Below are 53,349 nucleotides of genomic sequence, written 5' to 3'. Positions count from 1 at the left end.
TATGCATAAACTTGTTAACTATATTTTTGCTGTTCTACGTGATCAAAAAGAATACGAGCAGCGTTTACCAAAAATTCATCATAAAATGTATCTTGAAAACTCCAATAATCCGGCAGCCTAATCGGCCGCAAAAACTGTTACCAATTTTTGTATTGTTCGTTCTTTGAGCAATGCCTTTTTGTCATACATTTTTTTAAAAATAAACTTTTAAAAATTTTTTATTGACTTTTACTAGCTGGTCTAAATAAACTGCATTTGCCCCTGATTGTACTGCTGCATATAAACTTTCCATATTTCCTGCTGGAGCTAATAATTCTATATATTTCATTTTCATCTCTCCTAAACAATTATACCGCATGTTATACAATATCATATTATACAATATATTATATAATTTTACTATTAATTATATCTTAGTTTTAATACGTAAGTAATTCATATCTTTTTTATAAATTTAGTTTTGCCTATTTATTGCAATAAAAATCAGGAGTGTTTTTTACTCCTGAACTGCTTTAAAATGAAATTAATTCATAAGAATTTCTATATCCATTTTTTATTATTTTGTATATTTCTTTTATTTTTATATCATTTTTTTCTGATTCTTTTTTAACCATATTTATATATTCTTCTCTTAACTTAATACATTGAGTACATGGCGATGAAATTACACAAGGTTTTGAAACTAATTGAATACTAAATCCTTTTCTAATAATATTGTTATATATAAAATTTGCTTCATTATCAGATTCAAATACTAAAATACATTCATTTAAAAAATCAAAGGACACAATAATCCCCCCTAATGAAAATCATAGTTTCTATACTATTAACAATATATTATTATATATATTAAAAGAGACCTATTTCCGTTCAAAAGAAATAGGTCTCTTTTAATACTTTAACGCTCTACATTTAAAAGAGGATGATTTTGTTTTTTTTCTTTTACTAAATCTATCTGATTTTCTATAAGTCTCTGCTGTAAATTAATTATTTTGTACTTATAAGATTTCATTTCAAATTTCATTTGTTTATTTTCTAAATTCAATTTTTGATTTTCATTTTTATAATCTTCTATAGATTTTTCCAACTCTAATAATTTATTTTCTAATTTATTTAATGTATCTTTATTATTAATTTCTTTTATATTTTCTTTTAAATTATTCTTTAATTCATCATTTTCACTTTTAGCATATTGTAGCTTTTGTTGTAATGTTTTTAAATTTTCCTTTAATTTACTTTCTCTTTCCTTTATTTCACTAATATTTTTTTTAAGTTCTATATATATTTCTTCCTTTTTAAACATATCATCAGCTACATTTAGAGCTGCTAAAACTGCAGCAGCAGAGGTACTTAACTTTATGTTATTATCCATTATATCTTTTATTTTACCATCTACATAAGATGCTACCTTATGTAGATAATCTTCACTCTCATCGCCCTTTAAGTTGTATTCTATGCCATTTATATTGATAGTTACCATTTTCATAAAAACACCCTCTTAAATAATATAACAAATAATACAAAAATTATTTATATATATTTTAACATAAAATCAACATATATTAAACTCAATGCTAGACTATCTAAGATGAGCTCCTAATTTGTTTTCTAAAGTTCTTACTATTTTATCATGAACTTTTTTTACTTCCTTATCTGTTAAAGTTTTATTTTCAAGTCTATAAGTTATAGAATAAGCTATACTTTTTTTACCTTCAGGTACTTGTTTCCCTTTATAAACATCAAATAAATTTACACATTCCACCATTTTTCCACCTTGGTTTAAAATTATATTTTCTATTTCTTCTACAAGTACATTATCATCTACAATTAAAGCAATATCTCTTGTAACTGCAGGGAACTTAGGTAGTGGTTTATATTTTTTATCTATATTTGCACTTTTACATAAAATATCTAAGTTTAATTCTGCAATATAGCAATTTTCTTCTATATCATAGTTTTCCTCAACATCTGGATGTATTTCACCTAATACTCCTATATACTCTTTGTTTACATATAATGCTGCTGTTTTTCCTGGATGAAAAGTTACATTATTACTTTCTCTTTTAAAAGATACATTTTGTATTCCTAAATTATCTATTAAATTTTCAACTACACCTTTTAAATCAAAGTAATCTGCTTCTCCATACATACCTATAGTAAGCACATTTCTTTCTTCTGGAAGTTGATTTTCATCTTTATTTGGTATATATACTTTTCCTAATTCAAACAATCTAGCTTTTTCATTATTTCTTGAATAATTTCTAGCTAAAGCCTCCATCATAGACGGAATTGTAGTTGTTCTCATTATACTATAATCTTCACCTAAAGGATTTCTAATAGTTATAGTATTTCTAAGTTCGCTATCTTCTGGTAAAAGTATTTTATTAAATATTTTTGGACTAACTAAAGAATATGTAATAGCTTGATTAAGCCCACTAGCTAACATTGATTCTATTATTTTTCCTTCTAACACTTGTTTTATATTTTTCCCTGATTTCATAGCAGAACTCTTAATTGTAGTACATTGTACATTGTTATATCCATATATTCTAGCTATTTCTTCCGCAATATCTTCTTTTATATTAATATCAATTCTAAAAGTAGGTACGTTGATTATCAATAAATCTTCTTTTATTTCTGTGTTTAATTCTAATCTATCTAAATAATTTTTCATATTTTCTTTACTTATTTCAGTACCTAAAAAATTGTTAATCCAATTATAATCAACTTCTAATACTTTAGGAAATATTTTTTCATTATATACATCTATTGTTCCTTCCATTACTTCTCCTGCAGCTAGTTCTTCTACCAAATTACAAGCTCTATCCATAGCCATACCTATAACGTTTGGATCTAATTCCTTTTCAAATCTTGATGAAGATTCTGTTCTTATTCCTACTTTTTTAGAAGTTACTCTTATATTAGTGCCATCAAAATTTGCACATTCAAAAATTACTTCTTTAGTATCATCTTTAACTTCAGAATTCATTCCACCCATAACCCCAGCAAGAGCTATTGTTTTATCATTGTCTTTTATAGTTAACATATCCGATGTTAATGTTCTTTCTTGTTCATCTAAAGTAATAAATTTTTCTCCATCTTTTGCTCTATCTACAACTATTTTTTTTGAAGTTATTTGTCTTGCATCAAAAGCATGCATAGGCTGACCAAATTCTATCATCACAAAATTAGTTATATCTACAATGTTATTTATAGGTCTAACACCTGCTTCTAATAACCTTTCTTGCATCCATTTTGGTGATTCTTTTATAACTACGTTTTTAACTCCTCTTGCCATATATCTTTTGCATAATTTATCTTTAATATCTACTTTTAATAAATCATTTACATTTTGCTTATAAGCAGAATTGTAATTTAAAGCTGGAATATTGTATTTTTTATCTAATACTGCTGATACTTCTCTAGCTATTCCTAATATACTCAAGCAATCTGGTCTATTAGATGTTATTTCTAAATCTAATATAGCACTATTCATTCCTAAAACTTCTTTTATATCTTTTCCAACAGGAGTATCTGCTGGAAGTATCATAAGTCCATCTACTTCTTTTTCATCTGCTATTCCAAGTTCTTCTTCAGAGCAAAACATTCCATTAGATACTACTCCTCTAAGTTTTCCCTTTTTTATTTTTAATCCTCCATGTAATGTAGCTCCATGTAAAGCTACCGGTACAATATCTTGCTCTTTCATATTTTTAGCAGCTGTTACTATTTGGATATTTTCTTTTGAATCAATATCTACTTCACATACTACTAATTTATCTGCATCTGGATGAGATTCTATTTTTAATATTTTACCTGTAACAACATTTTGAATTTCCTCTCCAGTAATTATAACTTCTTCAACTTTTGAACCAGATAATGTTAATTCATCTGCTAAATCATTAGCATTTATATCTATATCTATATAATCTTTAAGCCATCTTATTGGTACTCTCATTGATATTCCTCCTTAATACTATTTAAATTAATGCTATATTAAAATTGATTTAAAAATCTCATATCACTTTCATAAAGTTGTCTTATATCATCTATTCCATATTTAAGCATAACCATTCTATCTACACCAAATCCAAAAGCAAATCCACTGTATATATCAGGATCAATACCACAATTTTTTAAAACTTGAGGATGCACCATTCCTCCACCTAGTAGTTCAATCCATCCTTCACCTTTACAAACTCTGCATCCCTTACCATTACAAACAAAACAAGATGCATCCATTTCTGCTGAAGGTTCTGTAAAAGGAAAATGGTGTGGTCTAAATTTGGTTCTTATACTATCTCCAAACATTTTTTTTGCAAATAATTCTAAAGTTCCTTTTAAATCTGCAAAAGTTATACCCTTATCTACTACCAAACCCTCCATTTGGAAAAATATTGGTGAATGAGTAGCATCTACTGCGTCAGATCTATATACTTTTCCTGGGGATATCATTTTTATAGGTGGCTTTTGTTTTTCCATTGTTCTTACTTGTACTGGTGATGTTTGAGTTCTCAATAAAATATTATTATTTATATAAAAAGTATCTTGTTCTCCTCTAGCAGGATGATTTTTAGGTATATTTAGGGCTTCAAAATTATAATAATCTTTTTCCACTTCTGGACCTTCTTCTACAGTAAATCCCATAGAAATAAATATTTCTTTCATATTTTCTAAAGTTTGCTCTAGAGGATGTTTTTTACCTATTGTTTGTCTTCTTCCTGGCATAGATATATCTATAAATTCACTATTTATCTTATTTTCTTTTTCTTTTGATTTTAATTTACCTAAAGATTCTTCTACAAAATTTTCAACATAACATTTAATTTCATTAGCTAGCTTACCTATTACAGGTCTTTCCTCTTTAGAAAGTTTTCCCATACTCTTTAATACAGAAGTTAGCTCTCCCTTTTTTCCCAAATATTTCACTTTTACTTTTTCTATATCTGATATATTAGCTGCTTTTTTTAATTCTTCCAATGCGCTATTCCTTATATCTTCAAGTTTTTTCTTCATAGTATAAACTCCTTTCAATTTATAGTGCTATATTTAGCTTATATTATATTTAATAAAATAAAAAGTTCCTCCCTATAAAGGGACGAACTTCTATCCGCGGTACCACCCTAGTTGGCATATAATAAAATACCCACTTATTTTTTATCGGAAAACTAACCGCTAATTGCTACTTAAACTTCACAACTAGAACTCCAGAGTGAACTTCAATATAAAGTTTTTAAAAAAAGCTTCCAGTCAAAGACTTTTTATCCCTGTTAAGAACTTTATACTTACTCTCTCTTTCATAGTTTAACATATTAATATTTACCTTAACTCAAATTTTATATTTATTTAGGTTAAATGTCAATTATTTATTTATATTTACTGAATTTTGCCTTACTATTTCAAACATCATTATTGCTGAAGCTATAGCTGCATTTAATGATTCAGCATTTCCAGGCATAGGTATTTTACATAATATATCACATAAATCGTATACTTCTTTACTTAATCCATTTCCCTCATTACCTACAGATATTATAATTTTATCTTTTAAACTTAAATTATAAAAATTTTTCTCAGATTCTAAAGAACTACCTATAAGCTTAAATCCTTGATTTTTCAATGACTTTGTTATACTTAAATCTTCATCTTCTATTATAGGTACATAAAATATAGACCCCATAGTTGACCTTAAAGTTTTTTCATTATATACATCTACTGTTCCTTTTGTATATATTACTCCTAAAGCTCCAGATGCATGAGCTGTTCTAATTATAGTACCCATATTTCCCGGATCTTGTATTTTATCTACTAATATATAAAAACCTTTTTCATTTTTAATTTTTATATTATTATAATCTACAATAGCAGCTATTCCTTGAGGATTATCTGTACTGCAAATATACTTTAATATAAAATCTTTTACAACATATAATTTTACATTATTTTTAATATTTAAAAAACTATGAATTTTCTCTTTTTCATATGCTGAATCTGATATAAAAATTGTAGAAACATGAAAATTAGACTTTAAAGCTTCTTCTACAAACCTAAATCCTTCTATTATAAATTGTTTATTTTTCATTCTGTATTTTTTATTATCTCTTAACTTTTTTGTTTCCTTTATTATAGCATTTTCCTTGCTTGTAATTTTGTTCAATTTTATCACCTTTTATTTTGTTATGAAATTTTCAAGTTTACTTAATTCCGAAGTACTTCCTATAGCTACAATAATATCTCCAGGTTTTATTGTATCTTCTGCTGCAGGTGAAACATTTATATCATTTTCTCTTTTTATAGCTACTATATTTATACCATAATTAGCTCTAACATTTAATTCATCTAAAGTTTTTCCATACCATTCAGAAGGACTGGCTATTTCAGCAATGCTATAATCTTGTGAAAGTTCTATATAATCTAATATATTAGTTGATACAAGATTATGAGCTACTCTGACTCCCATGTCTCTTTCTGGTAGTATAACCCTATCTGCACCTATTTTATACAGTACTTTTGCGTGCAATTCATTGTTTGCCTTAGCTATTATATTTTTAACGCCTAATTCTTTAATTATTAAAGTAACCAATACACTAGCTTGTAAATCTGAACCTATAGTTACCACAGCTACATCAAAATTTCCTATACCCAAAGATTTTAAACTATTTTCATCTGTGCCATCTAATTGAATAGAATGAGTAACACTATCTGCAACATTTTGAACTTTATCCTCATCTGAATCTATAGCTAAAACATCATTTCCAAGAGCATATAAAGTTTTAGCAACCGAACTGCCAAACCTCCCTAATCCAATTACAATAAATTGTTTTTTGCTCATATTTTCACTCCTAACCTACTAATATTTTATCCTCAGGATATTTTATAGAATTATTACTATTTTTAGCTGCAAAAGCTAAAGCTAAAGTTAATGGACCCACTCTTCCAGCATACATAGTAAATGCTAAAATTATTTTTCCTGCCACAGTTAGTTTAGTTGTCAATCCTAATGTTAAACCAACTGTTCCAAAAGCTGAAGTAGCTTCATATAAAAGATACTCTAAACTTGCTCCTTTTTCAGTAATAGACAATACTATTGTTACTGTTACAACTAAACATAAACTTATAACAGTTATAGCTAATGCTCTATATACAATTTGTTTTGAAAGCCTTCTTTCAAACATTTCTGTATCTTCTCTTCCTTTTATAACAGATATAACTGTCATAAAAAGTAATGCTGCAGTAGTAGTTTTAATTCCTCCTGCTGTAGAACCTGGAGAACCTCCTATAAACATAAGTATAATAGTTAAAAATCTTGAAGCTGTAGTCATCTCTGATGTAGAAATAGAATTAAAACCTGCTGTCCTAGGAGAAATAGATGCAAAAAGTGAAGATAATAATTTATCTTTTATAGCCATATTTTTTATTGTACTAGGATTATTCATCTCAAATAAATATATTAAAATAGCTCCTACTATTATTAAAGAAATTGTAGCTCCTATTACCACTTTTGAATGAAGAGAAAGTCTCTTTTCAGATTCATAACTATATATTTCTTGCCATACATAAAATCCTAAACCTCCAGTTACGATTAATCCTCCAATTGTTAGTATAATAACAGGATTATCATAATAAGGAGTTACACTTCTAAAATTTCCAATCAAATCTATTCCTGCATTACAAAATGCAGAAATAGCATGAAATATACTATAATATATTCCCTTTGCTAGTCCAAACTGTGGAATAAACTGAGTAGATAAAAGGATTGCTCCTGCTCCTTCTATGGAAAAAGTAAACATTAATATATACTTAGCCATCTTTACTAATCCTTGTAAATTAAAAGAATTTAAAGCTTCTTGCATTACTAATCTTTCTTTAAGTGTAATTTTTTTACCTAAAATTAAAGCAAATAAAGTAGCAAAAGACATAAATCCTAATCCACCAATTTCTATTAAAAACATTATTACTGTTTTTCCAAAATAAGTCCAATTAGTTCCTGTATCTACTGTTACAAGCCCTGTAACACAAGTAGCAGAAGTTGATACAAAAAAACAATCTACAAAAGGAGTAGATGTGCCACTTTGAGAAGATATAGGTAAATGTAATAAAAATGCTCCTATAAAAATTACTATAGCAAAACCCAATGCCAATATTTGTACAGGAGTAAGTGTAACACTTTTAGTTAGATTTATTTGCAAATCTTTCACCTTCATTTCTTAATTAATAAGATAAAAATTCAATATATACCCAATTATATCACCAAAAACTCCTTTGTCAATTTCAATATATAAATTATAATTATTAAAAACTAAAATAAAAAAAGCTTCATAAAAATTATTTATGAAGCTTTTTATTTACGAAGCTTTTCTTATTAAGCATTTAATTGCTTTTTTGCAACTTCTACTAATTGAGTAAAGGCTTTTGGATCGTTTATTGCTATTTCTGAAAGCATCTTTCTGTTTATGTCAACTCCTGCAAGTTTTATTCCATTCATAAATTTTGAATAAGAAAGACCATTCATTCTTGAAGCCGCATTGATTCTAGCTATCCAAAGTTTTCTAAAATCTCTTTTCTTTAATTTTCTTCCTACGTAGGCATTTTTTAAAGATCTTATTACTGCTTCATTTGCTGTTTTAAATAACTTGCTTTTTCCACCATAATATCCTTTTGCAAGTTTTAATATCTTTTTATGATGTTTATGGGAGTTAACTCCTCTTTTTACTCTTGCCATTTCGACTACCTCCTTTATCCATAACCCAAATTATAGATATGGTAATATTTTCTTTATTGTTTTTTCTTGAGCTGGTGATACATACGCTGTTTTTCTTAAATTTCTTTTAGTTTTTCTAGTTTTCTTTGTTAATATGTGGCTTTTATAAGCCTTTGCTCTTTTAACTTTGCCAGTTCCTGTAAGCTTAAATCTTTTTGCTGCACCTTTACAAGTTTTCATTTTTGGCATAATAAATTCCTCCTCTCATACCTTATGCTTTCTTAGGCGCTAAAATCATAATCATGTTTTTTCCTTCTAATTTAGGTTTTTTTTCTATAACACATATATCTTCAACCTTAGAAAAAAATACATCTAATATTCTATTTCCAATATATGAATAGTCAGCTTCTCTACCTCTAAATCTAATAGTTACTTTAACTTTATCTTCAGATTTTAGAAACTTTCTAGCATTATTAGCTTTTATTCCAATATCATGTTCTTCTATAGTTGTACTAAGTCTTATTTCTTTAATATTAATTGTCTTTTGCTTTTTCTTAGCTAACTTATCTTTTTTAGCTTGCTCATATAAATATTTACTATAATTCACTATTTTGCAAACAGGTGGTTTAGCATTAGGTGCTACTAAAACCAAATCTAAATCCCTTTCTTCTGCAATTTGTAATGCTTCTTTAGGTGATAATATTCCCATTTGCTCACCTTTTTCAGATATAACTCTTACTTCTTTACATCTTATATCTTCATTAATAATAAAATTTTTATTAATATTCTTCACCTCCTAGGTAAAATTAAAACATATAAAAAAGGGACGGTAATGCCGTCCCTAAAATACTAATTCCTTTAAACAAATAAAGTAAAATTTACTTAACCTTACTAGCCTTAGCTGTAAGGTGAGAAACGGCTGGTTTCTACTTAAATACAATTATCACACAAAGTATATTGTACTATTATACTTTATTATTGTCAATATATTTTATTAAATATCACTAACTTTTTTTTCTATTTCATCTTTAATTTTTGCAATAAATTCACTTATATTCATTTGTCCTAGATCTCCATCTTTTCTAGCTCTTACAGCAACCTTTCCTTCTTTCATTTCTTTGTCACCTAATACTATCATATAAGGAACCTTTTGAAGTTGTGCTTCTCTTATTTTATATCCTATTTTTTCATTTCTTAAATCCATTTCTACCCTTATTCCATTATCACGTAATTCTTTTGCAATTTTTTGTGCATATTCACTTTGATTATCTGTAATATTCATAATTTTAACTTGAACTGGTGCAAGCCATACAGGGAATGCTCCTGCATACTGTTCTATTAATATTCCTATAAATCTTTCTATACTTCCATATATAGTTCTATGAACCATTACTGGTCTGTGTTTTTCTCCGTCTGCTCCTATATAAGCTAAATCAAATCTTTCTGGCATTTGGAAGTCTAATTGAATAGTTCCACATTGCCAAGTTCTTCCTATACAATCTTTTAAATGGAAGTCTATCTTAGGACCATAGAATGCTCCATCTCCTTCATTTAATCTATATTCGATTCCTACTTCTTTTAACGCATCAATTAATCCATTAGTAGCTGCTTCCCATTCTTCATCGCTTCCCATTGAATCTTCTGGTCTTGTAGATAATTCTACTGAGTAATCAAATCCAAATAATTTATAGAATTTATCTTCTAATTTAATAACTCCTATGATTTCATCCTTTATTTGTTCTTTTGTCATGAATATATGAGCATCATCTTGAGTAAAACATCTAACTCTCATTAATCCATGTAATGCACCTGAAAGTTCATGTCTATGCACTATTCCAAGCTCTGACAATCTTAATGGCAACTCTTTATATGAACGTAATGAATTGTTATAAATTAATATTCCACCTGGACAGTTCATAGGTTTTATAGCATATGCTTCATTATCTATTTTTGTAAAATACATATTTTCTTTATAATGATCCCAATGTCCTGATTTATGCCATAATGCTTCATTTAATATAAGAGGAGTTCTTATTTCGTCATATCCTGCTTTTTCATGTTCATCTCTCCAGAAGGACTCTAATGTATTTCTAACAATCATTCCTTTAGGATGGAAAAATGGGAATCCTGGTCCTTCTTCATGTATACTAAATAAATCAAGCTCCTTACCTAATTTTCTATGATCTCTCTTTTTAGCTTCTTCTAATAATTTTAGATGCTCTTCAAGTTCACTCTTTTTCATAAATGCTGTTCCATATATTCTTTGTAGCATCTTGTTATTTTCATTACCTCTCCAATAAGCACCTGCTAATGAAAGTAATTTTATAGCTTTAATTTTACCTGTTGATGGAAGATGAGGACCTGCACATAAATCTATAAAATCTCCTTGCTTATAAAATGATATTATTGCATCTTCTGGTAAATCTTCTATAAGCTCAACTTTATAATCTTCACATTTTTCTTTCATTAATTTGATAGCTTCTTCTCTTGGTAATTCCATTCTTTCTAAAGCAATATCTTCTTTTACTATTTTATACATTTCATCTTCTAATTTTTCTAACATTTCTGGTGAAAACTTAAATTCTGCATCAAAATCATAATAAAATCCGTCTTCAATTGATGGTCCTATAGCAAGTTTTACATCTGGATATAATCTTTTAACAGCTTGAGCCAATATATGTGAAGCTGTATGTCTTAATATATCTCTTCCTTCTTGATTATCAAATGTTAATATTTCAATTTCACACTCTTCATTAACTTCTCTCTCCAATTCAACTACTTCATCATTTAATTTAGCACCTAAAGCTTTCTTATATAAAGCTGGACTAATTTTTTTAGCGATTTCCCCTATGTTAGCTCCTTTTTCAATTTCTAATTCTTTACCATTTACTTTTATTTTTATCATAATATTTACCTCCTATTATATTTTCTGAATATTCTAAATTTTCAAATTATTATTGTTACCATTTACACCCAAATATACCATAGTTGAAACTTATACCCTTTTTTAACTAGTAAGGCCTTAACTTTTTTTATTTTTATAAAACAAAAAAACTCGTCCTCAATATTGGGACGAGTATATTCGCGGTTCCACCCAAGTTGATAGTATTTAATTCATAATAACACTACCCTCTTTGATTAAATTTAACGCTTTATTAGCGGATATGCTTACTTAAAATTCAGCATTCAACTAGAAGGTGGTTTTCAATAATACTTGTTTAAGAAATCTTTCAGCCGATGAATTTCTCTCTCTAAAAACAGTAAACTATTTACTCTTCCTTCATCATTGTCTTTTTTTAAACTTTATTAACTTATCTTGATATTCATTATAGTATTAAGATTTTAATATGTCAATAGTTTTTTTAAATAAAATTAAAAATTTTATTTTATTATTAAGTTAAATTTTTACATACAATGCTTTATCTTTACATATTTCACAATCATTACAAAAATGTACTTTATTTTCGAATACTTTTACTATAGTATTTAATAATTCTTGATTCTTAAAATTTTTAGAATGGTGTATTATTATTTTTTTAGGTGAATTAGTAATTAATAAACTTATAAGAGTATCATCAAAACTTATTCCCTCAGATAAATCTTTATAACTTATATTATCTAATAAATTAAATGTTATATCCTTTCCTATTTCATCTTTAATTAAATATTCTCCACTATCTAAAACTATTATATTAACTTCGTTTAATTTACTTTCTTCTAATTCAACAAAATACTTTAGCAACTTTATAAATTCGTTGTACTCTTTCTCTATCATATAGTCTTCTACTAATTTATCTACCATACTTTCTAAATCATAAATAATTTCATTTTTTCTAAAAGTTACAAATCCTTTTATATTAAATTCATTATTTTCCGTAAGGCACTTCATTATTTTATTAATTATTTTATTCTTTTTACTTATAAAATATAATTTATCTTCTTCAATTATAAAATTATTATTTTTAAATACACCTTCTGCCAGTTTACATATATCTTCAATTTCACTGTGCTTTAGAAAAAAATATGTATCTAACAAAAGTTTTTTTAATTTGCAGATACAATATTCTTCTATTATTTCTTCATATATTACATTTGCTATATAAAAATTAAACAGTTTATGTTCTTTATCACTTAATTTATTATACTCACAATATATATCAATAAAATATACTTTTCCTTCAACATTATCTTCAATTCTTATAAAAGTATCCTTATCTTGAAGGTGCTTTTGCAACTCTTCTAGTTTTTTTATTAAATTTTTTCTATTTTCATGTATTAGAGTATATAATAACAATACAAAACACCCCTTTCTTTAAAATAGTATATGTTTAAATTTAATGAGTATACAATATTTTTATTTCATACTATACATATTTATTTTATTGACAATATATTTTATGAAATTTAAAATATCTATAAACAATAGTAAAGGAGATATATAAATGAAAACTGTAATTGTTGATTATAGAACTTCTAATGTAGAAATAGAAAACTTAAAAAAATTAGGATGCAAAATATTATTATGCCCTGCTTTTAAAAATTTATATAATGCTATTTGTGGTCATCCTGATATTCAAATTCAAGTATTAGAAAAAAATAAATTAATAGTTCATAAAGATATAGATATTAATTTTTTACATTTAATAAAATCTCAAAATGTAAATGTAATTTTTTCAAAAAATAATTTAGAATCAAAATATCCAAAAGACATTATTTTAAATGCAGTTAATACAGATAATTTTTTTATGCACAATTTGAAATATACTGATAATAGCATACTGACTAATTTAAAAAATAAAAAATTATTAAATGTAAATCAAGGATATACAAAATGTTCTACTGCTATAGTAAAAAATAATGCTTTCATGACTAGCGATTTAGGTATTGCTAATGCTTTAAATAAAGAAGGTATGGATGTATTATTACTTCCTCCTGGTGATATACTTCTTCCAGGATTAAATTACGGTTTTATAGGAGGGTGTTGTGGTTTAATAGAAGAAAATTTGATGGCTTTTTTTGGAAACTTAGATTATTACATTTATAAAAAAGATGTTATTGATTTTTTAAAAAAACATAATGTAGAACCTTTTTTTTTAAAGAAAGGTAAATTAATTGATAGAGGAAGTATATTAAATATATAATTTGCTAAATAAAAAAGAGTATTGTAAAATTACAATACTCTTTAATGGAGGCGCCACCCGGATTTGAACCGGGGAATGAAGATTTTGCAGACCTTTGCCTTACCACTTGGCTATAGCGCCCTATGGAGCGGAAGACGAGATTCGAACTCGCGACGTTCACCTTGGCAAGGTGACGCTCTACCACTGAGCCACTCCCGCAAACATGTGGTGGCTGGACCAGGAATCGAACCAGGGACACGAGGATTTTCAGTCCTCTGCTCTACCGACTGAGCTATCCAGCCAAATGGCGACCTGGAAGGGGATCGAACCCTCGACCTCCGGCGTGACAGGCCGGCACTCTAACCATCTGAGCCACCAGGCCACATACATGTTTATTTTCTTCCCTGTGGTGGGCACAACAGGGCTCGAACCTGTGACCCCCTGCTTGTAAGGCAGATGCTCTCCCAGCTGAGCTATGCGCCCATGCCCTAACCACATATTATATTATATATAGTATATTAATTTTTGTCAATGTATTTTTAAGGTATTATTTTATATCCTCTAATATACTACCTATTTCATCATGGGTAAATTTATATTTTTTATTACAAAAATGACACTGAAGTTCTTCTTCCTTATTATCATTATATATTTTTTGTAATTCTTCTTTTCCAATGCTTATTAGTGCTTTTATAACTTTTTCCCTACTGCAATTACATTTATATAAAGGCATACTTTCATTTAATATTTTTAAATCCATATCTTTAAATATTAACTCTAATATTTCTTTTATATCCATTCCTTTATTTATTAGTTCAGTTATAGAATTTAGTTCCTGTAATCTATATGTAACTAAATCTGCTAAAAGTTCATCTGCACCAGGCATCATTTGAATTATAAATCCTCCTGAAGCTTTTATTGATAAATCAGTATCTACCAATACACCTAGCCCTACTGCAGAAGGAGTTTGTTCAGAAACTGTAAAATAATAAGCTAAGTCATCTCCTATTTCTCCAGTATATATAGGTACTTGACCTACATAAGGTTCTTTAAGTCCCATATCTTTTATTACTAAAAGATTTCCGTTTTTTCCTACTATACCAGCTACATCTAATTTACCTTTACTATTTAAAGGTAAATCTGCTAAGGGATTTGCTATATATCCCTTTACATGACCATCTGGGTATGCAGTAACTACTATATCCCTAGCTATTCCATCTGCTAATATTTGAATTGTTACTTTATCATTTTCAGATTTTAGCATAGAACCCATAAGTAATCCACCCGTAAGCATTCTTCCCAATGCCGCTGCTGCTGTAGCAGCACATTTATGTATACTAACACCCTTATTTACTAAATTTGTAGTTGTTGCTCCAATTATTCTTATATCTCCATTTTTAGCAATAGCATGTACTAATTTATCTTCCATATTAATGCCTCCTAAATAAAATTTTATCCTTTTTTTACAACATAGACTACTCTTTCGGTATTCTCTTTTATTTTTTTACATTGATAATTTTCTAATTTATATAATATATTTAAATTATTCTTTTTTAATAAGTAATCTATTGTATATTCTTTATAAGCTCTTTCCACATGTTCTTCATCAAATCTTCTATAAAGTTCTCCTTCCTTTATAAAAAATGTTAAATACATATATATAGTATCTTCTTCTTTATAATTATCCCATATATAAACTATACTATCATCTTCATAATTAAAAGTATTATTGCCAAGTATTTCTGTTAACTTATAATAAGAATTTATATCAAAAATAAATATACCATCATCTTTTAAATGATTATACACATTGCAAAATAACTTGCTTATACTATCTTCTTCTAATATATAATTAATTGAATCAAGACAGCAAGTTATAAGATTGAATTGTCTATTTAATTTAAAATCACATATATCAGAACATACAAATTTAGCTTTTAATCCTTGTTTTCTTAACTTGCTATCTGCTTCTGTAAGCATATCTGCAGATAGATCTATTCCCCATGTATTGAAAAATTTTTTACCTATTTCAATTGTAATGTTCCCTGTACCACAAGCCAAGTCTAAATAATTTCTTTTTTCTATATTAAACTTTTCACATATATCTATTATTACATTAGCCCATTTTTTATAGTCTATATCTTCTTTTATAAGCTTATCATATATATAAGCAAATTCTTTATAACATTGCATAGCTTTTCTCCTAATAAAATAATTTATACTTCATTAAGAATAATATATATTTTTAGATCATAAGTCAATAAATTAACTGTTTTTTTCTTCAGTTTTTTGTATAATTTCATTTTTAGGAATATTTAATTCTTTCTTTTTTTTAGTCATAAATCCTCCTATTCTTCCTGTTTCTTCTGCTGTTAATCCACTCCATCCATATTTATCTACTTTTTCTTTTAATCCTAATTCCTCTGCTATTTCATATTTAATCTTTTCTCTTAACTTTTCCATTTCTGTCAACTCTTTATTAGCCTTTAGTTTAGCTTTTATTACTTTTTTTAATGGTGTTTTTCCCATGCTCATCCCTCCAAAATCATAAATTAAATATTATATATTATGTTTTACTTATATATAATATTTTATACATTAGGTTGTTGAATAAAAAATGCTTGAGATAACTTGCAAATAAAAAATAATTAAAAATAATAAGCAAAGAGACATAAAGAAAGTTTGTAACTAAGTCATTTCATTAAGAGACTCTAAGAATAAAAAATAAAAAAACTCCTACCCAATTTATGCCCCGTCCTTGGGGCGGAAATTGGCTCATCACGTCCTGTGATGAATTACGGAGTTTTTTTATTTTTTATTCTAAGAGTCTCTAAAATTCATTCAGATTAGTTACAAACTTTCTTTATGTCTCTTTGCTTATTATTTTTAATTATTTTTTATTTGCAAGTTATCTCAAGCATTTTTTATTCAACAACCTAATGTATAAAAGAATCCAAACCAAAAGAAAATTTCTTCTGACTTCTTTGTTAAATTAGATGACAGGCTACAAAATGATTTTTATCTACTTCTTTAAATTCAGGTCTTGATTTAAAACATTCATCTTTAGCATAAGCACATCTACTTGCAAATCTACATCCTGGATTAGGATTAATTGGACTAGGTACTTCACCTTCTAACATAATTCTTTCTTTATTTTTAGCAATGTTTGGATCTGGTATAGGTATAGCTGAAAGCAGTGCCTTAGTATAAGGATGTAATGGTTTATCATATAACTCTTTACTATCTGCTAGTTCAACCATAGTTCCTAAATACATAACCCCTACTCTATCTGATATATGTTTTACCATAGATAAATCATGTGCTATAAATAAATAAGTTAATTTAAATTCTTCTTGCAGTCTTATTAATAAATTTACTACTTGAGCTTGTATAGAAACATCTAAAGCTGATATAGGCTCATCACACACTATAAACTCAGGTTCAATAGCTAATGCTCTAGCAATTCCTATTCTTTGTCTTTGTCCGCCCGAAAACTCATGAGGAAATCTAGAAACATGCTCTTTATTAAGTCCTACAACTTGCAATAATTTATATATTTTCTCCATTCTTTCTTTGCCTTTATATAAATTATGAATATCTATACCTTCTCCTATAATATCTCCTATAGTCATTCTAGGATTTAAAGATGCATATGGGTCTTGAAATATTATTTGAGCTTTTTTAGTAAATTCTATTTTTTTCTTTTTATCTAATTTGTGTATATCTGAACCATTAAATAAAACTTGACCACTAGTAGCCGCATATAATCCTAATATAGTTCTTCCACAAGTAGTTTTTCCACATCCTGATTCGCCTACAAGACCTAAAGTTTCTCCTCTTTTTATATTAAAACTTACATCATCTACTGCTTTTAGTACAGAGTTTTTCCCAACTTTAAAATATTTCTTTAAATTTTTTACTTCAATTAAGTTCTTACCACCCATTTAATATTCCCCTCCTGCTATTATAGGATTTTCTACCTTTGGTGCTGATGGATGCTTAAGCCAACATGAAACTTCATGAGTTTTAGACATCTGGGTAACTTCTGGCAATTGCTCTTTACATATAGACATACAATACTTACATCTAGATGCAAAAGCACATCCAACAGGAGGTTTAATTAAATCTGGAGGTGTTCCATAAATGGAATATAATTTATTTTTATGTTTAGTGTCTAACCTTGGTACTGATTGAAGTAACGCCCATGTATAAGGATGCTGTGCATTATAAAATATTTCTTCTGTGCTTCCTCTTTCAATTATTTTTCCAGCATACATAACTTGTATCCTATGAGCAATATCTGCTACTACTCCTAAATCATGTGTAATCATTATAACCGCTGTATTAAGCTTTCTTTGAAGCTCCTTTATAAGATCTAATATTTGAGCTTGTATAGTAACATCTAAAGCTGTAGTAGGTTCATCTGCTATTAATATTTTAGGATTACAAGCTAAGGCTATAGCTATCATTACCCTTTGTCTCATACCTCCAGAAAATTCATGAGGATATTGATTAGCTCTTTTTTCTGCATTAGGTATATTTACCATTTGCAATATTCTTATTGCTTCTTTAAAAGCATCTTTTTTGCTCATTCCTCTATGTATAATTAAACTTTCAGCTATTTGTTTACCTACTTTCATAGTTGGATTAAGAGAAGTCATAGGATCCTGAAATATCATACTTATATCTGCTCCTCTTAATTTCATTAATTCTTTCTCTGACATTTCTAATACATCTTTTCCATTAAATACAATTTTAGACTCTTCTTTTATTTCACCTGGTGGCTGTTGTATTAATTTCATAATAGCTTTTGCAGTAACTGTTTTTCCACATCCTGATTCTCCAACTATAGCTAAAGTTTCACCCTTACATAAATGAAAATCTACTCCTCTTACCGATTGAACTTCACCAGCATAAGTATGATATGAAACCCTTAGATTTTTTACATCAAGTACTTTTTCCATTATTATCTCTCCTTTATTGACGTAACTTAGGATCAAGAGCGTCTCGCAAACCGTCACCTAAAAGGTTAAAAGCCAACATTGTTAAACTTATCATTAATGATGGGAAAAATAACTGATAAGGATAAAACATTAAATTTTGCTGTGCTGTAGCAGCTAAAGCTCCCCAACTAGTTTGAGGAGATTGTATTCCTAATCCTATAAAACTTAAAAAAGCTTCCCCAAATATAAAACTTGGTACATCTAAAGTAATATAAACTATCATAACACCTAAAGTATTTGGTATTAAATGTTTCAATATTATTCTTAAAGGCTTTGCTCCTAGAGCCTGTGCTGCAAGAACAAATTCCTGCTCCTTTATTTGAAGAATTTGTCCTCTTATAATTCTAGCCATTCCACACCATCCTGTTATAGTCATAGCTAAAATTAACGCAAACATACCTTTTCCAAGTATTAACGATATAAGTATAACAATCATTAAATACGGAATACTCATAAGTACTTCTACAATTCTCATCATTATGTCATCTACAAGACCACCGAAATACCCTGATATTCCTCCGTATATAACACCAACTACTGTTTCTATTAGAGTTCCTAAAATTCCTATAATTATTGATACTCTTCCACCAATCCAAACTCTTGCAAATATATCTCTTCCTAAACTATCTGTTCCAAACCAATGTTGAGCATTAGGTTTTAAATTTATAATACTAGAATTAGTTTCTGAATATTTAAAAGGAGTTAGACTGGGACCTATTATAGTCATAATAGTAACTATTATAAGTATAACTAAAGATAATACTGCCACTTTATTTTGCTTTAGTCTTCTCCAAGCATCCTGCCAATAACTCATGTTTGGTCTTGTAATTTGTTCTGAATTAAAATTTTCACACCCTATTATTTTAAACTTTTCCTTACTTAATTCAGTCATACTTCTTCCTCCTATTTCTCTTCTCCCGTTATTCTAATCCTTGGATCTATTAATGCATATAATAAGTCAACTATTATTAATGAAATCATATATAAACTTGCAATAAAAATAGTTAATCCCATTATCATTGTAAAATCCCTATTATTAATAGAAGATACAAAATAGTCTCCTAATCCTGGTATACCAAATATACTCTCTATAACAAAAGACCCTACCATTATTCCTGCTATCTGAGGTCCTAATACCGTTACAGCAGGAAGTATAGCATTTCTTATAATATGTTTCCACGCCAATGCAAATTTAGAAACACCTTTAGCTTTAGCAGTTAAAATGTAATCTTGATTAATTACATCTAAACAATTATTTCTCATATATCTAGCATACATAGCTAAAGAACTTAAACTTAAAGCTAAAGTAGGCAATATAGTATACTTAAAGCCACCCCATCCTGTGGTAGGCAATATTTGGAACTTAACTGTAAAAAGCCATTGTAACAAAGCAGCAAATACAAAGTTAGGAATAGATACACCTATTAAAGCTACAAACATTACTATATAATCAGGCCATTTATTTCTATTAAAAGAAGCAATTATCCCTAATATTGATCCCATTATAAATCCTAATGCTATAGCTTGTATTCCTAGTTTTCCTGATATAGGAAATCTATTTTTTATTGTATCTTTTACACTTCTTCCTGGAAACTTTATAGATTCTCCTAAATCTCCTTCAGTAACAATATTTTTTAAATATATTTTATATTGTTCTATAGGAGGCTTATCCAATCCATAAGTAGCATAAAAGTTTTTCTTAACCTGTGGTGGCAAGTTTTTTGCTTCTGACGCTAGTGGATCTCCAGGAATAGAATGCATCAACATGAAAGTAACTGTTATTACTACCCATAATGTAATTATCATATATCCTATTCTCTTTAATAAAAATTTGAGCATTTTTACCCCTCCAAAAATATCCATGAATGTATGTATAAATCATACAGCAGAGTCTACAAAGACTCTGCTGTATATTTTAAAAATATATTATTTTCTTCCTTCAGTATAAGCGTATTTTAAATCCATTTCTGAACCAAATAAAGGAACCATTAAGCCTTTAACATATTTATGTTTATACATTGATTTCTTTCTATAAGTAGTTGGAGCTACGGTTGCATCATCATAAATTAATATTTTTTCTGCTTCAGCAAATAATTTAGCTCTTTCATCATTCTTTTCTTTTGGTAAAGAAGCAGCTTTATTTATTAATTCATCATACTTAGGATTTGACCAACCTGTTGGAATCATTCCTGATCCTGTTATCCATAAATCAAATTCTGTCATAGGATCATTATAATCTCCACTCCAAGCCATCATACCCATTTGATATTTTAAACTTTGTACATTTTCCAAAAATACTGCCCATTGAGAATAGTCTATTTTTAAATCAATGCCTAAAACTTTTTTATAAACTTGTTGATAATATTCAGCTACTTCTCTATCACGAGCATCTGTACCACCTACTGAAAAAGTTATAGATAATTTACTTGGATCTTCATCCATTCCCAGTTCTTTTAATCCTTCAATTAATAATTTCTTTGCATCTGGATTTTCTTGTTTTAATTTTTTAGCAGGCTCTGAATTTACTTTATTTCTAAACTCATCATTACCAATTAGCAATGTTGGAGGACACCAAGCATATGCTGGAGCGTCAAGTCCTCTATATACTGTTTTAGCAATATCTTCTCTATCTAAAGCAACTGAAAAAGCTTTTCTTACCTTTGCATTACTAAATACTTTTTCTTTTTGGTTAAAGAATATGTAATTAGTTGTAGGTTCAAAACTTTTTATAGTATCAAATTTTCCTGTCTTATCAAACTTATCTACCCACTCAGTTTTAGTAACTAAAGCTAAGTCCAAAGAACCATTAAGAAGTTCATTCATTCTTGCCTGTTCATCCGTTACTATCTTCATAGTAACCTTATCCAATTTTACTGATTTAGCATCCCAATACTTATCATTTTTAACTAACTCTATCTTATTACCATGAGTCCATTCTTTTATATTAAACGGACCACAAAATAGCATGTAATTTGGTTCAGTACCAAATTTGCCTTCATACTTTTCAACTATATCTTGTCTTTGAGGCATCATTACTTTAAAGTATGTTAAATTTAAGAAATAAGCACAAGGTTTTTCTAATTTTATTTCAAGTGTCTTATCATCTATAGCTTTTACTGCTACATTATCAGCAGAACCTTGGTTTTTATTGTATGCTTCTGCACCTTTTATAGGATATAAAAGATATGAATAAGTTGAAGCAACCTTTGGATCTAATGTTCTTTTTATTCCATATTCAAAATCTTTAGCTTTAACCTTTTCACCATCGGACCAATTGTAATCTTTTAAATGGAAAGTCCAAGTTAGTCCATCTTCTGAAATATCCCATTTCTCAGCTCCTGCAGCTTTAACTACGTCCTTGCCATTCTCATCCTGTTCTATTCTAGTTAATCCTTCATATATTTCCGCAATTACTTGTGAAGAATATAAATCTGAAGCTTTAGAAGGATCTAAGCTTTTAGGTTCCTGGCGAAGAACTACATTTAAATATTGATCTTTATCAATATTACCTTTTGAAGTACCCTCTTTATTATCACTTCCACCACATCCAAATAAAGCTGTAGTAGCCAATAAAGAAAATGTTATTAATAAAGATAGAATTTTTTTGCTTTTCAAAAGTATTCCCCCTTATTTTTAAAATATTAATTTATCAATAATTTTATTATTAAAACTATTGATACCAGTTACAGTTTTTTATTAAATTAACTATTTGTAATTTCTAGATTTAAATAATTCATATTTAAACTATTTACTCTGTTATACATGTATTTTTAATATTGCAACAATTTTTTATGAAAAAAAATTGTTGCACAAATTCATAATTATGCTTTTTTCATATTAACATAATTTTTTTTGATTGTCAAATTATTGTCAAATTAAGAATAAATTAAAAAATTCTAAATAATACATTAAATATATATATGAATGAAATATTACTAATTTTTTAATCAAAAAAATAGAAATAGTTGAAATATATTTAAATATATGTTATACTGTTTAAAATAATTAAATATATTTAAAGTACCTCGTAGAGGTGCTGTAATTAAGAGTATTTATAAGGAGTCGACAGGCAATGATGTATAAAGAAAGGAATTACAGCCGAAGAAAATAATGTGTAAAATTATTTTCTGGCTTTACATATAATATGTGTAAAGCTGTCACCAATAATATAAAGGTGGAGTGCTATAAGGTTCACAAAGTTGTAATTTTAATTGGTTTAAAATGCAGCATAGGTGTTCCTTGCTGCATTTATTTTTATATTATAAAAAAATATACAAAACACAAAATTTAAGGAGGCATAAAAAAATGAGTTATAATGTTGCCGTAGTTGGAGCTACTGGAATGGTAGGCAGAAAATTCATAGAAGTATTAGAAGAAAGAAATTTCCCAATAAAAACCCTTTATCTTTTTGCTTCTAAAAGATCTGAAGGGAAAACTTTAAAATTTAAAAATTGTAACATTATAGTTGAAGAATTAAAGGAAGAAAATATAAAAAACAAGAAAATTGATTTTGCATTATTTTCTGCAGGTGGAGATGTAAGTAAAGCATTTGCTCCTATATTTGCAAAATATAATGCTTTGGTTATAGATAATAGTAGTGCTTGGAGAATGGATCCTGAAGTTCCTTTAATTGTACCAGAAGTAAATCCTGAAGATATAAAGGACAATAAAGGAATTATAGCAAATCCTAATTGCTCTACTATACAAGCAGTTGTAGCAATAAAACCTCTATATGATAAGTATGGAATAAAAAGAATAGTTTATTCTACTTATCAAGCTGTATCTGGAGCTGGACTTCAAGGTTATAATGATTTAATTCAAGGATATGAAGGTGTATCACCTAAGAAATTTTCTTATCCTATAGCTGGTAATATTATTCCACACATAGATGTATTCTTAGATAATAGATACACTAAAGAAGAAATGAAAATGATAGATGAAACTAAGAAAATATTCCATGATGAAGATTTAAAAATTACAGCTACTACTGCTAGAGTTCCAGTATTTTATGGACATAGCGAAAGTATAAATGTTGAATTAAAAGAAAATTTCAATGATATAAATGAAATATTTGATTTATACAAAAATACTGAAGGTATAAAATTAAAGGATGATATAGACAATTTAGTTTATCCTATGCCTGTTGATTGTGCAGGTCATGATGAAGTATATGTAGGAAGAATTCGTCGTGATTTTAGTGTAGAAAGTGGTTTGAATTTATGGGTAGTAGCAGATAACATAAGAAAAGGTGCTGCTTCAAATGCAATTGAAATTGCTGAATATATAATAAAAAATAAATAATAAAGATTTTTATAAACATTAAGCTTAAAGTTTAATATAATAATATTATAAAAAATATTTTTTAAGAAAGAGGGATAATATATGAGTTTATTTAAAGGTTCTGGTGTTGCTATAGTCACCCCATTTAACGATAATGGTGTAGATTTTGACAAACTCAAAGAGTTACTTGAATGGCATGTTCAATCTGGAACTGATGCTATTATTATTTGTGGTACAACAGGTGAAGCTTCTACAATGACAGAAGACGAAAGAAAAAAAGCTATTAAATTTACTGTAGATGTAATTAATAAGAGAATTCCTGTAATAGCTGGTACTGGAAGCAACGATACTGCTGCAACTATAAACATGAGTAAATGGGCTGAAAGTGTAGGTGTGGATGGTTTACTTATAATAACTCCTTACTATAATAAAACTACTCAAAAGGGTCTTATTGCTCATTACAAAGCTATAGCAAATAGTGTACAAACTCCTATAATTATATATAATGTTCCTTCAAGAACTGGTCTTAATATTCTTCCAAAAACTTTAAAGGAGTTATGTGAATTAGACAATATAGTTGCTGTAAAAGAAGCTAGTGGAAACATTAGCCAAATAGCTGAAGTTAAAGCTTTATGTGGGGATAAGTTAGATATTTATTCTGGTAATGATGATCAAACAGTTCCAATTTTATCTGTTGGAGGTATAGGTGTTATATCCGTTCTTGCAAATATTATCCCTAAAGAAATTCACAATATGTGTGAATTTTACCTAAATGGTAAAGTTAAAGAAGCAATGAATATTCAATTAAATACTTTGTCATTAAATAATGCTGTATTTATTGAGACAAACCCTATACCTATAAAAACTGCAATGAATCTTTTAAATATGAATGCAGGTAAACTACGCTTACCACTTTGTGAGATGAGTGAAAACAACTTACAAGTACTAAAGAATGAATTAAAAGATTATGGTCTTTTAAAATAAGGTAATTGAACTTAAAAGCCAGCACATAATAAAACAAGTGCTGGCTTAAATTAAATATATTTTTCAGGAGGTATTTTTAATGACTAAAATAATATTAAATGGTTGCAATGGAAAAATGGGAAAGGTTATATCTGAAACTGTAAAAAAATTCGAAAACTTATCTATAGTAGCTGGTATTGATAAAAACACATCCAGCGTAGACTATCCTGTTTTTTCAAATATAAAAGATTGTAATATAGATGCAGATGTATTATTAGATTTTTCAAGACCAGACTCTTTAAAAAATTTAATGGACTATGCTAAACTAAAAAATATTCCACTTATAATATGTACAACAGGTCATTCTGATGAACAACTAAAGGAAATAGAAAATTTCTCTAAAGAATTGGCAATATTTCGTTCAGCAAATATGTCTATTGGAATAAATGTTATAAATAATATATTAAAAAATATATCAAATTTACTTTACAATAATTATGATATAGAAATTATAGAAAAACATCATAACCAAAAGGTAGATGCTCCAAGTGGAACAGCATTACTTTTAGCTAATACCATAAAAAATTCTATAAAAGAAGAAACTAGTTTTATATATGGTAGAGAAGGTTCTTCTAAAAAAGTCCACAATAAAATAGGTATTCATGCTATAAGAGGAGGTAGCATAGTAGGAGAACATGAAGTAATATTTGCAGGTCAAGGTGAAACTATTGAAATTAAGCATACAGCAATATCAAGAGAAGTTTTTGCTGTAGGTGCTCTTAAAGCTTGTGAATTTATGTATAATAAAGCTCCTGGTTTATACTGCATGGATGACATAATAAGAGGATAAAGTGATTCACTTTATCCTCTTATTACTTTTCTATTCTAATATAATTAATATTCTTCTTTTATAGTATCAATTTCTTCTAAGTATTCACTTTTTATATTATCAACTGATTCATTTGTTTTATATATGTAATCATCATTATTATCTGAATTATCATCTGAAAATTTTTCCATTTTAGATATAGATACCTCATAAGCTACTTTTTTAACTACCTCTGTATTAGATACTCTCTTTTGATATTCTCTACTTTGTAATCTTCCCCAAATTCTTATATTATCACCAACTTCTAAAGTTTTACAAAATCTAGCATTTCTGCCCCAAGCTATAACAGGTATATAGTCCGATTTATTATAAGGTCTATTTACTGCTAACAACATATCTGTAATTTCTCTTCCAAAAGGAGTTGTCCTATAAACAGGTTGTTTACACAAAAATCCGTTTAAATATATTTGATTTGGATTTTTGCTTTTTTCTGTACATAACTTTATATTCCTAGCAAACACAGTTAATATAAGTCTATTGGAACCTTCTACATATTTATTATATGACCTTAATTGTCCTTCTACTACTATTTTACTACCTAAGTCAATATTCATATTTGCAATTAATCTTTCTGATATAGTAACATATAATATATCTCTATTTTCACTTAATCTTTGAACTTCAATGTTAAATGTATAAAAACCTTCCCCATACATTTTATGACTAAATTTAAGTTCAGAGATTACTTCTCCCTCTAAATAAATTTTATTGTTCTGCATTAAATTTTCCATTGTAACCCCTCTTTCCCTTAGTTTCTATTTACTTATATAACATATATTTATTCTAATAGTATTTAAAATATTACTAAATTTTTCCTATTGTGCTTTGTATTTTACTAATTTCTTTATCTTCTATTAAACTCATTGTAATTCCCACCATATATGCATACATTTCTTCATCATTTTTAAATAATATATTAACTATTATTTCTTCTGGTTCTATCATTTTAAAGTTATTATAATTTAAATATCTTTGTAAACAATATAAAAATTGACAATTACCCTGTTCTATACTAGAAACGGTAACAGTATTTTTACTTCCAAATCCATAAGTAATTAAATTAGCAAATATACTTGTATTCAAATTTATGGAATTATCCATGTTTATAAAACAATACTTACCACTTAATTTTATAATATTATCTTTAATAGCACAGCTATTATTATTTAGTATAATATAATCATAATAATGATTTCCTCTTATATTTTCTTCAAAAAATAACTCATATTCTATTTCTAACAATTTTAATAATCTTATTAATGCTGAAGTAAAATCTTTATTTTTACCTATTATAGCTATACTTTTCATTAAATCAACTCCAATTTAAAGATTCCTTTAGAGTTATTTTAAACAGGAGTTATTATTTTATACTTTTCCTTTGTTTTTTACCACCTTCTTAAGAATTTTATACTATATTTCCATTATAATACAAATAGCTATTACATTTCAACAATATTAAAAATCTAATTACTATTAATTAGGTATTTGTTTCCCTAAATGATCTATTTTATAGTTATCTTTGTAAATTAAATCTCCTACTTTAACAAACTTGTATCCTTTATTTTGCAACTTTTCAATGATTTTAGGTAAATTTTCTGGTGTATTTTTAGCATAAGTATGAAATAAAATTATAGAACCAGGCTTTGCTTTATCTATCACTCTATGGTATTCTTTACTAACATCTTCTTCTTTCCAATCTATACTATCTACATCCCATTGTATACAATAGTTTCCCATTTCTTCTACTGTGTCAACAACTAAATTATTATATGCTCCTTCTGGACACCTAAAAACTTTACTGCTTTTTCCCGTAATTTTTCTAATTTTAGCATCCGTTATGTATATTTCTTGTTTTATTTTATCTTTAGATATTTTAGTCATATCTGGATGCATATTAGAATGATTGCCTATTTCATGACCTCTTTTATAAATTTCTTTAACTTCATTTTCATGCTCATCAATCCAACCTCCAACTAAAAAAAATGTAGCTTTTACATCATATTTATCAAGTATATTTAATATTTTTATAGTATTATCTTTACCCCAGCTGGCATTAAAAGACATAGCTAGTTTTTTATCTTTTACATCTACACAATATATAGGTAATCTTTTTTTTACATTTAAAAATACTCCTGTATTTTTATAGTTAATAATAATTGATATTAATGCTGAAATAAAAAGAAGACAAAAAGATAGTATTATTTTTTTATAATTTTTCACAAGCAAATTCTCCCTTCAATAATATATATTAATATATATATTTATTTATAAATCATAGTATGATAATAATTTTTTATTCAACAAACTATATACAATTTGAAAATACTTCTTTACTTTCAATATTTTATTATTCATAAATTTTATATAAAAGATAAATATATTAGTATATACTTTATTTAAATAAAGGAGGTATTATTATGGCTTTAGGTCAGTCAGGAAGTGGAAGAACACAAATTGTTCCAGAAGCTCATTCTGTTTTAGATAATATGAAATATGAAATAGCAGAAGAGCTAAATTTAGGAGTACACCAAGGATCTGAAGATTATTGGGGAAATATTACATCTAAAGATTGTGGAAGAGTTGGAGGAGAAATGGTAAAACGACTTGTATCAATGGCAGAAGACCATTTATCTAAAAATCAAAATAACAAATAATAGAAAATATTATATATAATTTTTTACATAAAGCACCGAATATATTCGGTGCTTTATGTATTTTATGTTATAATAAATTATAACTTGATATTTTTATGGGGAGGATGAATAATGTTTGAGGATACTTTAGAGTTAGCAGAAAATAAACTACTACTACTTTATATATTTAATAAAATAAACTTTGCAATCTCAAATAATCAAATTACTCAAATTATTTTAGAAAACAACTTTATAAATTATTTTACTTTGCAACAATATATATCAGAATTAGTATCATCTAATTTTTTAAAATATATTGAAAAAGACGGAAAACATAGACTTATAATAACTGATAAAGGTCTAAAAGTACTTAACTTATTTAAAAATAGAATTTCTAACCAAAAAAAGTACCTAATAGATGAATATTTGAAAAATCATTTAAATAATATTAAACAAGAAGTCACAATAACTGCTGATTATACTATAGAACATAAAAACAATTTTATTGTAAACTTAAAAGCTGTAGAAAATGACTGCATATTAATAGATTTAAAATTAAATGTAGGCTCAAATGACCAGGCTAAAAAACTATGTGCTAAATGGAAAAAGCATTCTACAGAAATATATAGTAAAATAATAAAGGCTTTTATTGATTAATATTTAATATATAGTCATTCCTGTAGGTTCTCCCCCTATCCGAATGACTTTTTTCTTTTCCCCTTTTATATCAATTCTAAATAAAAGATCATTATAATTATCTCCTACATATACGTAATTATTGGCTTTTACTATTCCCCTAGGCATTCCTCCTACATTTATTTTTTTTATTTCCCTATAACAATTTGTATCCACAATACTTATGCTTCCTTCTCCAAAATTAGATACAAAACAATTTTTGCCATCATAATACATATCCACAGGTGAATTACCAACTTCAATTCTATTAACTAAATTAAAATTTTTTAAAGATATTATAGAAATATTTCCTCTAAAATCTGACCCTATATTGCTTTCACATACTAATATATAATTTCCATCAGAAGTAAATATGGCTTTAGTAGGATAAGAACCTACTCTTATTTTTTTAGTATTATCTCTATTTTCACAATCTATTAAAGTTAAACTGTCTTCCTGTACATTGGATATAGCTAAAAGCTTTTTTTTCTTATTTATATCTATGCTAAATGGCAAATTTCCACAAGGAACTGATTCCTCAATAACTTTATTAGTTAAGTTAAATAAAATTACGTTATTTAAATCTCCACATATTATATATGCCATATCTTCATTTACAACTAAATCATTACAATTGCTTCCAATAAAATAATTTTCTACATTTTTATAATTTTTTATATCTATTATAGATAAACTATCACTATAATTATTAGCAACTAATAATTTATCGTTTTTTACACACATACCGTGGGGTCCCATTTTATTATAATTATTAGTTCTCAAATTTATTTTATGTTTTTCTTTAAAAAAATCTAAGTTTATGACAGATATGAAATCTGAAGATGTATTACAAACATATAAGTTTTCCATATTATCACCTCCTCACAGTTATAATATGTAGCTACTTAAATTTTGAGATTTATTTTATAAAATATTGATATATATACCCTATCAGGGTATAATATTAGTATAATATATACTATTAAAAAGGGAGGAATAATAAAATGTATACTTATATTCCTAAAGGAGTATGTTCTAAAAAAATAGATTTTGACATTAAAGATAATAAAATTACTAATGTAAATTTTACTGGAGGATGTAGTGGAAATCTTCAAGGAATATCCCATTTAGTAGAAGGATTACCTGTAGAAGAAACTATAAATAGACTAAAAGGAATAAGATGTGGTTTTAAAATTACTTCTTGCCCAGATCAATTTGCAAAAGCTTTAGAAGAATTGGTATTAAAAAAGACAGATGTTTAATCAATCATCTGTCTTATTATTTTTCTCATATCTCCCACCATATATAATGAACCACATATTAATAATAAATCTTTTTCAGAGCAATAGCTTAGTGCTTTTTTATAAGCATTTTCATAATCTTCTTCTGATTCACTATTAATATTAAATTTCTTTATTAACTTATTTAGTTCACTAGAAATCTCTGCTCTATCACTATTAGGTGTAACAGCTATAACCTTATCTGCCATAGGTGTTATTATACTAATCATATTTTCTACTTCTTTATCTGCTAATATACCTATAATTAACACAAGCTTATCATACTTAAAATATAAATCTATACTTTCTTTAAGACTTAACATTCCATCTATATTATGAGCTCCATCAATTACAACTAAAGGCTGTGTATTCATTACTTCTAATCTTCCTGGCCACTTTACATTTTTTAATGCATTAATGATAGTCTTATTATTTATATTCAATCCAAGCTCTACTAACTTTTCTATAGCAAATATAGCTGTAGCACAGTTTAAAACTTGATATTTTCCTAAAAGGGATAAATCTATATCATAGCTGCTCTTATAAGTGTTTACTTGAATTTGTTGAATATATTTATTATTTAACTTTTTAGTACCTACATATCTTGCACAATTTTTAGATACTTCTATAAATTCACTATATTTACTTTTACTAACCTTATTTAATACTTCTAATATTTCTACCTCCTGAGGGTATGAAACAACTGGTACACTTTTTTTAATTATTCCTGCTTTTTCATAGGCAATATCTTTTAATGAATTTCCTAATATTTTCATATGATCATAACCTATGGAAGTAATTACACTTAATATAACTCCTCCTTGAGTTTTATCATTAAAAGATTGTAAAACATTAGTAGAATCTAATCTACCTCCAAGGCCTACTTCTATTACAGCAAAGTCAACTTTATTTATATAAAAATATAAAAACATAACACATGTTATTATTTCAAATTCTGTAGGATGTTCATAGCCTAATTCTATAACTTTATCTACAGCCTTTGAAACTTTTTCTACTAAGTTAGTTAAATCTTCTTTTGATATACTATTATTATTTATTTGCATTCTTTCTTCAAATTCTTCTAAATAAGGTGATATGTATGTTCCTACTTTATAATTAGCTTCTATTAGTATTTGAGTTATCATAGAAGTTGTAGAACCTTTTCCGTTAGTACCTGCTATATGTATACATTTTATATATTTATGAGGATTTCCTAGAAACTCTAATAATTTTTCTGTTCTTTCTAATCCTAAATTACTACCAAATTTAGCTGTATCTTTTATATAGTTCATAGCTTCTTTGTAATTCATTTTATCACCCTCTCATGTAAATTAAAGTGTAGGGTATACCCTACACTTTATATATGATTTACTTTAATTTTTGTAAATTTTCCAATACAGATTCAAGCATTTCTTTATATTTTTCTCCTTTTTCTCTTTCCTTATTTACTACTGCTTCTGGTGCTTTATCTACAAAACCCTTGTTGGAAAGCTTTTTCTCAACTCTTTCAATTTCTTTTTCTAATTTTTCTTTTTCCTTGTTTAATCTTTCAATTTCTTTTTCTACATCTACTAAATCAAGAAGAGGCATGAAAATTTCCGCTCCTAATGTAACAACTGAAACTGTGTTATCTAAAACTTCATCTTTTGAATTTACTAATACAACTTCACTTGCTGAAGCTAATTTTTTAAAATATTCTTCTCCTTGAACAAATCCTTCTTTCATATCTTCTTCAGTAACATGAATCATTACTTTAGCTTTTCTTGAATAAGGTACATTCATTTCTGTTCTTACATTTCTTATAGCCTTTATAGCTTCTATTACATATTTCATTTCTTTTTCAGATTTCTTATCTTCAAGTTCTTCGTTGTATTCAGGCCATTTTGAAGTAGTTATACATTCACATTCTTCTCCTAAGTGAGTATATATTTCTTCAGTAATAAATGGCATTATAGGATGTAATAATTGTAAGCTTATAACTAACACTTTATATAAAACATTATATGCTATACCCTTTTCTTCTTCATTATCTCCATACATTACTGGTTTAACAAGTTCTATATACCAATCGCAGAATTCATTCCAAATAAATTCATATACTTTTTGAGAAGCTATTCCTAATTCAAATTTATCTATATTATCTGTTACTTCCTTAACTAAAGTATTAGCTCTTGATAATATCCATCTATCTGCTACAGAATAATTTTTGTTATCTTTATACTTATCCATTAAATCTTTATCTAAATTCATCATAACAAATCTTGAAGCATTCCATATCTTATTAGCAAAGTTTCTTGCTGCTTCTACCTTTTCTGGATAGTATCTTATATCATTTCCTGGAGCATTTCCTGTTATTAACATAAATCTTAAAGCATCTGCTCCATATTCATTTATTACTTCAATAGGATCAACACCATTACCTAAGGATTTTGACATTTTCTTTCCTTCAGAGTCTCTTACTATTCCATGAACTAATACTGTATCAAAAGGTATTTCTTTCATAGTATGAAGTGAAGAAAATACCATTCTTGCTATCCAGAAGAATATAATATCATATCCTGTAACTAATGTACTTGTAGGATAGAAGTATTCTAAATCTGCTGTTTTATCAGGCCATCCTAATGTTGAGAAAGGCCATAATGCAGAACTAAACCAAGTATCAAGCACGTCATTATCTTGTTTCAAATTGCTACTTCCACATTTAGTACACTTAGTAGGTTCATCTATAGCTACTATAACTTCTCCACAATCTTGGCAATACCAAACTGGGATTCTGTGTCCCCACCAAAGTTGTCTTGATATACACCAATCTTGTATATTTTCCATCCAGTTAAAGTATATTTTATCAAACCTTTCTGGAACAAATTTTACTTCTTTATTTCTTACTGCATCTATAGCAGGACCTGCTAATGGTTTCATTTTTACAAACCATTGTTTAGATATAATAGGTTCTATTGTTGTTCCACATCTATCATGGCAACTTACATTATGAACATGATCTTCTATTTTTACTAAGTATCCTTCTTTTTCTAAATCTTCTACCATAACTTTTCTAGCTTCATATCTATCTAATCCAGCATATTTGCCACCTAATTCGTTAATTGTTCCATCTTCATTCATTACATTTATTTCAGGTAAATTATGTCTTTTACCTACATTATAGTCATTAGGATCATGGGCAGGAGTTATTTTAACAGCACCTGTTCCAAATTCCATATCAACATAATCATCTGCTATAATTGGAATTTCCTTATTTACAAGTGGTAATATTAAAGTTTTTCCTACTAAATGAGTATATCTTTCATCTTTTGGATTAACTGCTACTGCAACGTCTCCTAGCATAGTTTCTGGTCTTGTTGTAGCTATTTGTAAATATCCATCTCCATTAGCTAATGGATATTTTACATGCCAAAAATGTCCGTTTTGTTCACTATATTCTATTTCTGCATCAGATAAAGCAGTTTTACATTTAGGACACCAATTTATAATTCTATTTCCTTGATATATTAGTCCTTCATTATACAATTTTACAAATATATGTCTAACTGCTTTATTTAAGCTTTCATCCATAGTAAACTTTTCTCTAGTAAAGTCTACAGAACATCCCATTCTTTTAACTTGTTCACGAATTCTTTCTCTATATTCGTCAGTCCATTCCCAAACTTTTTCAAGAAAAGCTTCTCTTCCTATTTCTCTTTTTTTAATTCCTTTTTTAAGAAGTTCATTTTCTACTTTAACTTCTGTAGCTATACTAGCATGATCTTGACCTGGAAGCCACAAAGTACTATAACCTTGCATTCTTTTTACTCTAATTAAAAAATCTTGAAGAGAATTATCAAGAGCATGACCTAAGTGTAATTTTCCTGTTATATTTGGAGGTGGCATAACTATACAATAAGATTTTTTGTTTTTGTCTACATCTGGTGTAAAAACTCCTTTATCTTGCCACCAACTATATAATCTACTTTCAAATTCTTTAGGATTATAGGTTTTTGCAATATTTTTTGATTCGTCCATATCCATCTCTCCTTAAATTTATATTAAATTAATTATTCCAATTAAAAAAAGCCTTAGTCCATAAAAGGACGAAGACTCGCGGTACCACCTTTTTTCCTGTATTATATGCAATGCAGGCTCTTAATATAATAACGATTTAAGTAAACCGTCTTTACCTACTTAAAAGTTCAGTAAAGAAACTCCAAAGCTACCTTCAAGAAAATTTGTATAGAAAGCCTTGCAGCCAATGAACTTTCCTCTCTTTATACTCCTTATTCTTTACTCCTCTTTGTCATAGTTTGTATATTATTATAGTATATACTTAAAAAATAACTATTTATCAGTTTTAATATATATTATATCTTTAATTTATAACATGTCAATAGCATTTTTTATTCAATAACCTAAGTTTAACAAATTTTACACAACAATCATATTATAAAATAATAATAAATATAAAATAAGGAGGACTATATGAAAAAAAGAAATTTACACATTGCATCTATTAGTATATTGCTGATATTTTTTATAACACTATTTGCTGGATGTAAAAATAAAGATAAATCTTTAGTAAAAGTAGAATTAAATGAGGTTGTTCGTTCTGTTTTTTATGCTCCTATGTATGTGGCAATTAACGAAGGTTTTTTTAAAGAAGAAGGTTTAGATATAGAACTTTCTACAGGACAAGGTGCTGATAAAACTATGCAACAAGTGCTAAGCGGAAGTTCTGATATAGGATTTTGTGGTCCTGAACAAGTAGTATATATATATAATCAAAAAAGAGAAGACTATCCGATACTATTTGCTCAGCTAACTCAAAAAGATGGTTCTTTCTTAGTTGGAAGAAAAGAGGATAATAATTTTAATTGGGAATCCTTAAAAGGAAAAACCATAATAGGGGGACGACCTGGTGGAATGCCTGAAATGGCTTTAGAGTATGTTTTAAAAAAACATGAACTAGAACCTGGAAAAGATGTTGAGCTAATAACTAACCTTGCTTTTACTGCTACAGCAGGAGCTTTTAAATCTGGTACTGGAGACTATGTAGCTTTATTTGAACCTACTGCTAGTATGATAGAACAAGACAATTCTGGTAAAATAGTAGCCTCTATAGGTAAATCTGCTGGTGTTATACCTTATACTTGCTATTTTTGTACTAAATCCTACATGGAAAAAAATCCAGAAACTATAGAAAAATTCACAAGAGCTATTTACAAAGGTCAGATTTGGGTAAAAAAACATAGCGAATCTGAAATAGCAAAATCTATTAAATCATTTTTCCCTGGAACTAACGAAAATATATTAATTAATGTAATCAAAAATTATAAATCAATAAATGCTTATGCTGAAAATCCTATAATGAAAGAAGAATATCTAAATACACTAATAGACATAATTCAATCTTATGATAATACTTTAATACCTTCAAAACCACCTTTTAATAAAATAGTAAATAACTCTTTTAGTGAAAAAGCTATGGAAAATTTAAAATAAATAAATAAAATAAAAGAGTCTATGTATTAGAAAACACATAGACTCTTTTTATAAATAAATCTTTATATTAATTTACTTTAATTCTTCAATAACTTTTTCCATATTTTTTTTATTATTTAATTTATTAGATTTATTTTTAATAGACTCAAAAGCTACAGAAAGCATAAGCTTAATTCTATTTAATTGATTCACTTCACTTGCTCCAGGGTCATAATCTATAGCTGCAATATTTGTACCTGGATACCTTCTTTTTAACTCTTTTATCATACCTTTTCCTGTTATATGATTTGGCAAGCATGCAAAAGGTTGCATACAAATTATATTATTTACTCCACTTTCTATAAGTTCTACCATTTCTGCTGTTAAAAACCATCCTTCACCAGTTTGGTTTCCAATAGATAATATAGGCTTTGCTCCTTCTGCAAGTTCTCCTATAGTTTTTGGAGAATCAAATCTTTTACTACGATTAAGAGCATATTTTATATGTCTTCTAAAGCTTTCTATAACTAGTATACCTAAATCACTAATTAATTGATTGAATTTACTTCCAGATAAATACTTATATTTAAATGTAGAGTCATAAGCACAGTACAAGAAAAAGTCTGTTAAATCTGGCACAACTGCTTCTGCACCTTCTTCTTCTAATATGTGAACAACATTATTATTAGCAGTAGGATGAAATTTAACTAATATTTCTCCAACTATTCCAACTCTAGGTTTACTTATGTTATTTATTTCTATATTATCAAATTCCTTTACTATATTATACACATTTTGCTTAAATGTAGCCATATTTCCGTCCCGTACATTTTTTTTACATATTCCTACCCATTTATTATAAAGCACATTAGTTGAGCCCGGTATTTTTTCATAAGGTCTTACTCTATACAATACTCTCATAAGTAAATCACCATATAACAAGCCTATAAGTGCTTTTTTACCTAATGACAATGTTAATTTAAATCCTGGATTTTTTTCTATACCTATTAAATTTGCAGATATAACTGGAACATTAGGAAAACCTGCTTCTTTAATAGCTTTTCTTAAAAATCCTATATAATTTGTGGCCCTACATCCTCCACCAGTTTGAGATATAATAACAGATGTATTATCTAAATCATATTTTCCAGATTTTAATGCTTCTATAATTTGTCCTATTACAATAATAGATGGATAACAAGCATCGTTATTTACATATTTTAATCCCTCATCTACAGCTTTTTTATCTACTGAAGGTAAAATATCTACATTATACCCTGAAGCAGAGAAAGCTTCTTCTATAAATTGAAAATGTATTGGTGACATTTGAGGGCATAATATGGTATGTTTTTTTCTCATTTCTTTTGTAAATATTATTCTTTTTTCTGGTGAATAAATTTTATTAGGTTTAAATCCACTATATTCTCTTTCCTCTACAGCAGCTTTTAAAGATCTAATTCTTATTCTAGCTGCTCCTAAATTACTTCCTTCATCTATTTTTAATACAGTATATATGTTACCATAATATCTTAATATTTCCTCTACTTGATCTGTAGTAACAGCATCTAAACCACATCCAAAAGAATTAAGTTGAATAAGTTCTAAATTATTTTCTTTAGCTACAAAGCTAGCAGCTGCATACAACCTAGAATGATATACCCATTGATCTACTACTCTTAGTGGTCTATCCACTTTTCCTAAATGAGCTACTGAATCTTCTGTAAGTACAGCCATATCAAAAGAAGTAATTAATTCTGGAAGTCCATGATTTATTTCTGGATCTATATGATAAGGTCTTCCCGCAAGCACAATACCTCTTTTTCCTGTATCTTTTAAATATTTAAGAACTTCTTCTCCTTTTTTTCTTATATCTTCTTTAACTTTTTCTTGCTCTTCATATGCCTTTCTTACAGCAGTTTTTATTTCATTTTTGCTTATATTAAATTCTTTTAATTCATCGCATAATCTATTTATAAGCCTTTTTTCATTATTTAAAGGTAAAAAAGGATTCTTGAAATTTATATTTTTTTCTCTTAATACATCCATATTATTTTTTATAACTTCAGCATAAGAAGTAACTATAGGACAATTATAGTTATTATCTGCTTCTTCTTGTTCTTTTTGTTCATACGGTATACATGGATAAAATATAAAATCTATATCCTTTAGTACTAAGCTCATTATGTGACCATGAACAATTTTAGCAGGATAACATGCAGATTCAGATGGTATAGTTTCTATTCCTAATTCATATATTTTTTTATTAGAACGAGGAGATATTTCAACTCTAAACTTCAAATTAGTAAATAATGTAAACCAAAACGGATAATTTTCATATATATTTAATACCCTAGGTATACCTACTACACCTCTTTTAGCCTTTTCTTTACTTAAAGGTTTATAGTTAAACACCCTTTTATATTTATAGTTATATAAATTAGGTACGTTTTTATTTACATTTTCTTTTCCAGCACCTTTTTCACATCTATTTCCAGATACAAAACTTGTATTATCTGAAAACTTATTAATCGTTAATAAACAATTATTTCCACATCCTCCACATCTTTTCATAGTAATTTCACTATTAAAATGTTGTAGTTCATCCAATGTTAGTAATTTGCTTTTTTCTCCTTCTTTAAACCTTTCTTTAGCTATTAACGCTGCGCCAAAAGCCCCCATAATTCCAGCTATATCTGGTCTTACTACTTCTCTTTGTAATATAATTTCAAAACTTCTTAATACAGCATCATTGTAAAATGTTCCACCTTGCACAATTATATTGTTAGGTAATTCCTCTGCACTTCTTACTTTTATAACCTTAAAAAGAGCATTTTTTATTATAGAATAGGAAAGACCAGAAGAAATATCTCCTACAGTTGAGCCTTCTTTTTGAGCTTGTTTAACTTTAGAATTCATAAATACAGTACATCTTGAACCTAAATCTACAGGATTTTTTGCTAATAAAGCTGTTTTAGCAAATTCTTTAACATCCATATTTAGTGATTTAGCAAAAGTTTCAATAAAAGAACCACATCCTGAAGAACAAGCTTCATTTAACATTATACTATCTATTACTCCATTTTTTATTTGAAGACATTTCATATCTTGTCCACCAATGTCCAGTATAAATTCTACTCCTGGAAGAAAAAATTCTGCTGCTTTATAATGTGCTATAGTTTCAACTTCTCCTATATCAACATTTAAAGCTGCTTTTATCAATCCTTCTCCATATCCTGTAACAGTAGAATTAACTAAATTTGCTGTATTAGGCATTACACAATATAATTCTTTTAATATGTTTATTGTAGATTTTAGAGGACTTCCATTATTACTTGAATAATAAGAATACAATAAAGTACCTTTTTCATCTATTAAAGCCGCTTTAGTAGTAGTAGAACCTGCATCTATTCCTAAAAAGCAATTTCCTTTAAAACCTTTCAAGTTTCCTTTTTTAACTATATATTTACTATGCCTATTTTTAAAATCTTCTAATTCTTTTTCATTTTTAAATAAGGGTCTAAGATTTGTAATTTCTCCTGAAAAAACATGATTTAAATTATTTATTTTTTTCTTAATTTCTTCAAAAGAAATAGGATTTTTATCTTTAGAAGCTATTGCAGCTCCTATAGCTACAAATAATTGAGAATTATTTGGAAATATAACTTCATCTTTTGTTAAATTTAATGTTTCTATAAATCTTTTTCTAAGCTCTGATAAAAAATAAAGAGGTCCACCTAAAAAAGCAACATTACCTTTTATTGCTTTACCACAAGCTAATCCACTTATTGTTTGATTTACTACTGCTTGAAATATTGATACTGCTATATCTTCTTTAGCTGCTCCTTCATTTAACAAAGGTTGAATATCTGTTTTTGCAAAAACTCCACATCGAGCCGCTATAGGATATATAACCTTATATTCCTTTGCCAATTCATTTAACCCTTGAGCATCTGTTTGAAGTAAAGAAGCCATTTGATCTATAAAAGCCCCAGTTCCCCCTGCACAAGTTCCATTCATTCTCTGGTCAATACCATTATCAAAAAATGTTATTTTAGCATCTTCTCCTCCAAGTTCTATAGCTACATCCGTATTGGGAATTAAATTTTCTATTGTCTTAGTACAAGCTATAACTTCTTGTATAAACTCTATTTCTATCCATTTAGAAACAGCTAATCCTCCAGAGCCTGTTACCATTATAGTAATATTTTCATTTTTAAAATATTTATATGCTTCACTTATAATGTCAACAATTGAACTCTTAATATCAGAAAAATGTCTTTTATATTTACTATAAATTAAATTACTATTTTCATCTAATACAGCTATCTTCACAGTAGTAGAACCTATATCTAATCCCACATTAAATAACTTTTTCATATATCATATCACCTTTTTATAATTTTTTATATATTAGTTTATTTACATAAAATATATGGTATCAAAATAGCTTTAATTACTATAGTTTAACACAACACATTTTTATAATTTTATTAAAATTTTTTCTTTATATTCAATATAATACATTATAAAATACAATACAACTAATTTTTTATATTTTATTTTATCTATTATTTTTTATTCAATAACCTAATCTATAATATATTTAATTTATATAATATTTTAACATTACTTTCCTAAAAGTCATATAATAAATTAAGAATTTTATAGGAGATGATATTATGAATAAAGTAGAGGTTAAAAATATATATATGAACTATCATTCTTTAAATAATACCACTGAAGCAATTAAAAACATATCTATTTCTGTTAAAGAAGGAGACTTTATAAGCATTGTAGGTCCATCTGGTTGTGGTAAATCTACATTATTGAATATAATAGCTGGACTTTTAAAACCCTCTTATGGTGAAGTATACATTGACAATAAAAATTTATACTCTGTGTCAAATAAAATAGGATATATGTTTCAAAGAGATCATTTATTCGATTGGCTCAATGTATGGGATAACGTTACCTTAGGTATTAAAATAAAAAACAAATTAACTAATCAGCAAAAAGAAAAAATAGAAAAATTACTTTACAATTACAATTTATTAGATTTTAAAAATCATCATCCTAATGAACTTTCAGGAGGTATGAGACAAAAGGTAGCACTAATAAGAACATTAGCATTAAATCCAGAAGTTTTGTTATTAGATGAACCTTTTTCAGCTTTAGATTATCAAACTAGACTTAACATAGGTGATGAAATATTTAAAATATTAAAATTAGAAAATAAAACAGTAATCATGGTAACTCACGATATTTCAGAAGCTATATCTATGTCAAATAGAGTATTGGTACTATCTAAGCGTCCTGCAGAAATAGTAAAAAATATAAAAATTGACTTTAAAGCTAATTATAATTCTCCTTTAAAACGCAGAGAAACTCCTGAATTCGGAACTTATTTTAATGATGTATGGAAGGAGTTGAATAATCAATGATAGATTTAAATAAAGAACATAGCATGTATATTAAAAATTATAAAAAAAGAAATGCAAAAATTGCTATAACTAGATTTATTATATTATTTTCTATTTTCGCTTTATGGGAAATAGCAGGAAATTTAAATTGGATAGATCCTTTTCTAACAAGTACTCCCTCTAGAATGTGGAAAAGTTTAGTAAAAATATATTATGAAGGTACTTTATTTAAACACATATGGGTAACTTGTTATGAAACTATACTAGGTTTTTTACTGGGTACTATATTAGGTACACTTATAGCTATTATACTATGGTGGTCTGATTTTATATCTAAAGTTTTAGACCCCTATCTAGTAGTATTAAATGCTTTACCTAAAGTTGCTTTAGCACCTATTATTATATTTTGGGTAGGCAATGGTAAAGAAGCTATTATAATAATAGCTCTTCTTATATCAATAATTGTAACTATTATAAATGTTTTAAATGGATTTAATGAAGTAGATGAAGATAAAATTAAACTTCTTAAAACTTTAGGTGCAAACAAATTAGATATATTAAGATATTTAATAATACCTGCATCTATACCTACTTTAGTATCTACTTTAAAAATAAATGTAGGTCTTTCCTGGGTAGGTGTTATAATGGGTGAATTTTTAGTAGCTAAAGAAGGTTTAGGATTTTTAATAATTTATGGTGGTCAAATATCCCAGCTAGATATGGTAATGATGAGTATAATTATACTTTCAATATTAGCTTATCTTATGTATCAAGCTGTAGCTTTTTTTGAAAAAAAACTTAGCAGTTAAAGCATAAAATATACTTTAATGGAAATAATTATAATAGATATTATAGTTATTTAAGTACTATAAAGATAAATTTTCAATAAACTAGGGAGGACTTTAAATGAGCTATTTTCAACAAGCTAATAATCTATATAGCAATAGAAATTATAAAAAAGCTATAGCTATGTACAAAAAAGCACTACACGCCAAAGAAAACGAAGCCTCTTCATTGTATAATGCTGCAGTATGCTTTATAAAGTTAAAAGATTTAAAAAAAGCCATATCACTTCTAGAGTTAGCCATAAATAAAAAAAGAGAAAGCAAATACTTTTTCAATCTTGCTTATTGTTATGTATTATTAAAAAATCATAAAAAAGCTTTAATATATTTTAATACTGCTTGGTCTTTAGACCCTAGTGACAAAGATTGTGAAAAAGCAATAAATATAATAATGAATAAATATAGTAAATAAAAAACACGGTGTTTAAAAACCGTGTTTTTTATTTTTAAAATGTTTCAAAAGTATATCCTTGACTCTTAAAATATTTTATAATTTCAGGTAACGCTTGTACAGTTGTATGCTTGGTTTCAGCATCATGCATTAAAATTATTATATGTTGTTGTTCCTGAGATGTTTCTTTTACTCTATTTATTAAATTAAATACTGGTACATTATGTCTCTCTGCATCTCCATTTAAACAGTTCCAATCTATATAGTAATACCCCTCTTCTTTAATTGCTTGTCTATAGGGCTGCAATCTTGAACCAAAAGAACCTCCTGGAAATCTTATTACTTTATTTTCATAATCTTTTCCTAATATATCTTTTATAGTATTTTCACACTTTTTTATATCATTTACAAAATTAGATACATCTGAATAAATATACTGATAATCATGAGAATAAGTGTGATTACAAATAGCATGTCCTTCATTTTTTTCTCTTTTTAATATGTCCTTATTAGATTCTGCATAACTTCCTACTACAAAAAAAGTAGCTTTTACATCATTTTCTTTCAATATATCTAATATTTTAGGAGTATTATTTCTAGAAGGTCCATCATCAAAAGTTAAAAACACTATTTTTTTGCCATCATTTTTATAAGGATCCATAGCATATTGTTTTTTCTTTTTCTTTTGCTTTTCCTTTTCTTCTAACTTCTTTTGTTTAATTTCATCATTTTTTTTATTTGAACTAAAAGCATTAACTACAACATGCCTACTTTGAGATACTCTGCCACCTATAAAAAATCCTATAGAAAACAGTATCATTATACAAAACCCTAGAAATGCAATATTTTTAAATCTTTTCTTTTTACCTTTATCTATTCTATTAATTTTTTTCATAGCTCTAACATCTCCTATCATAACAATAAATATTGCATAAATTTTCTACCATTCACCAGCTATAGTTCCATTTTTATGATCTATTTTGAATCTTCTACTATCAAAATAGTTTCCTCCTTTATAGAAAGTTGTATCCACATTAATCCATTGACTTTCTTCTGGTATATATACTTGATTCCAAGCATGGTTTACCCATGTTAATCCATTAAAACCATATCCAGTAATTAAACGCACTTTTATTCCATTTGCTCTGCACATAGAAACATATAAACAAGAATAGTCAAAACAAATTCCTTTTCTAGTTTCAAAAGTTGCTACAGCACCTGATCTAACATTAAAATCATTATTTAGTACTTTATCTGCCTTTTCATTATCATAAGATATATTACTTCCAATCCAATTGTATAATATTTTAGCTTTATTTCTAGTGGAAACTTCGTTAGATACTATACTTTTTGCAAATTTATCTATTTTAGAATTAGATTTTATTCCCTCATCTAAAGTTACTCCGTTATAATATACTATGGTTCTTCCTTTATTATTATATGAAACTTTATCATTTTGATTATTAGAATTCTTAATAACAACTTTAAATGAGTTATCAATTATATTAGGTAATTTTTTTGCTATTCTAGAATTAGTAATAGGAATAACTACTTCTTTACATATATATTTATATGGCTTAGATGTTTCTAAATATTTATCTAATGCTTTACTGCCATTTAATATAGAAACTAAATTAAATAAAAATGTTATAATCAATAAATAACATAGAGCTTTTGGAATTTGAAATAAAGCTCCTGCTACTCTTTTAAACACTTCACTTTTTCTACTTAGAAAACTTTCAATATTATCTAAAATAGGATATATAGTAATTAAATTCATTAACTGTAATATTAAAAATACTATTTTATACGTTATAATTATTAATATAGGTATTATTATTAAATAAATAACAAAATTATTACTTTCTATATACTTCAATATACTATAAGGTATTGAGTTATATATCTTTTTATATACTCCTCCATAATGTTGAATAAATATCTTTCTTCCATAGTAAGTTCCTAGAACAATTCCTGCTATAAAAGATATGTTTTTGCCTAGTTCTTCTATATCATATTTTAAATCATGAGAAGAAAATTTAAATAAAAATCCCTTTAAAAGAGGATAAATAAAAGATAATAATAAAATTATTGTAATTGGATTTAATTTCAAATTTGTATCCTTCCTTCCCATTTTTACTAAAAACAATACATCTTTATTAATTGTATTATATAAATTTTATTTTTTTACTCAATTATATCATGTAACAAATTTTTTATTTTTTCCCACTCATATCCCTTTCTTAATAAATAATTAGCTAATTTTACATATACTTTTTTAATATCTTTTTCTGATACAATCATCTTTTTATATTTGCTATAAATTAAATTTTTTAACTCATCTTCATTTTCTTCTTTTTTAACTAAATCTTCTTCTTTTACAATTTGATTTAAAATATTATTTACTATATTATAATTATATCCCTTTCCCAATAAATAATTTCCTAATTTACTATATATACTTTTTATATTTTGAGGTTTTTTTAATAATAGTTTGTATTTTTTTTCAGCTAATTTTTTACCATATAAAACTTCTATGCTATCATCTATAATTCTTAATTCATTATCTATTATTTTCTCACATATACCTTTTTTTAGTAAATTATATTTTATTTTATTTTTACCTTGATTTTTTATTTTTTCTTCTATATAAATTTTACAGTATTTTTCATCATCTGCAAACTTATATTTTTTTAAAAACATTAATACACTATTAATAGTATTATTATCATATTCTTTAGATTGTAATTTGTCTATTATTTCTTTTTCTGTTTTGTAACTTTTTTCCACAATATTTAAAGCATATTTTTTTGCTTTAATATAGTTATCTTGGTTTACTATGCCTTTTATATAATCTATATCTAAAATTTTATCTTTTTTAATGTTATGAGAATAAACTAGCTCAATAGAGCAGGAAAAAGCAAATTCTCCATCTATATATACATTAACTCTATCTTTACTCTTCTTTTGAAATTCTACTTTAGTAACTATATTTTTATTCATAAAATCACCTATTCTTTTCTTTTAAGTATGTGAATTGTAGGATTATTTAATACTAAATTTGCTATTTCATATATGTGATTACTTTCTATATAATTTAACGCTTTATTATCTTCTATAAATTCGTATATATTTTCATTATTTATAGATTGATACAAAACATAATTAGCTATATCTTCACAATCTTCTAAAGTAAATGCTGTAGCAGTTTTTAAAACTTTTTTCATAATATCTATTGTACTATTATCAAATACTATTTCTTTCTTTTTTATTTTATCTATACAATTATTAATAATATTTATTGTTTTTTCTATGTTTTCTTCACTTACAGCAGTATAAATACACATTGTTTTTACATGTTTTGATAAATCCAGCGATGTATAAACGTCATAAGCTAATCCTCTCTTTTCCCTTAGTTCTTTAAAAAGTATAGAATTATTACTTTCGCCTAATTTATGATTTAATATTCTTAAAGCTAACTCTTGATTTTTATTTAAATTATTAAATGTAAATATATATATTATTGTACTTTGTTCTATATCTTTTTTATAAGAATAATTGCATCCTGGAATATTTCTTTCCATTAAAATATTATTCTTTTTTATTTCCTTTCTTTCCCACTTACCAAAATGTTCTTTAATTAACTTATAAATATAATAAGGTTCATAATCAGATGCAACTACAATGTTACAATTATTAGGAATGTAGTATTTTTTATAAAAACTTAAAATTTCATTTCTTGTAAACTTATTTACTATATCCTCTGTACCTATAGTATCATATTTTAATGGACTTTTATCAAAAGCTGCATAATATGCCTTTTGATAACTAAAATCTTCTATATCATCTTTAGCAGTTCTAATTTCTGACAATATAACTTCTTTTTCTTTTTTTATTTCTTTTGATGAAAATATAGAATTTTGAAGCATGTCTGAAAATATTTCAATAATACATTCTATTTCTTCTTTTAATCCCGTGAAAGTATATACTGTACGATCATATCCTGTATAAGCATTATACTCTCCACCTAATTTTTCAATATCAGAATTTATATCTTCATTGTTTCTTTTTTTAGTTCCTTTAAAAATCATGTGTTCAACAAAATGTGATATTCCTCTTTCTGATTTATCCTCTAGCAAAGCTCCCACTCTAATTGCTACATTTATAGATATTAATTTGCTATCTTTTTTTATACAAATAAGATTTAATCCATTATCTAGTATATACTTTTTTGAATAAAACATATATTGCTCCCTTCATAAATTAAAATATTTTAATACACTATATACAATTATAATAATTATATATATAAAAGTTATAATTTTATATATAATTTAATAAAAAAGCATAAATAATTTGTTCTCTTAAATTCCTTTCATTCATATAATTGAGTGGGAGGGAAATTTATTATGTCAAGATTTAAAAAATTATTATATACTCTTTTATTTATACTTATAATAGAAATAATTCTTATATATTTAGGTAACAAATATAATATTTTAAGTTTAAATAATGGTTCTAATAATAAATCTACATGTATTTTAGTGGATATATCTTCTCATGAATTGTTTCTTATAAATAATAATAAAATTATAAAATCCTATACTATTGCCAGTGGCAAACCTAATACTCCATCTCCAATAGGTTCATGGAAAATTATAAGCAAAGGAACTTGGGGAAAGGGCTTTGGAGGACATTGGTTAGGATTAAATGTTCCTTGGGGTAAATATGGTATACATGGAACTAATAAACCTAACTCAATTGGCTGGAACTCTTCTCATGGATGTATTAGAATGAAAAATAGAGATGTTTCTGAATTATATAAATTAGTACCTCACGGCACTCCTGTAATAATTTATGGAGGACCTTATGGAAACTTTGGAAGCAGACTTAGAAATATAAATCCTGGTGATAGAGGTGCTGATGTTTTTGAAGTTCAAAGACTTCTTAAGATAAAAGGTTATTACGAAGGTAATCCTGATGGAATTTATGGAGATGGAATGAAATATTACATACATAAATTTCAAAAGGATAATAATATCCCTTTGTCTAATACAATAAATTTTAATTTCTATAAAAAATTAGGAGTAAAGCTAATGGATTAAAGCTCTACTCCTAATTTTATTTAACACTTATTGCATTTACAGGACATTGATCTTCTGCATCCTTTGCATCATCAATTAATGCATCTGGTATTTCTTTATCTGATGCTTTTGCCTTTCCATCATCATCCATATCAAATATATCAGGACAAATAGATGGACATAGTCCACATCCTATACAAGTATCTTTATCTACAAAAGCTTTCATATAATTACCTCCTTAATTTATCCTAATAATTTATCTAACTCATCTATGTTGTTCACAGGACTTTTACACGAAAAGTTTTCACAAATATATATTGTTGTTTTATTATTAACCTTTTTTTGCTCTTTTAAAAATGAATTTACTTTAAACAATTCACTACTTTCATCATTTAAAATAATAATTGAAAATGGATTATACTTGCTATTTACTTTCTCTAGTATAGCTTTAGTATCAGCATCTTCCTTATTACCTGTTATTACTATTTGCTTTATGGATTCATAATAACTCATAAAAGCAATAACAAAATTGCTATATCCTAATGGATTCTTATTTATTTCTTCTCCAAAAGCAAAAAATTGCTTATTTATTTTATCTTCTAAATCTAAATCATTAGTAAATTTAGATAAATTTACCATATTTAAAGCTGCTACAGAATTTCCTGAAGGTATTGCTCCATCATAACTTTCCTTATTTCTTGCTATTAATTTTTCACTATCTTCTCCGTAAAAATATAATCCGCCATTATCATTATCCCAAAATAAATTAAGCATATTATTATTTAATTCAATAGCTTTTTTTAAATAATATAATTTAAAAGTAGACTGATAAAGTTCTATAAGTCCTCCTATAGTAAAAGCATAGTCATCTAAAAAAGCTAAATTATAAGATTCTCCCTTTCTATAAACTCCAAACAACCTATTGTCTTCTTTACTTATTAATTTATTTGAAATAAAATTCCATACATTTTCAGCTATTTTTATATAATTATAATTATTAAGCACTCTTCCTGCATAAGCTAAAGATGCAATTATCATTCCATTCCAAGAAGTTAGTATTTTATCATCTTTATGAGGATGTATTCTTTTCTCTCTAATTGAAAATAGTTTATTCCTACATTGTTCTAATAAATTTTTTAAATTATTGTCCTTTTCTATAAAATTTATATCAGTTTTAATTAAATTAGGTATGTTTTTATGTTCAAAGTTACCATTTTCAGTAACATCATAATACCTACAATATACTTCACCTTTTTCCTCGCCTAATATTTTTATTATTTCATCTCTGCTCCATAAATAAAATTTACCTTCTACTCCTTCCGAATCTGCATCTTCAGCAGAGTAAAATCCTCCTTCTTTATCTAGCATATTTTTTACTAGATATTTAACTATTTTATCTACTACATCTTTATAAAAAACGTTTTTAGTTATAGCGTATGCTTCTGTATATGGAGTAATTAATAATGCATTATCATAAAGCATTTTTTCAAAATGTGGTGCAAGCCATTTTTCATCTGTAGAATATCTTGAAAAGCCATATCCTATATGATCAAAAATTCCTCCTTTATACATAGACTGCAAAGTTTTTTCTGCCATGTATAACGCTAAATTCTCTCCTGTTATAAAATAGTATTTTAATAAAAAAGATATATTATGTGACAAAGGAAATTTAGGTTGTATACTAAAACCACCATATTTTTTATCAAAAGATTGTTTTAAATCTTTAAATGTAATATTTACTATATCTTTGTTTATTTTTCCTTGATTTTTTGAAATTCCAAACTTTGATATACCTTCAGCTATATTATTGCTTAAAATTAATATATTTTCCTTATCTTTTATCCAAGAATCTTTAATAGAATTCAATATATCCTTAAGCCCTCTTCGCCCATATCTATCTTCCTTAGGAAAATAGGTGCCAACAAAAAAAGGTTTTTTGTCATGAGTCATTATAACTGTAAGAGGCCATCCACCACTTCCTGAATACATTTGACAAAATGTCATATAAATATTATCTATATCTGGTCTTTCTTCTCTATCTACTTTTATAGATACAAAATATTTATTTAGTATTTTTGCTATTTCTTCATCTTCAAAAGATTCTCTTTCCATTACATGGCACCAATGGCAAGTGCTATATCCTATACTTAAAAACACAAGCTTATTTTCTTCTTTAGCTATTTCAAAAGCTTCTTCACCCCAAGGATACCAATCTACAGGATTATAAGCATGTTGAAGTAAATATGGTGACTTTTCATTTATCAACTTATTAGCTTTTTTATATAATGTTTTTAATGTAGACATTTATTTTTTTCATCTCCATTTGATTTTATTTCTAATATTATAACTCAAATTAACTGAAATTAAACATTAATAATTTTATTCTCATTTTTTGTGTTTTCTATTTAATGAATATTGTAGCAATAATTATTCAATTTAGTTTATATAAAGGATAAATTAAATAATTATTATAACATATAATAATTATTTATAACTTTTAAAGAACTTATTAAAAATTTATGATATTATTAGTATAGTACATTAAATATATAAAACATTAAAATGTTTATAAATATAGTAATAATGTTATAAATATTATAAAAAATAAGTTTATTTGTAAATCAATATTTTTTGACAGACAATAATTTTTATTATATAATATGATTAATTATATAATAAATTTAATCATATAATAAGGGTGGTAAATATGAATAATATTACAGAAATTTTTAAGGAAAAAAAATTAAAACTTACTCCTCAACGTATAGCTGTGTATAAATATTTGCAATCTACTAAAAGCCATCCATCAGCAGAAGTTATATACAAAGCTCTTCAGCCAGAGTATCCTACAATGAGTTTAGCTACAGTATATAAGGCTCTTAAAACTTTAGTAGAAGTTAATTTAATACAAGAACTAAATGTAGGAGAAGGAAATTTTAGGTATGATGCTAATGTATGTTCTCATCCTCATATTCAGTGCATTAACTGTGGTAAAGTAGACGATATAAACGGGATTTGTTTTTCTAATCTTAATACAGAAGTAACTTCATATACTAATTATACTGTATTGAGTAATCAAGTTTATTTCTACGGTTTTTGTGAAGAATGTAAAACTAAATTGACTAAAAAATAAATCATTACATTCCTATAAAATGATAAAAGATTACTTTATAGGAATGTAATGATTTATTTTTTATTTTTATAATTAAATTAAAATACCATTCATATAATTACCTTAGGGGTGATTATATGAAATTCAAGAGCATTTTTATAAAGAAAAATCAAATTTATTTAATTATTGCTTTTTTTATAGTTGTTATATCCTTTATTATTTTTAAAAAATTTAATATATCTACTGCAACACTTAATATAATTTCAGATAATAAAATTATAAAAACTGATTTTACTGGTGATGGAATAGAAGATGTACTATATATAAAAACTTGTAAAAATAAATATCATTTACAAGTAAATAGCAAAAATAAAAGTTTATACATTGAACCTAATATAAATATAGGTACTTTAGGTCAATATTGTAGCTACTGGCCTATGAAAATAACTCTTTTAGACATAGATAGAAATACTATACCAGAAATATTTATACAATCTTCTTATAATAACAAAGCACTTCAACATATATTTTTCTGGAACGGAACTAAATTTCAGGAGCTATTTTTTAGTTCTAATAATATTTTAGGATTTGTAGATTCAAAAAATAATAAAACTCCTAAAGTAATAAGTGGAAGTATAAATTCTAATTACATAGTATTCTCCAATTATATTTTTAACAATAAATTTGAAAACTTTTATCATAAACATACTAATAGTTATATGGGTAAAGATTCCATATTTTCTTTAATTAAATATATAGAAAGCCTTCAAAATAACAAAAATAATATTCCTTCTAACATTTTTTATCCAGGCTTAACTATTAAAAATTTTTATGCTTTAGAAAAATTAATAGAAGAAGAAAATGTTTATAATTTTCAAGATGCTTTATTTAGAGATACAAAATGGAATAAAGACGGTTCTCCTATAGAAATAAAATGGATATTAAATTTTAAAGTTACGCCTAAAAAAATAGAAAGTAATAATAAAATTAAAAATATGTATTTAAATGTATTACTTAAGCCCCATAAAGATTCTTATAACAATACATATTTTAAAATTACATCAATAAATTATAAATTAAATTTAGAATAAAATAAAATTGGGACCGATTTACGGTCCCAAAAGGGGGATGGGGGGTTTTACATCAAATGAATATTTATTTGATGTTCTGGGAGACTATATATCTCCTAATTACATTATTAATTTTACCCTTTAAAAGTTTTTTTATTCATTTATAAAAAAATTTTAATAAACTATTTATATTTAATATATTATTTATTAATTATTCTTCCTATAGAGTATAATTGTATTATTTTATCTATTATTTGGCACCTTTGAGCATTTACCATAGGCTTTATTGCTTTCAAGACTTTTATAGTTTTATCATCTTCATAGGCTTTAGCTACATTATTTTTATCACGACTAGTTTTATGTTCAAGATATTTTGTATCTTTATCCTTAATATTCAAATTATCTTCTTTATTATTTTCTTTATTATTTTCTTTTATTACATTTTCATCTATATTTAATTTTGAAAGTTCTTGAGAAACTTTGTCTATATCTATATTACTTAACATTTGAGCTAATTGAGCAACATCAATATTATTAAAATCTAAAGTTCTTTCCTTTTCCTTATGCTTTTTGTGTTTTTTATGTTTTGACATAGTAAAACCCTCCTAAACATTGATTATATATAATTAAGAGGGCTAAAAAAGCCCCCTTACTTAGCAACAACATGTGTTAATACCCTTACGTTCACCACAGCAAAGCCAATATAAGAATATTAATATTAAAGCATTGTTATTATTTATCAAACCTGAATATCCTAATATTAGCAAAAATAATATTAAAGTACAAGGATCTCCACAGGGATTACAAGGTTTACTAGGGTAACACTTTATCTTTTTTGACATATATAAACCCCCTTTCCTGTGCTATGGCTATTAATGTAATATTTATTTATCACATGTATCTAAATTTACTACATTTGAACAGCCTGATGACTTACATGGATTTTTACATAAACATATAATTATTAGTATTAATATTATAAAGTTCATATCATTACCACAGGAATAATTATAAACCTCATAACATTTCCTCTTATCCTTTTTGCGATGTTTCTTTTTACAAGTGCATACATAATAATCATTATCAAAGTCACAACATCCACTATGTGCACCATATCCTCCATGTCCACCACAACCACAGAAACAAAGTAATATTATTAAAATTAGCAAAAATGAATTACTACCACAACCACCTAGTAAATCCAAAGCATTTTTTTGTGGAGTACAGCAACCGCTATCTCCAGAAGATAATTCATTTATTAAATGATTTAAATCCATATAACTTCCTCCTCGTATAATATAGTTGTAACATTTGATAGAAAACATCTTTATTTTCTAACGAACATTACTAATCTAATTTAAAATATTATTCTTTATTTGATTAATAATCCTATCAGATAATTAGTCATTTCATT

Annotated in this window: 51 protein-coding genes, 5 tRNA genes, 1 riboswitch and 4 other annotated features; of the genes, 14 read left to right on the top strand and 42 right to left on the bottom strand. The window is 26.5% G+C overall.

Annotation, left to right across the window (positions count from 1 at the left end; genetic code table 11):
* Positions 1 to 193: 193 nt before the first annotated feature.
* The 13 genes from CLOACE_RS12030 to ytxC form a co-directional block, all read right to left on the bottom strand.
* Positions 194 to 328, bottom strand: coding sequence for a hypothetical protein (locus CLOACE_RS12030; protein ID WP_278287456.1), 135 nt, complete (start codon positions 326 to 328; stop codon positions 194 to 196).
* A 184-nt stretch (positions 329 to 512) separates the two neighbouring features.
* Complete coding sequence (locus CLOACE_RS06450; RefSeq protein ID WP_175429442.1) at positions 513 to 788, bottom strand: putative Se/S carrier-like protein; 276 nt, start codon at positions 786 to 788, stop codon at positions 513 to 515.
* A 110-nt stretch (positions 789 to 898) separates the two neighbouring features.
* Positions 899 to 1,486 (bottom strand): cell division protein ZapA, encoded by a 588-nt coding sequence (locus CLOACE_RS06445; protein ID WP_070110286.1) that lies wholly within the window; start codon positions 1,484 to 1,486, stop codon positions 899 to 901.
* Positions 1,487 to 1,579: 93 nt separating this feature from the next.
* The gene (gene pheT, locus CLOACE_RS06440; RefSeq protein ID WP_070110285.1) at positions 1,580 to 3,958 is read right to left on the bottom strand and encodes a phenylalanine--tRNA ligase subunit beta; all 2,379 of its coding nucleotides are present in this window, start codon (positions 3,956 to 3,958) and stop codon (positions 1,580 to 1,582) included.
* A 38-nt stretch (positions 3,959 to 3,996) separates the two neighbouring features.
* Entirely contained in the window at positions 3,997 to 5,016 is a 1,020-nt protein-coding gene (gene pheS, locus CLOACE_RS06435) for a phenylalanine--tRNA ligase subunit alpha (RefSeq protein ID WP_070110284.1), read from the bottom strand.
* A gap of 75 nt (positions 5,017 to 5,091) precedes the next feature.
* Positions 5,092 to 5,310, bottom strand: a binding site (T-box leader).
* Positions 5,311 to 5,362: 52 nt separating this feature from the next.
* Entirely contained in the window at positions 5,363 to 6,157 is a 795-nt protein-coding gene (locus tag CLOACE_RS06430) for a TrmH family RNA methyltransferase (protein ID WP_070110283.1), read from the bottom strand.
* A 12-nt stretch (positions 6,158 to 6,169) separates the two neighbouring features.
* A complete protein-coding gene (locus CLOACE_RS06425) occupies positions 6,170 to 6,832 on the bottom strand; it encodes a potassium channel family protein (protein WP_070110282.1) in 663 nt (220 codons plus the stop codon).
* Positions 6,833 to 6,842: 10 nt separating this feature from the next.
* Complete coding sequence (locus CLOACE_RS06420; RefSeq protein WP_070110281.1) at positions 6,843 to 8,204, bottom strand: TrkH family potassium uptake protein; 1,362 nt, start codon at positions 8,202 to 8,204, stop codon at positions 6,843 to 6,845.
* A gap of 158 nt (positions 8,205 to 8,362) precedes the next feature.
* The gene (gene rplT, locus CLOACE_RS06415; protein WP_070110280.1) at positions 8,363 to 8,722 is read right to left on the bottom strand and encodes a 50S ribosomal protein L20; all 360 of its coding nucleotides are present in this window, start codon (positions 8,720 to 8,722) and stop codon (positions 8,363 to 8,365) included.
* Between the two features lie 30 nt (positions 8,723 to 8,752).
* Positions 8,753 to 8,950 (bottom strand): 50S ribosomal protein L35, encoded by a 198-nt coding sequence (gene rpmI / locus CLOACE_RS06410; protein ID WP_070110279.1) that lies wholly within the window; start codon positions 8,948 to 8,950, stop codon positions 8,753 to 8,755.
* Between the two features lie 22 nt (positions 8,951 to 8,972).
* A complete protein-coding gene (gene infC, locus CLOACE_RS06405; protein WP_070110278.1) occupies positions 8,973 to 9,494 on the bottom strand; it encodes a translation initiation factor IF-3 in 522 nt (173 codons plus the stop codon).
* A gap of 14 nt (positions 9,495 to 9,508) precedes the next feature.
* Positions 9,509 to 9,639, bottom strand: a sequence feature (ribosomal protein L20 leader region).
* 56 nt (positions 9,640 to 9,695) lie between these two features.
* Positions 9,696 to 11,606, bottom strand: a complete 1,911-nt coding sequence (gene thrS, locus CLOACE_RS06400) for a threonine--tRNA ligase (RefSeq protein WP_070110277.1) — start codon at positions 11,604 to 11,606, stop codon at positions 9,696 to 9,698.
* 160 nt (positions 11,607 to 11,766) lie between these two features.
* Positions 11,767 to 11,997: a binding site (T-box leader), on the bottom strand.
* A 101-nt stretch (positions 11,998 to 12,098) separates the two neighbouring features.
* Positions 12,099 to 12,995, bottom strand: a complete 897-nt coding sequence (ytxC, locus tag CLOACE_RS06395; protein ID WP_070110276.1) for a putative sporulation protein YtxC — start codon at positions 12,993 to 12,995, stop codon at positions 12,099 to 12,101.
* Positions 12,996 to 13,143: 148 nt separating this feature from the next.
* On the opposite strand from ytxC, the gene CLOACE_RS06390 reads away from it, so the two are divergent.
* Positions 13,144 to 13,842 carry a DUF6873 family GME fold protein gene (locus tag CLOACE_RS06390; protein WP_070110275.1) on the top strand — a complete coding sequence of 233 codons (699 nt, stop codon included), beginning with the start codon at positions 13,144 to 13,146 and terminating at the stop codon, positions 13,840 to 13,842.
* A gap of 45 nt (positions 13,843 to 13,887) precedes the next feature.
* On the opposite strand, the gene CLOACE_RS06385 is transcribed toward CLOACE_RS06390, so the two are convergent.
* From CLOACE_RS06385 to CLOACE_RS06325, 13 genes are all read right to left on the bottom strand, one after another.
* Positions 13,888 to 13,962, bottom strand: a tRNA-Cys gene (locus CLOACE_RS06385).
* A 3-nt stretch (positions 13,963 to 13,965) separates the two neighbouring features.
* Positions 13,966 to 14,040 (bottom strand) — tRNA-Gly (locus CLOACE_RS06380).
* A gap of 7 nt (positions 14,041 to 14,047) precedes the next feature.
* A tRNA-Phe gene (locus CLOACE_RS06375) sits at positions 14,048 to 14,123 on the bottom strand.
* Between the two features lie 3 nt (positions 14,124 to 14,126).
* A tRNA-Asp gene (locus tag CLOACE_RS06370) sits at positions 14,127 to 14,203 on the bottom strand.
* Positions 14,204 to 14,228: 25 nt separating this feature from the next.
* A tRNA-Val gene (locus tag CLOACE_RS06365) sits at positions 14,229 to 14,304 on the bottom strand.
* Positions 14,305 to 14,368: 64 nt separating this feature from the next.
* Complete coding sequence (hslO, locus tag CLOACE_RS06360) at positions 14,369 to 15,250, bottom strand: Hsp33 family molecular chaperone HslO (protein WP_070110274.1); 882 nt, start codon at positions 15,248 to 15,250, stop codon at positions 14,369 to 14,371.
* Between the two features lie 23 nt (positions 15,251 to 15,273).
* Positions 15,274 to 16,014, bottom strand: a complete 741-nt coding sequence (locus CLOACE_RS06355) for a class I SAM-dependent DNA methyltransferase (protein ID WP_070110273.1) — start codon at positions 16,012 to 16,014, stop codon at positions 15,274 to 15,276.
* 72 nt (positions 16,015 to 16,086) lie between these two features.
* Positions 16,087 to 16,350 (bottom strand): alpha/beta-type small acid-soluble spore protein, encoded by a 264-nt coding sequence (locus tag CLOACE_RS06350; RefSeq protein WP_070110272.1) that lies wholly within the window; start codon positions 16,348 to 16,350, stop codon positions 16,087 to 16,089.
* A 458-nt stretch (positions 16,351 to 16,808) separates the two neighbouring features.
* Positions 16,809 to 17,765 carry an ABC transporter ATP-binding protein gene (locus CLOACE_RS06345; RefSeq protein ID WP_070110271.1) on the bottom strand — a complete coding sequence of 319 codons (957 nt, stop codon included), beginning with the start codon at positions 17,763 to 17,765 and terminating at the stop codon, positions 16,809 to 16,811.
* Positions 17,766 to 18,785, bottom strand: a complete 1,020-nt coding sequence (locus CLOACE_RS06340; RefSeq protein WP_070110270.1) for an ABC transporter ATP-binding protein — start codon at positions 18,783 to 18,785, stop codon at positions 17,766 to 17,768. It abuts the gene before it with no gap.
* Between the two features lie 13 nt (positions 18,786 to 18,798).
* Positions 18,799 to 19,716: an ABC transporter permease gene (locus CLOACE_RS06335; protein WP_070110269.1), complete on the bottom strand. Its 918-nt coding sequence runs from the start codon at positions 19,714 to 19,716 to the stop codon at positions 18,799 to 18,801.
* Between the two features lie 11 nt (positions 19,717 to 19,727).
* Positions 19,728 to 20,663: an ABC transporter permease gene (locus CLOACE_RS06330; protein WP_070110268.1), complete on the bottom strand. Its 936-nt coding sequence runs from the start codon at positions 20,661 to 20,663 to the stop codon at positions 19,728 to 19,730.
* Positions 20,664 to 20,750: 87 nt separating this feature from the next.
* Positions 20,751 to 22,439, bottom strand: coding sequence for a peptide ABC transporter substrate-binding protein (locus CLOACE_RS06325; protein WP_070110267.1), 1,689 nt, complete (start codon positions 22,437 to 22,439; stop codon positions 20,751 to 20,753).
* Positions 22,440 to 22,844: 405 nt separating this feature from the next.
* A riboswitch (Lysine riboswitch) is annotated at positions 22,845 to 23,017 on the top strand.
* A 112-nt stretch (positions 23,018 to 23,129) separates the two neighbouring features.
* Here CLOACE_RS06325 and CLOACE_RS06320 point away from each other — a divergent pair.
* The 3 genes from CLOACE_RS06320 to dapB all read left to right on the top strand — a co-directional run bounded on the left by CLOACE_RS06320 (position 23,130) and on the right by dapB (position 25,917).
* Entirely contained in the window at positions 23,130 to 24,125 is a 996-nt protein-coding gene (locus tag CLOACE_RS06320; RefSeq protein WP_070110266.1) for an aspartate-semialdehyde dehydrogenase, read from the top strand.
* Positions 24,126 to 24,206: 81 nt separating this feature from the next.
* A complete protein-coding gene (dapA, locus tag CLOACE_RS06315) occupies positions 24,207 to 25,088 on the top strand; it encodes a 4-hydroxy-tetrahydrodipicolinate synthase (RefSeq protein WP_070110265.1) in 882 nt (293 codons plus the stop codon).
* 79 nt (positions 25,089 to 25,167) lie between these two features.
* Positions 25,168 to 25,917 (top strand): 4-hydroxy-tetrahydrodipicolinate reductase, encoded by a 750-nt coding sequence (dapB, locus tag CLOACE_RS06310; RefSeq protein ID WP_070110264.1) that lies wholly within the window; start codon positions 25,168 to 25,170, stop codon positions 25,915 to 25,917.
* Positions 25,918 to 25,961: 44 nt separating this feature from the next.
* Here dapB and CLOACE_RS06305 read toward each other — a convergent pair whose 3' ends face one another.
* The 3 genes from CLOACE_RS06305 to pdaB form a co-directional block, all read right to left on the bottom strand.
* Positions 25,962 to 26,687, bottom strand: coding sequence for a single-stranded DNA-binding protein (locus CLOACE_RS06305; protein WP_070110263.1), 726 nt, complete (start codon positions 26,685 to 26,687; stop codon positions 25,962 to 25,964).
* Between the two features lie 73 nt (positions 26,688 to 26,760).
* Positions 26,761 to 27,264 carry a hypothetical protein gene (locus CLOACE_RS06300; RefSeq protein WP_070110262.1) on the bottom strand — a complete coding sequence of 168 codons (504 nt, stop codon included), beginning with the start codon at positions 27,262 to 27,264 and terminating at the stop codon, positions 26,761 to 26,763.
* Positions 27,265 to 27,429: 165 nt separating this feature from the next.
* Entirely contained in the window at positions 27,430 to 28,182 is a 753-nt protein-coding gene (gene pdaB / locus CLOACE_RS06295; protein WP_070110261.1) for a polysaccharide deacetylase family sporulation protein PdaB, read from the bottom strand.
* A gap of 191 nt (positions 28,183 to 28,373) precedes the next feature.
* Here pdaB and CLOACE_RS06290 point away from each other — a divergent pair, with 191 nt between their 5' ends.
* Together CLOACE_RS06290 and CLOACE_RS06285 are read left to right on the top strand one after the other, a co-directional pair.
* Entirely contained in the window at positions 28,374 to 28,610 is a 237-nt protein-coding gene (locus CLOACE_RS06290) for an alpha/beta-type small acid-soluble spore protein (protein WP_070110260.1), read from the top strand.
* Positions 28,611 to 28,721: 111 nt separating this feature from the next.
* Positions 28,722 to 29,246 carry a DUF4364 family protein gene (locus tag CLOACE_RS06285; protein ID WP_070110259.1) on the top strand — a complete coding sequence of 175 codons (525 nt, stop codon included), beginning with the start codon at positions 28,722 to 28,724 and terminating at the stop codon, positions 29,244 to 29,246.
* 3 nt (positions 29,247 to 29,249) lie between these two features.
* Here the strand turns inward: CLOACE_RS06285 and CLOACE_RS06280 are convergent, their stop codons facing one another.
* Complete coding sequence (locus CLOACE_RS06280; protein ID WP_070110258.1) at positions 29,250 to 30,134, bottom strand: YncE family protein; 885 nt, start codon at positions 30,132 to 30,134, stop codon at positions 29,250 to 29,252.
* Between the two features lie 134 nt (positions 30,135 to 30,268).
* On the opposite strand from CLOACE_RS06280, the gene CLOACE_RS06275 reads away from it, so the two are divergent.
* Positions 30,269 to 30,526 (top strand): TIGR03905 family TSCPD domain-containing protein, encoded by a 258-nt coding sequence (locus CLOACE_RS06275; RefSeq protein WP_070110257.1) that lies wholly within the window; start codon positions 30,269 to 30,271, stop codon positions 30,524 to 30,526.
* Here the strand turns inward: CLOACE_RS06275 and CLOACE_RS06270 are convergent.
* Both CLOACE_RS06270 and CLOACE_RS06265 read right to left on the bottom strand, forming a co-directional pair.
* Positions 30,523 to 31,854, bottom strand: coding sequence for a bifunctional folylpolyglutamate synthase/dihydrofolate synthase (locus CLOACE_RS06270; RefSeq protein ID WP_070110256.1), 1,332 nt, complete (start codon positions 31,852 to 31,854; stop codon positions 30,523 to 30,525). The genes CLOACE_RS06275 and CLOACE_RS06270 overlap by 4 nt on opposite strands.
* A gap of 58 nt (positions 31,855 to 31,912) precedes the next feature.
* Positions 31,913 to 34,561: a valine--tRNA ligase gene (locus tag CLOACE_RS06265; RefSeq protein WP_070110255.1), complete on the bottom strand. Its 2,649-nt coding sequence runs from the start codon at positions 34,559 to 34,561 to the stop codon at positions 31,913 to 31,915.
* Positions 34,562 to 34,622: 61 nt separating this feature from the next.
* Positions 34,623 to 34,845, bottom strand: a binding site (T-box leader).
* Between the two features lie 169 nt (positions 34,846 to 35,014).
* On the opposite strand from CLOACE_RS06265, the gene CLOACE_RS06260 reads away from it, so the two are divergent.
* A complete protein-coding gene (locus tag CLOACE_RS06260; protein ID WP_070110254.1) occupies positions 35,015 to 36,034 on the top strand; it encodes an ABC transporter substrate-binding protein in 1,020 nt (339 codons plus the stop codon).
* Positions 36,035 to 36,106: 72 nt separating this feature from the next.
* Here CLOACE_RS06260 and CLOACE_RS06255 read toward each other — a convergent pair whose 3' ends face one another.
* Entirely contained in the window at positions 36,107 to 40,390 is a 4,284-nt protein-coding gene (locus CLOACE_RS06255) for a 2-hydroxyacyl-CoA dehydratase (protein ID WP_070110253.1), read from the bottom strand.
* Positions 40,391 to 40,692: 302 nt separating this feature from the next.
* On the opposite strand from CLOACE_RS06255, the gene CLOACE_RS06250 reads away from it, so the two are divergent.
* From CLOACE_RS06250 to CLOACE_RS06240, 3 genes are all read left to right on the top strand, one after another.
* Complete coding sequence (locus CLOACE_RS06250; protein WP_070110252.1) at positions 40,693 to 41,454, top strand: ABC transporter ATP-binding protein; 762 nt, start codon at positions 40,693 to 40,695, stop codon at positions 41,452 to 41,454.
* Positions 41,451 to 42,242: an ABC transporter permease gene (locus CLOACE_RS06245; RefSeq protein WP_070110251.1), complete on the top strand. Its 792-nt coding sequence runs from the start codon at positions 41,451 to 41,453 to the stop codon at positions 42,240 to 42,242. The genes CLOACE_RS06250 and CLOACE_RS06245 overlap by 4 nt, the downstream gene beginning before the upstream one ends.
* Positions 42,243 to 42,339: 97 nt before the next feature.
* Positions 42,340 to 42,690, top strand: a complete 351-nt coding sequence (locus tag CLOACE_RS06240; RefSeq protein ID WP_070110250.1) for a tetratricopeptide repeat protein — start codon at positions 42,340 to 42,342, stop codon at positions 42,688 to 42,690.
* Positions 42,691 to 42,724: 34 nt separating this feature from the next.
* On the opposite strand, the gene CLOACE_RS06235 is transcribed toward CLOACE_RS06240, so the two are convergent.
* From CLOACE_RS06235 to CLOACE_RS06220, 4 genes are all read right to left on the bottom strand, one after another.
* Positions 42,725 to 43,564: a polysaccharide deacetylase family protein gene (locus CLOACE_RS06235; protein WP_070110249.1), complete on the bottom strand. Its 840-nt coding sequence runs from the start codon at positions 43,562 to 43,564 to the stop codon at positions 42,725 to 42,727.
* Positions 43,565 to 43,609: 45 nt separating this feature from the next.
* Positions 43,610 to 44,782, bottom strand: coding sequence for a transglutaminase-like domain-containing protein (locus CLOACE_RS06230; RefSeq protein ID WP_175429441.1), 1,173 nt, complete (start codon positions 44,780 to 44,782; stop codon positions 43,610 to 43,612).
* A 74-nt stretch (positions 44,783 to 44,856) separates the two neighbouring features.
* Positions 44,857 to 45,672 (bottom strand): recombination regulator RecX, encoded by an 816-nt coding sequence (gene recX, locus CLOACE_RS06225; protein ID WP_070110247.1) that lies wholly within the window; start codon positions 45,670 to 45,672, stop codon positions 44,857 to 44,859.
* Positions 45,673 to 45,680: 8 nt separating this feature from the next.
* Positions 45,681 to 46,913 (bottom strand): M16 family metallopeptidase, encoded by a 1,233-nt coding sequence (locus CLOACE_RS06220; protein ID WP_070110246.1) that lies wholly within the window; start codon positions 46,911 to 46,913, stop codon positions 45,681 to 45,683.
* Between the two features lie 165 nt (positions 46,914 to 47,078).
* On the opposite strand from CLOACE_RS06220, the gene CLOACE_RS06215 reads away from it, so the two are divergent.
* The gene (locus tag CLOACE_RS06215) at positions 47,079 to 47,774 is read left to right on the top strand and encodes a L,D-transpeptidase family protein (RefSeq protein WP_070110245.1); all 696 of its coding nucleotides are present in this window, start codon (positions 47,079 to 47,081) and stop codon (positions 47,772 to 47,774) included.
* A 16-nt stretch (positions 47,775 to 47,790) separates the two neighbouring features.
* Here CLOACE_RS06215 and CLOACE_RS06210 read toward each other — a convergent pair whose 3' ends face one another.
* Together CLOACE_RS06210 and CLOACE_RS06205 are read right to left on the bottom strand one after the other, a co-directional pair.
* The gene (locus CLOACE_RS06210) at positions 47,791 to 47,979 is read right to left on the bottom strand and encodes a ferredoxin (protein WP_070110244.1); all 189 of its coding nucleotides are present in this window, start codon (positions 47,977 to 47,979) and stop codon (positions 47,791 to 47,793) included.
* A gap of 17 nt (positions 47,980 to 47,996) precedes the next feature.
* Positions 47,997 to 50,057, bottom strand: a complete 2,061-nt coding sequence (locus tag CLOACE_RS06205; protein ID WP_070110243.1) for a thioredoxin domain-containing protein — start codon at positions 50,055 to 50,057, stop codon at positions 47,997 to 47,999.
* A gap of 403 nt (positions 50,058 to 50,460) precedes the next feature.
* On the opposite strand from CLOACE_RS06205, the gene perR reads away from it, so the two are divergent.
* Positions 50,461 to 50,886 carry a transcriptional regulator PerR gene (gene perR / locus CLOACE_RS06200; RefSeq protein WP_070110242.1) on the top strand — a complete coding sequence of 142 codons (426 nt, stop codon included), beginning with the start codon at positions 50,461 to 50,463 and terminating at the stop codon, positions 50,884 to 50,886.
* A gap of 116 nt (positions 50,887 to 51,002) precedes the next feature.
* On the top strand, positions 51,003 to 51,956 hold the full coding sequence (locus CLOACE_RS06195; protein WP_070110241.1) for an FG-GAP repeat domain-containing protein: 954 nt from the start codon (positions 51,003 to 51,005) through the stop codon (positions 51,954 to 51,956).
* 179 nt (positions 51,957 to 52,135) lie between these two features.
* On the opposite strand, the gene CLOACE_RS06190 is transcribed toward CLOACE_RS06195, so the two are convergent.
* From CLOACE_RS06190 to CLOACE_RS06180, 3 genes are read right to left on the bottom strand one after another with little or no spacing between them, the layout of a single operon-like run.
* Positions 52,136 to 52,528, bottom strand: coding sequence for a hypothetical protein (locus tag CLOACE_RS06190; RefSeq protein WP_070110240.1), 393 nt, complete (start codon positions 52,526 to 52,528; stop codon positions 52,136 to 52,138).
* A gap of 60 nt (positions 52,529 to 52,588) precedes the next feature.
* Entirely contained in the window at positions 52,589 to 52,777 is a 189-nt protein-coding gene (locus CLOACE_RS06185; RefSeq protein ID WP_070110239.1) for a hypothetical protein, read from the bottom strand.
* A 42-nt stretch (positions 52,778 to 52,819) separates the two neighbouring features.
* Positions 52,820 to 53,212 (bottom strand): hypothetical protein, encoded by a 393-nt coding sequence (locus CLOACE_RS06180; protein WP_070110238.1) that lies wholly within the window; start codon positions 53,210 to 53,212, stop codon positions 52,820 to 52,822.
* Between the last annotated feature and the right edge of the window lie 137 nt (positions 53,213 to 53,349).

Origin of the sequence: Clostridium acetireducens DSM 10703 (assembly GCF_001758365.1) — a bacterium.
Classification (GTDB): Bacteria; Bacillota; Clostridia; order Clostridiales; family Clostridiaceae; genus Clostridium_C; species Clostridium_C acetireducens.
This window is presented reverse-complemented; position numbering and strand designations above follow the sequence as displayed.

Excerpts from the sequence above, each read along its gene's own strand:
- CLOACE_RS06180 (WP_070110238.1), bottom strand. The coding sequence starts at position 53,212 with ATGGATTTAAATCATTTAATAAATGAATTATCTTCTGGAGATAGCGGT.
- CLOACE_RS06270 (WP_070110256.1), bottom strand. The coding sequence starts at position 31,854 with ATGAATTACAAAGAAGCTATGAACTATATAAAAGATACAGCTAAATTT.
- CLOACE_RS06190 (WP_070110240.1), bottom strand. The coding sequence starts at position 52,528 with ATGTCAAAACATAAAAAACACAAAAAGCATAAGGAAAAGGAAAGAACT.
- CLOACE_RS06275 (WP_070110257.1), top strand. The coding sequence starts at position 30,269 with ATGTATACTTATATTCCTAAAGGAGTATGTTCTAAAAAAATAGATTTT.
- CLOACE_RS06305 (WP_070110263.1), bottom strand. The coding sequence starts at position 26,687 with ATGGAAAATTTAATGCAGAACAATAAAATTTATTTAGAGGGAGAAGTA.
- CLOACE_RS06260 (WP_070110254.1), top strand. The coding sequence starts at position 35,015 with ATGAAAAAAAGAAATTTACACATTGCATCTATTAGTATATTGCTGATA.
- CLOACE_RS06195 (WP_070110241.1), top strand. The coding sequence starts at position 51,003 with ATGAAATTCAAGAGCATTTTTATAAAGAAAAATCAAATTTATTTAATT.
- CLOACE_RS06350 (WP_070110272.1), bottom strand. The coding sequence starts at position 16,350 with ATGGGAAAAACACCATTAAAAAAAGTAATAAAAGCTAAACTAAAGGCT.
- thrS (WP_070110277.1), bottom strand. The coding sequence starts at position 11,606 with ATGATAAAAATAAAAGTAAATGGTAAAGAATTAGAAATTGAAAAAGGA.
- CLOACE_RS06320 (WP_070110266.1), top strand. The coding sequence starts at position 23,130 with ATGAGTTATAATGTTGCCGTAGTTGGAGCTACTGGAATGGTAGGCAGA.
- CLOACE_RS06345 (WP_070110271.1), bottom strand. The coding sequence starts at position 17,765 with ATGGGTGGTAAGAACTTAATTGAAGTAAAAAATTTAAAGAAATATTTT.
- CLOACE_RS06420 (WP_070110281.1), bottom strand. The coding sequence starts at position 8,204 with ATGAAGGTGAAAGATTTGCAAATAAATCTAACTAAAAGTGTTACACTT.
- CLOACE_RS06235 (WP_070110249.1), bottom strand. The coding sequence starts at position 43,564 with ATGAAAAAAATTAATAGAATAGATAAAGGTAAAAAGAAAAGATTTAAA.
- CLOACE_RS06250 (WP_070110252.1), top strand. The coding sequence starts at position 40,693 with ATGAATAAAGTAGAGGTTAAAAATATATATATGAACTATCATTCTTTA.
- dapA (WP_070110265.1), top strand. The coding sequence starts at position 24,207 with ATGAGTTTATTTAAAGGTTCTGGTGTTGCTATAGTCACCCCATTTAAC.
- CLOACE_RS06265 (WP_070110255.1), bottom strand. The coding sequence starts at position 34,561 with ATGGACGAATCAAAAAATATTGCAAAAACCTATAATCCTAAAGAATTT.
- dapB (WP_070110264.1), top strand. The coding sequence starts at position 25,168 with ATGACTAAAATAATATTAAATGGTTGCAATGGAAAAATGGGAAAGGTT.
- rplT (WP_070110280.1), bottom strand. The coding sequence starts at position 8,722 with ATGGCAAGAGTAAAAAGAGGAGTTAACTCCCATAAACATCATAAAAAG.
- CLOACE_RS06220 (WP_070110246.1), bottom strand. The coding sequence starts at position 46,913 with ATGTTTTATTCAAAAAAGTATATACTAGATAATGGATTAAATCTTATT.
- CLOACE_RS12030 (WP_278287456.1), bottom strand. The coding sequence starts at position 328 with ATGAAATATATAGAATTATTAGCTCCAGCAGGAAATATGGAAAGTTTA.
- recX (WP_070110247.1), bottom strand. The coding sequence starts at position 45,672 with ATGAATAAAAATATAGTTACTAAAGTAGAATTTCAAAAGAAGAGTAAA.
- CLOACE_RS06390 (WP_070110275.1), top strand. The coding sequence starts at position 13,144 with ATGAAAACTGTAATTGTTGATTATAGAACTTCTAATGTAGAAATAGAA.
- pheT (WP_070110285.1), bottom strand. The coding sequence starts at position 3,958 with ATGAGAGTACCAATAAGATGGCTTAAAGATTATATAGATATAGATATA.
- hslO (WP_070110274.1), bottom strand. The coding sequence starts at position 15,250 with ATGGAAGATAAATTAGTACATGCTATTGCTAAAAATGGAGATATAAGA.
- CLOACE_RS06205 (WP_070110243.1), bottom strand. The coding sequence starts at position 50,057 with ATGTCTACATTAAAAACATTATATAAAAAAGCTAATAAGTTGATAAAT.
- CLOACE_RS06210 (WP_070110244.1), bottom strand. The coding sequence starts at position 47,979 with ATGAAAGCTTTTGTAGATAAAGATACTTGTATAGGATGTGGACTATGT.
- CLOACE_RS06240 (WP_070110250.1), top strand. The coding sequence starts at position 42,340 with ATGAGCTATTTTCAACAAGCTAATAATCTATATAGCAATAGAAATTAT.
- perR (WP_070110242.1), top strand. The coding sequence starts at position 50,461 with ATGAATAATATTACAGAAATTTTTAAGGAAAAAAAATTAAAACTTACT.
- CLOACE_RS06330 (WP_070110268.1), bottom strand. The coding sequence starts at position 20,663 with ATGCTCAAATTTTTATTAAAGAGAATAGGATATATGATAATTACATTA.
- CLOACE_RS06215 (WP_070110245.1), top strand. The coding sequence starts at position 47,079 with ATGTCAAGATTTAAAAAATTATTATATACTCTTTTATTTATACTTATA.
- CLOACE_RS06300 (WP_070110262.1), bottom strand. The coding sequence starts at position 27,264 with ATGAAAAGTATAGCTATAATAGGTAAAAATAAAGATTTTACTTCAGCA.
- CLOACE_RS06445 (WP_070110286.1), bottom strand. The coding sequence starts at position 1,486 with ATGAAAATGGTAACTATCAATATAAATGGCATAGAATACAACTTAAAG.
- CLOACE_RS06280 (WP_070110258.1), bottom strand. The coding sequence starts at position 30,134 with ATGGAAAACTTATATGTTTGTAATACATCTTCAGATTTCATATCTGTC.
- CLOACE_RS06255 (WP_070110253.1), bottom strand. The coding sequence starts at position 40,390 with ATGAAAAAGTTATTTAATGTGGGATTAGATATAGGTTCTACTACTGTG.
- CLOACE_RS06245 (WP_070110251.1), top strand. The coding sequence starts at position 41,451 with ATGATAGATTTAAATAAAGAACATAGCATGTATATTAAAAATTATAAA.
- pheS (WP_070110284.1), bottom strand. The coding sequence starts at position 5,016 with ATGAAGAAAAAACTTGAAGATATAAGGAATAGCGCATTGGAAGAATTA.
- CLOACE_RS06285 (WP_070110259.1), top strand. The coding sequence starts at position 28,722 with ATGTTTGAGGATACTTTAGAGTTAGCAGAAAATAAACTACTACTACTT.
- CLOACE_RS06340 (WP_070110270.1), bottom strand. The coding sequence starts at position 18,785 with ATGGAAAAAGTACTTGATGTAAAAAATCTAAGGGTTTCATATCATACT.
- CLOACE_RS06335 (WP_070110269.1), bottom strand. The coding sequence starts at position 19,716 with ATGACTGAATTAAGTAAGGAAAAGTTTAAAATAATAGGGTGTGAAAAT.
- CLOACE_RS06425 (WP_070110282.1), bottom strand. The coding sequence starts at position 6,832 with ATGAGCAAAAAACAATTTATTGTAATTGGATTAGGGAGGTTTGGCAGT.
- rpmI (WP_070110279.1), bottom strand. The coding sequence starts at position 8,950 with ATGCCAAAAATGAAAACTTGTAAAGGTGCAGCAAAAAGATTTAAGCTT.
- CLOACE_RS06355 (WP_070110273.1), bottom strand. The coding sequence starts at position 16,014 with ATGCAATGTTATAAAGAATTTGCTTATATATATGATAAGCTTATAAAA.
- CLOACE_RS06185 (WP_070110239.1), bottom strand. The coding sequence starts at position 52,777 with ATGTCAAAAAAGATAAAGTGTTACCCTAGTAAACCTTGTAATCCCTGT.
- CLOACE_RS06290 (WP_070110260.1), top strand. The coding sequence starts at position 28,374 with ATGGCTTTAGGTCAGTCAGGAAGTGGAAGAACACAAATTGTTCCAGAA.